We start from the raw sequence: 57,671 nt of genomic DNA on the forward strand, positions 1-57,671 counted from the left end.
TGAGATCCCTCTCACGAAAAGAAGAGTCAAAACCCCGCCATCCGTGGCGGACTCTTCAAAAATGCGGAGCCGGCGCGTCAGCGCTGCTCCCACCCCTTCCCTGGCGGCCATAGCGGCGTGGTCCCACCTGATCCCATCCCGAACTCAGAAGTGAAACGCGCATGCGCCGATGGTAGTGTGGCTTTGCCATGCAAGAGTAGGTCACCGCCAGGGGCTTTATCCTTAGAAGGCCTCCCCATCCGGGGAGGCCTTCGTCTTTATCAGCCTCACTCCCCCAACGGCAACGCTCGGGGGCTTTGGTGTCGAAATACCGATCCCATCGCCGCGGGCCATTCATCATCGCCTATGATGGCTGGCACACCACGGCCCGGTGCATGTCTGGGGGCGACTCTTGTTTGTCCATGTTGAAACACGTCGTCGTCCGCGTTGGCATTGGGCAACTTTGTTGGTAGTGACGGTCTGCGTGATGTGCTTCGTGGGTCTGGCCCTGACGCCTGCCACGCAAAGGGTGTCCCTGTTGCTGGAATGGGGCACGGTACCGGCGAATATCTTCGATCCGCATCAGGCGGTGCTGCCGCAGCTGACCGACCCTGCCTTGCTGCGGCTGTTTACGGCACTGTTCATCCACGTGACCTGGCTGCACTTGCTGAGCAACCTGCTGTTCCTGGCCATCTTCGGCCTGCCGGGCGAGCGCGCGCTGGGTTCGCTGCGGTTCCTGCTGTTGTTCGCGGTAGGTGGAATCGTGGCGAACCTGATCGGTGCGTTGTCCCTCACGGGAGTGCGCCTGCCGATCATCGGTTGCAGCGGTGCGGTATCGGCGGTGGTCGGCACCTACGTGGCGCTGTTTCCGCGTGCCAGACTCGGCCTGGTACTGCCGCTGGGACTATATTTGGAGTTCGTGCGGGTGCCGGCGTTCCTGCTGATCGGCTTGTGGGTGCTGCTGCAGTTGCTGTTCAGCTATGCGGGACCCAGCTACGGCGCCTACGTATGGTGGGCGCATATCGGCGGTTTCCTGTTCGGCGTGGTCTTCGCGCTGTTCTCGCGCGCTGCGATCGCGCGTCGCCTGCGCGGCTGAATGGTCAGCCCGCCGCCACGGCCCAGTGGTGGTGACGTGAGAAACGGCGTAGCAGCTGGCGGGCGATCGGCGTGGCGGCCACGGCACTGAAGATCTTCTCGGGATCCGCACCCTCGAGCCGCAGATCGGCCTGCTTGCGCCGGATGTAGGCACGCATCACCTCGGCGTTGAACTCCGGGTGGAACTGCGCGCTGAGCGCATGCGGTCCGTAACGCAGCAGCTGATGCGGATCCCGCGTCGATCGGGCGAGCACGGCGGCCCTGTCCGGCGGTTCGACCACGCTTTGCTCGTGCGTGGTGTGCGCGCGGAAACGCGCCGGCAGCGACGCGGCCAGCGGGTCCCGGGTGGCGAGCATCGACACTTCAATGGTCTGGGTACCGATCTCGCGCCCGCCTGGCAGATAATCGACGCGTCCGCCCAACGCGTGGGCCATCAGCTGGTGGCCGTAGCAGACGCCGAACAGCGGCAGTTCGATGTCCATTGCGTCGCGAATCCAGCCGGCCGTGCGTTCGCTCCACGTCGATCGCTCGGTGACCATAGCGGCCGAGCCGGTAATGATGGCGCCGGCGACCTCTCGTGGTGCCGGCAACGCTTCGCCGGCAGCGACATCGATGACCTGCAGTTGCCGCGGATGCAGCCCCGCGCCGAGCCGAAACCAGTGCGGGAAGTCACCGTGGCGGGCGCGAATGGGATTGGGCGCACGGCCGGTGCGGACGATCAGGACGGGTTTCATGCGCAGGACCGATGGTTCTTCATCGAATGTCTTTATGGTTGAGTATCGTCGAACGCGTCGATCGGCGGCAACACGGTGAGGACTTCCTGCACGGTGGTCAGTCCGGCCGCCACCTGATCCGCGGCCGAGATGCGCAGCGGGCGCATGCCTTCGGACAGGGCAGCTTGGCCGAACCCGCTCAGGTCGAGCTGGGCCGAAATCATGCCGCGCAACCGCGGCGACAGCTTCAGCATCTCGTAGATGCCGGTGCGGCCGAGGAAGCCGGTGTTGCGGCATTCCAGGCAACCGACGGGCTGGAACACCTGCGGCGGAAGCGGCATGTCCCAGCCGTGGGTAAGCACGGTCCAGGCCTGCGGGTCCTGCGCGCTCGCCCGCTTGCAATGCGGGCACAGCGTGCGCACCAGTCGCTGCGCCACCACGCCGGTCAGGGTGGACTGGATCAGGTAATGCGGCACGCCCAGGTCGAGCAGGCGGGTGACTGCGCTGGGCGCGTCGTTGGTGTGCAGGGTGGACAGCACCAGGTGGCCGGTGAGCGAGGCCTGCACCGCCATCTGCGCGGTTTCCAGGTCGCGGATCTCGCCAATCATGATGATGTCGGGATCCTGCCGCAGCAACGTGCGCACGCCGGCGGCGAAATCCAGGTCGATCGCCGCGTGCACCTGCATCTGGTTGAACTCCGGCGAGACCATCTCGATCGGGTCCTCCACCGTGCACACGTTGAGCTCCGGCGTGGCCAGGTGCTTCAGCGTGGAATACAGCGTGGTGGTCTTGCCCGAACCGGTGGGGCCGGTGACCAGCACGATGCCGTGCGGCCGTTCCACCATGCTGCGCCAGTTGGCGCCCTCGCCGGGTGAGAAGCCGAGTTGGGCGAAGTCCTTCACCACCAGATCCGGATCGAAGATGCGCATCACCACCTTCTCGCCGAACGCCGTGGGCATGTTCGAGATGCGCAGCTCCACCTCGCGGCCGGAGGACGAGCGGGTCTTGATGCGGCCGTCCTGCGGGCGGCGCTTTTCGGCCACGTCCATGCGCGCCAGGATCTTGATGCGCGCGGTCACCGCCGTCATCACTGGTGCCGGCAACTCGAACACCTTCTGCATCACGCCGTCGATGCGGAAGCGGATATGCCCGGTATCGCGGCGTGGCTCCAGGTGGATGTCCGAGGCGCGTTGCTCGAATGCGTACTGCAGCAGCCAGTCGACGATGTGCACCACATGGCGGTCGTCGGCGCCGACTTCGCCGCTCTTGCCCAGCTCGACCAGCTGCTCGAAGTTGAGGATGGCGGAGGACGCATCGCTGCTGCCCTTGGCGTCCTGCGCCAGCTGGATCGAGCGCTGGACGCCGTAGAACTCCTGCAGGTAGCGGTTGATGTCGATCGGGCTGGCCACCACGCGCTTGATGTCCCGCCGCAGCATCTGCGCGAGGTCGGGTGCCCAGCCGGCTTCGAACGGCTCGCAGGTGGCGAACGTCACCTCGCCTGGCGCGGCCGCGATCGGCAGGATCCGGTGGCGCTTGGCGTAGGCGTGGCTCACCACCTGCGTCACCGAGGCGACGTTGATCTTCATCGGATCGATCTTGAGGTAAGGCAGACCGGCGTGGCCGGCCAGCCACTCGGTCAGGGCCTCCAGGCTGAGCGGTCGGCCCTTTTCGTGCTGGTTCGCCAGCTTGGCGTTCGCGATCAGCACCAGCGGATGCAGCTCGACCGTGCTGCGGCCGGCCCGGACACCCATGCGCACCTGTTTGGCATCATCGGCCAGCAGATAACCGTCGACCACCAGCGTCGCCAGCAGCTCGTCCAGCTCCAGTCGGCCACGGCGGCCGAGCAGGGATGCGATTTGTGGTGAAGCGGCCATCCGGATGCGTCCCCTTCGATGCACTTGTCGACCGGAATCCGGCGAAAAACCGTGCTGCGGCTATACTAACGCGCTTTACCCAAGGTCACGGAAAACCATGTCCGCACGCACTTTCCAGGATGTGATCCAGACCCTCAACCGCTACTGGGCGGCGCAGGGCTGTGTGCTGCTGCAGCCGCTCGACACCGAGGTCGGCGCCGGTACATTCCACCCCGCCACCTTCCTGCGCGCGCTCGGTCCCGAGCCCTGGGCTGCCGCCTACGTGCAGCCTTCGCGCCGGCCCACCGACGGCCGCTACGGCGAGAACCCGAACCGGTTGCAGCATTACTACCAGTACCAGGTGGTGATGAAGCCCAATCCCGAGAACATTCTCGATCTGTATATCGGCTCGCTGAAGGAACTCGGTCTTGACCCATTGGTGCACGACCTGCGTTTCGTCGAGGACAACTGGGAATCGCCGACGCTGGGCGCCTGGGGGCTGGGCTGGGAAGTCTGGCTCAACGGCATGGAGGTCACCCAGTTCACCTACTTCCAGCAGGCCGGTGGGCTGGAATGCCGCCCGGTCACCGGCGAGATCACCTACGGCCTCGAGCGGCTGGCGATGTACCTGCAAAACGTGGACAACGTCTACGACCTGGTCTGGACCGATGGTCCACGCGGCACCGTGACCTACGGCGACGTGTTCCATCAGAACGAGGTGGAGCAGAGCACCTACAACTTCGAATACGCGAACGTGCCCGAACTGTTGCACTGGTTCGACGTGTGCGAGGCCACCGCGAATCAGCTGATCGGGGCGAACCTGCCGCTGCCGGCGTACGAACAGGTGATGAAGGCCAGCCATACCTTCAACCTGCTCGACGCGCGCCGCGCGATCAGCGTCACCGAGCGCCAGCGCTACATCCTGCGCGTGCGCACGCTGTCGCGCAGCGTGGCCGAGACCTATGTGGCGCAACGCGAGAAACTCGGCTTCCCGGGCCTGAGGCATGCGCCGTCAAAGACTGCAAAGGAGCAGGCCGCATGAGCGCCGCCAAGTCACTGCTGATCGAGTTGGGTACCGAGGAGCTGCCGCCGAAGGCGCTGGACGAACTGTCTGCCGCCTTCCTGCGCGGCATCTGCGACGGCCTGGCCAAACGCGGCATCGATGCCGGTCTCGACCTGGCCCAGGCTTACGCCTCGCCGCGCCGCCTGGCCGCGTATATCCCTGCGGTCGCCGCGACACAGCCTCCGCAGGCACTGGAGCGGCGCGGCCCGGCGCTGAATGCCGCCCTCGACGCCGAAGGGCGGCCATCGAAGGCGCTGCTCGGCTTTGCGCAGTCCTGCGGCGTTAGCGTCGAGCAGCTGGAGAAGCTGGAAACCGACAAGGGTGGCTGGTTCGTCTGGCGCACGGTCAAGCCGGGGCAGCCGGTGGCGGCATTGCTGCCGGAAATCATCGATGAGGCACTGAAGACGCTGCCGATCCCGCGACCGATGCGCTGGGCCGACCACGACTATAGCTTCGTGCGTCCGGCACACTGGCTGGTGATCCTGCACGGCGCCGACATCGTCGACGGCAGCGTGCTGGGCCTGCACAGCGGCCGCAAGTCGCGCGGCCACCGCTTCATGCACCCGCAGCCGGTGCACCTGGCCGACGCGGATGGCTGGCTGGACGCGATGCGCGCCTGCAACGTACTGGCCGACCCGCGCGAACGGCGCCAGCGCATCCGCGACCAGGTCGGCCTGGCCGCCGCAGTCACCGGCGGCGTGCCGCGGTTCGACGAGGCGCTGCTCGACGAGCTGGCCAATCTCACCGAGTGGCCGGTGGCGATCGCCTGCACGTTCGAGCGCGAGTTTCTCGGCGTGCCGCCAGAGGCGCTGGTGACCACCATGGTGGCGAACCAGAAGTTCGTGCCTGTGTTCGACATCGACGGTCGCCTGACCGAGCATTTCATCGGCATCGCGAACATCGAGAGCAAGGATCCGGCCGAGATCCGCAAGGGCTACGAGCGGGTGATCCGGCCGCGCTTCGCCGATGCCAAGTTCTTCTGGGACGAGGACCTGAAGACGCCGCTGGCCAGCTACCAGGAGCAGCTGAAGAGCGTCACCTACCAGCAGGCACTGGGCAGCCTGTGGGACAAGAGCGTGCGCGTCGCCGAATTGGCGCGGGTGGTCGCCAACCGGGTCGGCGTCGATGCCGCCATGGCCACCCGCGCCGCCTCCTTGAGCAAGTGCGACCTGTTGACCCGCATGGTCGGCGAGTTTCCCGAGTTGCAGGGCGTGATGGGGCGCTATTACGCCAGCCACGACGGTGAGACGGCGGCGGTGGCCGAGGCGCTGGACAGCTACTACCAGCCGCGTTTCGGCGGCGACGCGATCGCCGCCGACCGGCTTGGCCAGGTGCTGGCCGTGGCCGAACGGCTGGACACCCTGGCCGGCATCTTCGCCGTCGGCATGAAGCCCGGCGGCAACAAGGATCCGTTTGCCCTGCGCCGCGCCGCGCTGGGCCTGGCGCGCACCCTGATCGAAGGCGGCCTGGAACTGGACCTGCGTGCCAGCTTCATCGAGGCGCTGGAACTGCTGCCGGACGCGGCGCTGGCGGCGGGCCTGAAACCGGGCAAGGACGGCAAGCCGCCGGTCCTGAACGCCGGCCAGCGGCGGGCGATCCTGACCGACGAACTGTACGACTTCGTGCTCGACCGCCTGCGCGGCTATTACGCCGAGCAGGGTTTCGACAACGCGCAGTTTGAAGCGGTGCTGGCGGTGCAGCCGGTCAGCCTGGCCGATTTCGACGGCCGCCTGCGTGCGGTGGCCGAGTTCAGCCGCTGCCCGGAGGCGGTCAGCCTGGCGGCAGCCAACAAGCGGGTCGCCAACATTCTGCGCAAGCATGCGGACGAGCCCGGTGCGCCCCCGATCGGCCGAACCATCGACCCGACGCGTTTCGAGGCGGATGCGGAACGCGAACTGGCTGATGCGCTGGCCTCGGCACGGCACGACAGCGCCGCCGCCCTGGCCGCCGGCGATTACACCGCGGCGCTGGCACGCCTGTCACAACTGCAAACAGCGGTGGATGCATTCTTCGACAGTGTGCTGGTGAATGCCGACGATCCGATGGTGCGCGCCAATCGGCTGGCGCTGCTGGGCCAGCTGAAATCCCAGTTCGGCGCCATCGCCGATATCGCCCTGCTCTGAACGCCCGTACGAAAAAGTGTGGCAGCCTGCGGGCTGCCACACCTTCCCTGTCGCAACCAGGTGTTGGATGGATCAGGCCGTGTTGCGTTCCCGACGAATCCGCTCGGCGAGCCGCTGGTTGAAAGTCACCATGGCCAGCGGGTCCACATGCGAGCCGCCGGGACCGAGCATCTCATAGAGCTGACTGAGCAGGTCGGTGTTCTCGGACAGCGAAAGACGGCTGTCGGCCAAACTCAGCTCCGACTGCAGCATGCGTACGGCAGTGTCCAGCCGCTGCGCATCGACCGCCGTGGCGGCGGCCATGTGACCGACAGCGGGCAGCTGAGCCTGGGAGCGGTGCGGCGTGGCTTTTTCCGAGCTGTACTGCTCATCCATCCCGGTGGGTGCGGGATCGACCTGCAGTGTCCCCTCGCCGGCCACCAGCCAGACCAGCGAAATGCCCAGCGTCTTGGCCAGCGTCACGCACCGCGCACGTGACGGATCGGTGTTGCCATCACGCCAACTGCGCACCACGCCCTCGGAGAAGCCACACATTCGGGCGATTTCCGTGGCGCTGCCCACGCGCTGGATCAGCAACTTGATACGTTCGGCGAAGGTTTCTGCCGGTTGCGAGGCCATGGGGGTTTGCATATCCATCGAGAGTACCGCCGTGGGTGGGGTCTAGCGTAAGTTTATGCCGCAAGTCAAGCGAAAAGCGCCGAAAAAGAACGTTAGGGAAGTGTTGACCTACGTGTTTTCTTGAACTAACGTCGCAATAACTTACGTGATCTGTCCGCGTAGGAAACCTAGTCTAAATCATGTGGATCGGCGTGGGCTTGCATAGTTTCCGGGATGCCGCCCTTGGATGCCACGAACACAAAAAAGTTTCTTGTGCCCGGATGGCTCGGGCCGAACCATGGGGAGTCACCACTGATGAATTCGCGTAGAAATTTCAAGGCGGGGCAGCTGCAGCGCACTGCACTCGCTCTGGCGCTGGGCTTGGGCTTCAGCGGTCTGGCCTTGGGTCAGGCGACCACCGGCAGCATCTTCGGCCAGGCGCCAGCCGCATCCGGCGAGACCGTCACGGTGAGTGGCTCCACCGGTATTACCCGCGAGGTTGCTGTTGACAGCACCGGACGCTACCGCATTGCCAATCTTCCGCTCGGCACCTACACGGTCACCCTCAAGAAGGACGGCGTGGCGATTGACTCGCGTGACAATGTCAACATTGTCGTTGGCGCTGGTACGGCGGTGTCCTTTGCAAGTGTGGAAAACGCCCAGAACTTGGGCGCGGTGACGGTTCAGGCCAATGCACTTCCCGTGATCGACGTTTCCTCGGTTGATTCGCGCACGGTCATCACCGCCCCGGAACTGGCCAAGCTGCCGATCGGCCGCAACGCCGAGTCGATCGCCCTGCTGGCTCCGGGCGCGGTCGCCGGTAACGGCGCTTTTGGTCGCACGGTTTCGTTCGGCGGCGCCGGCGTCACCGAGAATGCGTACTACATCAATGGCTTCAACACGACCGATCCGCTGAAAGCCCTGGGTGGTGTTGGTCTGCCGTATGGCTCGATCGACCAGCAGGAAACCTACACCGGTGGCTACAGCGCCATGTATGGTCGTTCGGATGGCGGCGTGATCAGCCAGGTCGGCAAGCGCGGTACCAACGAATGGCACTTCGGTGCGCAGGTCAGCTGGGCTCCGAAGTCGCTGGCCAATGATCCGGAAAACATCTACTACCCGAACAATCAGCTGCCGTCGGGCTATGTTTACACCAACCCGAACCTGCCGGGCACGATCTACCGCAACCGCAAGAACAACACCAGCTGGGACACGGTCTACTCGGCCTATGTCGGTGGCCCGCTGATTCGTGACCGCCTGTACATGTTCGTGTCGGCCGAGGCCGAAAAGCAGCAGGGTACGAGCACCTCAACCTCCGCCGCTGGCGTGCAGACGGTCAACCAGTACAAGTACAGCCTGCCCAAGCTGTACACCAAGTTCGACTGGAACATCAACGACAGCAACATCCTGGAATACACCCACATCAAGAGCAACACGTCCTACAGCGGCGACCTGTATAACTACAACTACGCCACGGGCCTGCACAGCGCCGGGATCACGGGTCATCCGACCTCGACCAAGGATGCCAACAGGTACGATATCGCCAAGTACACCGGTTACATCACCGATGACCTGACGCTGTCGGTGACTTACGGCAAGAGCAAGACCGAGAACTACACCGTCATCCCGGGGCTCAGCGCGACACTGCCGTTCCTCTCGGGCGTGACCAACCAGAATCCGGCCATCACCGGCGGCACCCCGATTCGCAACGGTGTTACGGATTACGTGACCACCACGCCAGATGCGGGCAGCAAGACGCGCGGCCTGCGCGCCGACTTGGAATACCGGCTGGGTGATCACCACCTCGCCCTAGGTATCGACAACCAGTCCTACTTCGCCCACAACCAGGGCCAGGACATGGGTGGCCCGGGTTACCTCTGGATCTACAGCAAGTCCGGCAAGCCGACCGCGCCGATCAATTCCGCCCTCGGCGTCGGTGCCCCGGGCGGCAATGGCTACTACGTCCAGAAGTACATCTTCAAGACCACCACCAGCATGTCGGTCAAGCAGAAAGCGTTCTATCTGGAAGACACTTGGCAGGTCAGCGACAACGTAATGCTTAAACTGGGCGTGCGCAACGATCACTTCACCAACTACAACAGCGCAGCCAAGCCGTACGTCGATCAAAAGAACCAGTGGGCCCCGCGTCTGGGCGCCAGCTGGGACGTGTTCGGGGACTCCTCGTTCAAGGTTTACGGCAACCTCGGTCGCTACTTCCTCGCGCTACCCAACAGCGTGGCCATTCGTGGCGCCTCTGCCTCCACTTTCACGCGCGAGTACTCCACCTACACCGGTATTGACCCGGTAACCGGCGCCCCGACCGGTCTGACCGCGCTGGGCCCAGGCCCGGTATCGGCCAACGGCGAATACGGTATCGCGCCGGACAACAAGACCTTCGCCCCGACCGATCTGAAGTCGCAGTATCAGGATGAGGCCATTCTCGGTTTCGACAAAACGCTGGGCTCGGATTGGGCCTATGGTGCGAAGGCAACCTACCGCAAGCTGCAGACTGCAATCGATGACGTCTGCGACGGCGGCAAGATCGAAGACAAGCTGATCGCGCAGGGTGTCGACACCTCCACACTCGACATCCACAGCTGCTACATCTTCAACCCGGGCCGCACCAACACCTTCCTGCTCAACGACTCGAATGGCGGCTACAAGAGCGTCCAGATGTCGCAGGCTGACTGGGGCTTCAACCAGGGTGCCAAGCGCAAGTACTACGCGCTCGACATGTACCTGGAACATCCGTTCAACGGCAAGTGGCAGGCACGCGTGGACTACACGTTCTCGCGGAGCTGGGGCAACACCGAGGGTCAGGTGCGTTCCGACCTGGGCCAGGATGACGTGTCCAAGACGGAAGACTGGGATGCAGCCGAGTTGATGATCGCCAGCGGTGGCCTGCTGGCGAACAACCGCCGGCACCAGTTGAAGATCCGGGGCAGCTACCAGATCACGCCGGAATGGCTGGTCTCCGGAGCGGCGCGCATCCAGTCGGGTACACCGAAGACCTGCTTGGGTCGCTTTGGTGCCAACCAGACGGATCCGATCGGCTATGGTGGCGACTACCACTTCTGCTTCGGCGAGCCCAGCGGTCCGGGTGCGGTGGGCAATACGCCGTGGACGGAGAAGATCGATCTGGCGGTGGCCTACCGTCCAGCGTTCGCCGACCACAAGCTGGGCTTCTCGCTCAATGTCTTCAACGTACTCAACCAGCGTCGGGTTACCAACACGACCCCGCGCTCGCAGACCGACGTGGGCACGGTTTCGAACACCTATGGTCTCGGCACCTACTTCCAGTCGCCGCGATACGTGCGTCTCTCCATGACGTACGACTACTAAGCAACACGAACCAAGGGACGAGCATGCTGCTCTGATGCTCTGAACTTGCCTTGAAGAAACGCCACCCTTGATGGGTGGCGTTTTTTTGTGCCTGGTTGTGTCCGCAAGCCACACGCGGCAATACTTGCCGCACGCTCCGCGGTGGGCGTGACGGTACCAACCCAGGGCATCGCATGAGCCAATTCGCATTGCTGGGCAAGCGGCGCTTCGCGCCGTTCTTCTGGACCCAGGCGCTGGGGGCGTTCAACGACAATGCGTTCCGCAATGCGCTGGTGATGCTGGTGGCGTTCCAGATGGGGCTGGGCGATCGCACGGTGTCGCTGTATACCAACCTGGCGCCGGCACTGTTCATCATTCCGTTCTTCCTGTTCTCCGCCACCGCCGGGCAGCTGGCCGAGAAGTACGAGAAGAGCCGGATCATTCGTTACGTGAAGCTGTTCGAGATCGGCGCAATGGCGCTGGCCGCGTACGGTTTCTACACGCATCACACCACGCTGCTGCTGATCGTCCTGTTCATGATGGGCATGCACTCGACCATGTTCGGACCGATCAAGTACGCGATTTTGCCGCAGGCGCTGAAGCCGGCCGAACTGGTCGGTGGCAACGGATTGGTGGAGATGGGTACACAGATGGCGATGCTGGTCGGCATGATCGCCGGCAATTCGCTGATGCTGGTGGCCGGCGTGGGGCCGCTGCTGGCGTCCGGCGCCACCATCGCGGTGGCGGTGGCCGGTTACCTGGCCTCGCGCCGCATCCCGCCCGCGCCGGCGACTGCGCCAGAACTGAAGTTCAACTGGAACCCGTTCAGCGAGACCGCGCGGGTGTTGGCGATCACCCGCGCCGATCGCCCGGTGTTCAACGCGGTGCTGGGCATCTCGTGGTTCTGGTTTTTCGGCACGGTGCTGATCGCGCAGCTGCCGATCTACACGCGCGAGACGCTGGGCGGCGACGGTTCGGTCAATACCCTAGTATTGACCTTGTTCTCGATCGGCACCGGCCTCGGCGCGCTGCTGTGCGAGAAGCTGTCGGGCCGGCGGGTGGAGATCGGCCTGGTGCCGCTGGGCGCGTTCGGGTTGACCGCGTTCGGCGTCGAACTCTACTTCGCGCGGCACGGCATGGTGGCGGTGCGCGGGCTGGACTGGCTGGCCTTCCTGCAGGCGGCAGGCAGCTGGCGCGTCGTGCTCGACCTCACCCTGATCGGCGTGTTCGCCGGCCTCTACGTGGTGCCGCTGTTCGCCTACGTGCAAGCCCGCGCGCCGCGCGAAAAACTGTCGCGGATCATCGCCGGCACCAACATCCTGAATGCGCTGCTGATCGTGCTGGCAGCCGGCTTCGGCCTGGGGCTGGGTGCGCTGGGGCTGGATGCGTCGCAGATCTTCCTCGCCGCGGCGCTGCTCAACGTGCTGGTGGCCTGGTACATCTTCACCCTGGTGCCCGAGTTCGTGATGCGCTTCATCACCTGGGTGCTGGTGAACACGCTGTATCGGGTACGCGCCGACGGCACTGAACGGATTCCCTGGGAGGGGCCGGCGCTGCTGGTCTGCAACCACGTCAGCTTCATGGACCCGCTGCTGCTGATGGCGAAACTGCGCCGGCCGGTGCGCTTCGTGATGTACTACAGGATCTTCAGCATCCCGGTGCTGAGCTTCGTGTTCCGCACTGCCAGAGCGATCCCGATCGCCGGCCACAAGGAGGATCCTGCGGTACTGCAGCAGGCCTACGACGCGATCGACGCGGCGCTGGCGGCAGGCGAGGTGGTGTGCGTCTTCCCGGAAGGTGGCCTGACCGCCGATGGCGAGATCGCGCCGTTCCGCCCCGGCGTGGAAAAGATCCTGGCGCGGCGACCGGTGCCGGTGGTGCCGATGGCGCTGCGCGGCCTGTGGGGCAGCGTGTGGAGCCGACGCGACTCGATGCTGCGTCGCGCGCGCCTGCCGCGGCGGTTCCGGGCGCGGGTGGAACTGGTGGTCGATGCGCCGCAGGAACCCGCGCAGGTCTCGGCGGCGACGCTCGAGGCGCGGGTACGCGAGCTGCGCGGGGAACTGGCCTGAGCGGACGACTCAGCCGATCCAGCCGCCGATCACGACCAGGGCCACCACGCTCAGCCACGCCAGCAGCGCGCGCAGCAGTGCGCTGCGCAGGCGCCGCAATTCGGCCAGCGGATCGCCGTGTTCCTCGGCGTAGCCGTCGCCGGCCTCGATGTCGATCAGCACGTCGGCTTGCGCCGCGGCGCCCAGGAAACCTGGGCCGGCCGCATACCAGCTGGTCGCAGCAGCCTGTTTGTGCCAGCGCCGCCAGGCGCCGATCACCGCCTCCCAATGGCCGACCACGGCCAGGGTGAAGGTCAGCAGCTGCGCGGGCAGCCAGTCCAGTGCGTTGGCCACGTGATCGGCGGCGCGGCGGCTGTCCGGGTCGAGCCGCAGCGCGTCGCGGCCCAGCGTCTGCGCCAGCCGGTACCCCAGTGCGCCGACCGGGCCGAGCAGGAAGAACCACAGCAACACGGCGAAGCGGCGGCGCAATGCGGCATAGGCGATCGCCTCGCCCAGCGCCGGTGCGTTCCAGGCAATCGGCTGGCCGTCATCGGCCAGCGCCTGCGCCGCGGCTTCGCGACGGGCGCCGTCCGGGGCGTCCAGGATCGACTCCAGGTCGGACTCGAACTCGCGCGGGCCGAAGCAGTACAGCAGCACCGTCAGCGCAAACAGCAACGGCAGCAGCTCGCCCAGCGGCGAACGCCCGAGCAACCATTCCAGCAGCGCGCACAGGAACAGCGGCAACAGCAGGGCCAGTGCCACGCGACCGCCGCCGCCGGTATCCGCCAGCTGCGCCACCCAGCGGCGAAACAGGCTGTCGCCGCGCCAGCGCGCCAGTTGCGGCATCACGTGCAGCAGGCCGAGGGCAACGAGGGCGACGAGCAGACGGATGGCCATGACGGGGGAACTCGCGGACAGTGCCGGCATTGTAAGCGACGCGCCGGCAGCAGGCGGAGCGCTCAGTTGCCGAAAATCGCGCGGCGCGAGATCGCGTCGACGGCATTGCCGGCTGCCGCATGGTCGACCTGCGGGCCGCAGCCGTCGGCGCCGAGCGCACGTTCCACCAGCTGGTGCGTGACGAACTGGTTGGCGCTGCGCTCCATCTTCATGCGTTCGTACATGCAGCGGCTGGCGGTGGTCATTGCGTGCACGACCTGCCGCACGCTGGGCGCGGTGCGCAGCTGGATACCAGCGCGCGGCGGCATGTCCGAACCCGGCAGGCGCACGCGCGACGCCCATGGCGAATTGCCCGCACCAGCGATGGCGGCGTGGTAGTCGCCGGAGCGGTCCGGCACGTTTGCCGGCGAGGTGGCGACGACCGCCTGCGATGGCGCGGCAGCGCCCGGTGCTCGCAGCGCCGCCGCCGACCTTGCCAGGCGTATCGTCCGGGGTCGTGGCGGTCGTGGCGGCGGGTTGGCGGATCGTGGCCTGCCGGGCCGTGCGACGAAGCTGAACTGCAGTGCCTCGCCGTTGTCGTGGCCGGCGGTGCGTGCCGCCCTGTACGGCAGCGCGGGACGCAGCACCAGCGCCAAGGCGAGCAGGTGCAGCGCCGTGACGCTGCCGAGGATGGCGCCGCGGCGCCATGCGGCCCGCCAGGAGCGCGCACGCGAAGACTCGCGGCCGTAATGCGGGGTGCTTCCGTGCGCCATCGCCGATCCGTCGTGGTGGATGCGGCTGGGACCGGCGGGTCGGCGCGAAGTTCGCGCCGGGAATCAGCGTGGCGAGGTGTCGGCGACCAGCGCGTCCAGGTCCAGCCCCGCACGCTGCCGCAACCAGTGCGCCAGCAACTGATAGGACACCGACAGTCGCGTGGAGGGCAGGAAGCTGCCGTCGGCGATGCCGTCGGCAATCTGCTGCGGGGTGAACCAGCGCGCGTCTTCCAGTTCGTGGTCACGCATGCGGATCCGCCGCGACGCGGCGGTGGCGATGAAGCCGACCATCAGCGAGGCCGGCATCGGCCATGGCTGCGACGAGTGGTAGCGCACTTCGTCGACGATCACGCCCGCTTCCTCGGCCACTTCGCGCCGCACCGCATCCTCCAGCGCCTCGCCCGGTTCGACGAAGCCGGCCAGGGTGGAGTAGCGCCCCGGCGGCCAGCCGGCCTGGCGACCGAGCAGGCAGGCGCCGTCGTGCTCGACCAGCATGATCACGGCGGCGTCGGTACGCGGGAAGTGCAGCCGTGCACAGTCGGGGTTGGTGCATTGCGCGCGGTGGCCGGCGGCGACCAGCAGCAGCGGCGCGCCGCAGTGGGTGCAGAAGCGCGTCTCGCGTTGCCAGTGCGACAGGCCCTTGGCATAGGCGAACAGGCTGGCCTCGTCTGCCGCCAGCTGCAAGCCGGCGCCGCGCAGGCTCATGCGGCGGGCGTCGAGCGCGTGCTCCAGCTCGGCGAGGCGCGCGGGGTCGTCCGTCACCAGCAGGAAGTGCGGGCGCTCGTAGGCGACGCCGAGCAGGCTGGCGCGCTGCTCGCCGAACCACTGCTCGCGTTCGTTCGCGTCGAGCCAGCGCAGCGCATCGCCGTCGCGGCGCAGGAAGGCTTCACCGGCGCCGTCCAGCAGCAGGTATCGCGCGTGCGGCGAGCGGGCCTGTTCGACGATCCAGCCCGACTCGTCGCGCGACTCGGCGACGCGATCGAGCACCAGGCTGAGCCCGGCGAAGGTGTTCAGCGGGGGCTGCACGGCCCGATCCATCGGTGGCGCCCTCAGGCCGAAAACGAGGAGCCGCAGCCGCAGGTGGTCTTCGCGTTCGGGTTGCTGATCACGAACTGCGCGCCGCTGAGGTTCTCGGCGTAGTCGATCTGCGCGCCGCCGAGGTATTGCAGCGACAGCGGGTCGCACAGCAGGGTCACGCCGTCGCGCTCGATCGCCAGGTCGTCCTCGGCCTGGGCCTCGTCGAAGGTGAAGCCGTACTGGAAGCCCGAGCAGCCGCCGCCGGAGATGTACACGCGCAGCTTCAGCGCCGGATTGCCCTCCTCGGCAATCAGCTCATGTACCTTGTGCGCAGCGGCGGCGGTGAACACCAGCGGGGCGCCGCTGCTGCGGTAATCGGGAATCGCGACGAAAGTTTCCATGGTCATCTAGATGGGGGCGGGCGGACTGTAGCCAAGCATACCGCGTCAGGCCGGCATCGCCTCGTCCAGTTCGGCATCCGGCGCGGGCAGTTCGCGCGGAGCGTCCCCGGCCTGGCGCGAGATGCGTCCGTTGACCTGCGCGCCGGCTGCCATCTCCATCGTGTGATAACGCAGATCGCCGTCGATGCATGCCTGCGGCGCCAGTTCCAGCCGCACGCTGACGTTGACGTCGCCGGTCACGTGGCCGTTGATCACCGCCTGCGGCACGTGGATTTCGCCGTGCACGTGGCCGTGCTCGCTGAGCGTGAACACGGCGTCCTCGCCCTCGCCCAGCACGCTGCCTTCGATGCGACCGTCCAGGTGCAGTGCGCCGCTGAAGCGCAGGTCGCCGCGGATCACCGTGCCGCGGGCGATCAGGCTGGTCTCGTGGCTGCTGTGGTTGCGATCGCTGCGATCGCTGCGTCTACGGTTGAGCATCGCGGTCCCCTTCAGTGTTGGTGATGTTTCCGCTCAGCGCGGCGCCCCAGGCGACGGCACGGTTGACCGGCTCGCCGCCGGCGGGCTGAATGCTGATACGCAATCGCGTCGGACGGAAATCCGCCGGCAGCACGATGGTGCCGTGCAATTGCTGGAAATAGGTGAAACGGAACGGTAGGCCGTCCTTCTGCGCGGCATCGCCCAGCGCCGGCCAGTCCAGCCGCGTCACCTGGTCGCCGCGCAGGCCTTCCACGCTGACCAGGGCGTTGCCGGCAATCTCGTCGCCACGCCTGGCGTTCTGGGTCAGGCTGAGGCTGAGGTTCCAGCCGCGCGAGCCGACGATCGGCTGCAACTTCACTTCCTGCAGCTTCAGCCCCTGCCGTTGGGCGTCGCCGCCGACCAGGCGCGAATAGAATCCGAGGTCGGCGCGCAGGCCATTCAGCTCCTCCTCGCGTTGTGCCAGGGTGCCGCGCAGCGAACGGGTGGCGACCTCGTTGACCTGGGCTGCACGCTGCAGGTTGGCCACCTGCTGCTTCAAATCGTCGATCTGGCCGAGCAGGGCACGTTGCTGGCGATGGTCCACGGCCGCCGGGGCATTCGCCTGCCGCATCAATGTGCCAGCGGTCAGGCCGACTGCCAGCAGGCTGCCGAGCCAGGCCAGGCCCAGCCACAGCCAGCGCCGGCGCTGATCGGTGTCGTCGTGCCGGCGCACGACGAAGCGCGGAGGTGGTCGTGAGGCCATGCGGCGCGTTCCGGGGAAAACCAGAGGTATAGCCCCGGCGTGACAAAAGCGTCAAGGAACGGGGACACGCTTCGGCGTGCCGCCGATGGACAGGTGGTCGCGCGGCTCAGCCTTGCAGCTTGCTCTGCAGGTAGCGCTCTGCGCCAATGTCCTTGACCAGGCTGAACTGGGTTTCCAGCCAGTCGATATGGGCTTCCTCGTCGTGCAGGATGTCCTTGAACAGGTCACGGCTGACGTAGTCGGCGACGCCTTCGCTGCAGGCGATCGCCTCGCGCAGATCCTTTACCGCCGCCAGTTCCAGCTCCAAGTCGCCCTGCAGCGACTCCAGCGCATTCTCACCGATGCGCAGCTTGCCCAGGTGCTGCAGGTTCGGCAGGCCGTCGAGGAACAGGATGCGTTCGATCAGATGATCGGCGTGCTTCATCTCCTCGATCGATTCCTTGTACTCGTGCTCGGCCAGTTCGGCGTAACCCCAGTTCTTCAGCATCCGGCCATGCAGGAAATACTGGTTGATCGCGGTCAGTTCGTTGTAGAGCACCTTGTTGAGGAACCCGATGACCTTGGCATCACCCTTCATGACTTCCACTCCGCTCGAAGACAGTGCCGACTATACAAACTCGGTGTCGCGGCGGCTGGAATCGGGAAGCGACAAGGGTTGCGTACGGCAGGAGGCCCCCACCCGCACGACACCGCGGAAGGCGAGGCTCAGGCGGCGGCCAGTGGCAGCCGGCAGGTGACTTGCGACAAGGCCTGGTCGAATGTGGTGCGTGCTTCCCGCTCGCAGCCGCCGCAGCAGTCCGAGCAGCCGGTGCGGGCCTGCAGTTCGGCGAAGGTGCGCACGCCATCGGCCGCCTCGCGGCGGATGGTGTGGTCGGTGACGGCGTTGCACATGCAGATGTACATGGCGCGCATTGCAACGCGAATGCGAATGATTGTCAACAATCAACCGGTCGGCTGCGACAATCGGTTCAGGCGGCGGCACGCCCGTCGCGCGGCCCGGTGGGTGGGCTGCCGGCCTCGTCGCGCGGCGGCAGGCTGCCCAGCTGGACGCCGAACAGATCCTCGACCAGTGGCGCGAAGTGGCGCAGCGCCCGCTCGTAGACCTGCCGCTTGAAGTTGACCACGTGTGCGGCGGGGTACCAGAAGTCGACCCAGCGCCACAGGTCGAACTCCGGTTTCTCACTGGCATCCAGTTTCAGCGCATCCTCGTCGCCGACCAGCTTGAGCAGGAACCAGACCTGCTTCTGGCCAATGCAGGTGGGCCGCTGGTGATGGCGCACGTAACGGTTCGGCAGGCGATAGCGCAGCCAGCCGTGCGTGGCGCAGATCACCTCGACATGGTGCGCGGCCAGCCCGGTCTCCTCTTCCAGCTCGCGGTACATCGCCTCCAGCGGCGTCTCGTCCGAGCGCATGCCGCCCTGCGGGAACTGCCAGCCGTCGCGATTGATCCGGCGCGCCCAGAACAGCCGGCCGTCCGCGTTCAGCAGCACGATACCGACATTCGGACGATAGCCATCTACATCAATCATGTCGCCTCCTGGGGCCGAACGGCGCGGCATGGCCGACAAGACCGCAGCGGAGCTCCTGCCGCCGATTCAACCACAGCGCGCGAAGCAGCGGCAAGCGGCGGGCTTGAACCTGCCGGGCTACCCGACTAAACTGCCGCGCCCCGCCCGCATCGTTCCGATGCCGGCATGGCGGGTTCCCCCAAGGCTATGTAGCTCAGCCGGTTAGAGCACAGCACTCATAATGCTGGGGTCGGTGGTTCGAGTCCACCCATAGCCACCATACGTATTTTGCAGAAAAGCCCATGAATTCCATGGGCTTTTTTGTTTTCTCTAGTGGTGCGGCGTTGCCGATGGGCGAGCCGATTTTTGACTCTGTGCCCGGTTGTGCCCAGTTCTGTGCCCAAAACCTGCGGGTTGAGACGGCGAAAAAACATCGAAATGACCCCAGCACTTGTTGGCCACGAAGCACGCCGACGTGCACCGTGGACCACGAGGCGCGGTCACTGGCGATGAAGACGTTTCGTCATCTGCGACCACTGCGCGTTATCGATGGTGCCACCAGATTCAATGGTCATCGCGATGCAAGCCAACATGGCTGTGCACTACGCGTGGCAGTGCCCAGCCGAAGCTTCCAAAAAGGCAATGCGGGCGGGGATCTTGTGTTGCTTACAAGCAATCGCCGATCTTTCGGTCGGGTTTGCCGCGCACCAAAAACAGCGGCCATTCTCGACCTCCCGGCGCGGGTTGACGCTAAGGAGTCGCACGAGCCGCGATTCCGATGTGAAGAATCAGGCCGATCTTAGGTAACCTGCAGGACTGTGATGGCAGTTTTTACGCAGGTTCGCGAAGCTCAAGCTGCGGGCTGCGCTTATAGGTCATTGATTCTCATCATTAACATGGCAGGGGCCACGGATGCTCAAGATCGAAGCCATTGCCAAGGGCCAGCGACTCGTGGGTGTCGATCCGTCAGGCCCCATGGAAGTGGTGGCTTGCGATGCGGCTGGTCCCGATGCCGTGCCTTGATCTATCGGACGTTCGCCGGTGGGATTGGCGAACGCATGCTGTTGCGCGACGACGAGACCCGGCTGGCCGAAGCTACCCATACCCGTTGCGAAGTACCACAAGCGTCGCTATGCCGAAGACGAGTCACGTAACTCCAATTTGAACTTCCAAGGCTGCCGCTTGGGCAAGCCTGATGCGGCGGATTGCTGGACTTTTTCCGGCCAGTCCGAGTTCGATGAGTTCGTTGCTTGGTATCAAGTGCTTTGAAAACAGATGGTTAGACAATTTCGCGGTTCGGAGCCCGTAGATGCACGTGAGGAGGCGCGCCTGCTGGAATCCGTCTTGACGCTGGCGAAAAGTCAATTTGAGGAATAAAATTGCAGATCTAGCACAAAAAATGCCATGAAATTGGCAAGGAACGGCAATCATGCTGGTTGAATTCAGTGTCGCCAACTTCCGCTCCATTCGCGAACGCCAAACTTTGAGCATGGTGGCTGCCAGTGGCAAGGAGCATCGCGAGCACAACGTGTTTGACCCTGCCGCACCCGCCACGCCCGAGCTGGTGCGCTCGGCGGTGATCTATGGTCCCAATGCGGCTGGCAAGAGCAACCTGCTGCTTGCGATGGGCTTCATGTGGCAGCTAGTTCAGGAATCTGCGCAGATCGCGCCGGGAAGCCAGATCAATGCCGCTCCCTTCGCGTTCTCCGGGCAAGCCGCCGGCACGCCGAGTGAATTCGAGATGGTGTTTGTGCACAAAGGTGTGCGCTACCAATACGGATTCTCGCTGTCGCGCGATCGTATTCATGACGAGTGGCTGTACGCGTGGCCCGAGGGGCGACAGCAACGCTGGTTCGAACGTCGCTGGAACGCCGACAAACAGAAAACGGAGTGGTACTTCGGCCCAAACCTGGCCGGTCCAAAGAAAGTCTGGCAAGACGCAACCCGCGAGGTCTCGCTGTTGTTGTCCACGGCCGTGCAGTTGAATGCCGAGCCGTTGATGGCACCGTTCGAGTGGCTCTCGACGCGGCTGAAGCCGGTCATTCCGTACGCTCGTTTCGAGGTGAATTTCTCCATCCAGCGGTGCATGACCGACCCACTTTGGAAAAGCCGTACAGTCGAATTTCTCGCCGCTGCAGATCTTGGCATTACCGATGTGCAGATCGACAAAAAGAAGATCGACATGCCCAGTCTTCCGCCAACAACCGATGCCGCAGCGCAACCCCGCGTGCAGATCACCTTTGGCCCGACCGAAATTTACGATGTGCGTTTTACCCACAGGTCTGCCGAAGGCGACGAGGCCCAGATTGGCTACAACGATGAGTCTGGCGGTACGCAGAAGCTGTTTGCGATAGCCGGGCCGTGGATGGACGTGCTGCAAAACGGTTACGTGCTGCTGATTGACGAACTGGACACGAGCCTGCACCCAGTGCTGATGCGCCACCTGCTGGCAATGTTCCATGATCCCGCCATCAACACCAAAGGCGCTCAACTGGTGTTTTCCACGCACGACACCAGCGTTCTCGACGGTGAGATTTTCCGTCGCGACCAAGTGTGGTTTGTGGAAAAAGGGCGCGACCTGCAGAGCCACCTTTACCCCCTTACCGAGTTCAGCCCGCGCAAGGAGGAAAACTATGCGCATGGCTACCTTCAGGGTCGTTATGGCGCGTTGCCGTTCGTGGGCGAGTTGAAGGTCTGACGACGTGGTGCGCCCCAGAAGCAGGGAGGCACTGAAGCGTCGCGAGCCTCGACGCGAGCCTTACGATCGCGTCCTGATCGTTTGTGAAGGCTCGAAGACGGAGCCGAACTATTTGCGCGAGCTGATCGCCCATCACCAGCTCAGTAGCGCAAACGTACAGATCACCGGCGATGGCGGGTCTGCACCTCACTCCGTGGTTGAGTACGCATTGGAATTGTTTAAAAAAGACCCAGACTACAACCGTGTCTTCTGCGTATTCGATCGCGATGGACACACCACTTTCGATGCCGCTGTGCAACGCGTTCGCGACAGCGCTCTTGTTCGCCGCGAAGGTCGGCGCAAGTTGGGCGCGGCGCGCTTCGAGGCCATAACGTCCGTCCCCTGTTTCGAATACTGGATTCTGTTGCACTTTCAGTACAGCACGGCAGACATGCCGCGCTTTGCGGATGTCGAACCACGGTTGCGGGTTGTTCCTGCGTTGTCGAACTACAACAAGGGTGTACAAGGCCTCTATGCTCAAACTCACGCTCATCTGCAGGATGCGTTGGAGCGTGCCGATCGTGCCAACCGCGCAGCACACGATGCCGCCACCAACAACCCCACCACCAAGATGCCGGACTTGATCCGCTATCTCCTGCAGCTGGCCGAGAACAAGGTTCGATGATTCCGATCAAATCCCCCAAGAAACTCATCGAAGTCGCGCTACCGCTGGACGACATCAATGAAGAGTCAGCGCTTCGCAAGAGAAAAGCGCCAGCCGGGTATCCAACAACCCTGCACAAGTGGTGGGCGCAGCGTCCGCCAGCGGCGGCGCGTGCGGTGCTGTTTGCGCAGATGGTCAACGACCCCGGTTGGCCTGTTCATTCGCAAGGCCCAAAAGGTAGGGATTCCAGATGCTCGCGCATCTGTATACAGATCGCCTTCCGGCAGTTGCTGGCATTCTGAAGCGAACGCGTTGCGCAGCACCGGCCAGTGGGCTAAAGATTCGCTCGTCGACGATAGGCAGCAGCGCGAAATGGCCCACGGGTACGACAGCCTCATGGAAATGCCGCGGGACTTCTCCGCGGACGAAGAGCCGCGCGATCGCTTGCACGGTTTCGACGCGTTCCTGCGCGAGCAGCACACCCCGTTATTGAAGTTCCTGCGTCTGCGCACCGGCGAGGAAGATGCTCGCGACATCGCGCAGGAGAGCCTGACGCGGCTGCTCCGCTATCGCGATAGCGAGCCGGCCGAAGCATGGCGACCGTTGCTCTACCGCATCGCCCGCAACCTGCTCAACGAGCAATACCGGCGCAGCCAGTCGCATCGGGACAAGCAGAACGTGCAGGTGGAAGCTATCGAGCTGGCGGACCCTGCACCGCCGCTCGACGTGGCGATCCAGCATGCGCAGGAGCAGGCGTGGTTGCGCCAGGCCATGTTGTCGCTGCCGCCGCGTTGCCGACAGGTGTTCGTGCTGGTGCGGATCGACGGCTTGAGCCAGGGCGAGGTCGCGCGCAGGTGCGGCATTTCTGTGAAAACGGTCGAAAAGCACCTCGCGATCGCGCTGGCTACGTTGTGCGACAAGGCAGGGGTTTGGGATTCCGGTGCATCTACATGAACACCCGCATGGACCGAATCCGATGACCGGCGGCAACATCCAACCCGAGGTTCGCAGGGCCGCACAGCATTGGTTTTTGCGTCTGCAGTCGAGCGACTGCAGTGTTGATGAGCGCGAAGCCTTCGAGCACTGGCGTATCGCCGAGCCGATACACGACGTCGCTTATCGTATGGTGGAAGACGTTTGGCAGCGCGGCGCCTCGCTTGGCACCGATCCGAGCCTGGAACACCTCCTGTACCAGGCGCGTCGTTTGCCACCCGAACGCTCATGGCGACAGCGTGCAACTCCGGCGTTGGCGATGGCTGCCTGCCTCGTATTGGCGATCGGTGTTGGCTACTACGTGTGGCGGAAGCCGGGGAACGTGCCGACGGTCGCCTACGCCACCGCGACGGGCGAGCAACGTACGCTGGCCTTGGATGACGGCTCTCACGTCGTGCTCGACACGAACAGCGACCTGCAAGTGCAGTACGGCAAGCGCGAGCGCCGGCTGACACTGCTGCAAGGGCAGGCCGATTTTCAGGTGCGCCATGACACGGCACGGCCGTTCGTCGTGCACGTCGGCGGCGGCACCGTCACCGCTACCGGCACACAGTTCCAGGTGCGGGCGGCGGGCGGTGTCGACACTGTCACCTTGCTGAAAGGGCAGGTCGTGGTGTCAGGCGACGCGAAGCAGGTCGGTCCCGAGCAGGTGACGCTTCAGGCCGGTGAGCGCGTCGCCATCCAATCGGATGGCCGTCTCGGTACGCCCGAGCGCTTGGCGGATACCGAACTGGCCAGGGCCCGTGGCTGGACGGAAGGCATGCTGGTCGTGCGGGAGTGGCCACTGGCACGCCTGGTGGCGGAAATGAACCGCTACAGCAGCGTTCCATTGCGCCTGGGCGACCCCAGCTTGGGCACGTTGCCAATAAGTGGCAGTTTCAAAGCCAGCGACCAGCACTCGTTCCTGTTGTCGCTGGAATACGGCTGGCCGATTCGCATCGACCGCCACACACCGGGAGAGATAGTGCTTCGACACAGGTAGAACGTTTCCCCGTGTAGGTAGGGATTTCATCCCCGTGCGCATCAGCAGATCAGGAGTCCGGCATGCCCGCCGCATCAGAGCGGGTGCACACCATAACCTGATACGGGGGAGATTCGATGAAGGCACGGCAGGGGAATGTTTGCGGGCAGCGTTCGGCACCGATGCGCCGCACGCTGTGCGGCGCGCTGTTGCTGGCGCTGGTGACATGTACCGCGCCGGCCTGGGCGCAGCGCAACGATGCACCGCAGGTCTATGTCATTTCCGCGGGCGATCTGGCCAATGCGCTGGATCAACTCGCCAGCCAGAGCAAGGTGCAGATCATCTATCCGTCGGAACTGGTGCGCGGCAAGACGGCACCGGCGATCAGCGGCCAGCAAACATGGCGTGAAGCTTTGAAGAAGTTGCTGACGAGCAACGGATTGGAGTGGGGTTTCGTCAACGACACCACGGTTGTTATCAGGCGGTCTGGCAAGGCCACAAAACCTGCCGCGTCTCCGCATAAACAGACGGAGAAATCCGATCAGAAGCCTGAGTCGATCACGCTGCAAAGTGTCACCGTTACGGGTACGCGCATCCGCGGCGGCACCACGCCGTCGCCGGTGATCTCGATCGGCAGCGAGCAGATGCAGGAGGAGGGTTTCACGGATCTTGGCGAGGTCATCCGCAGCGTGCCGCAGAACTTTTCCGGGGGACAGAATCCGGGGGTGCAAGCAGGCGCAGTTACGGGGGGGATCAGTGATCAAAACATCACAGGCGGCACGGGCACGAATTTACGCGGGCTGGGGCCGGATGCGACCCTGACCCTGCTCAATGGCCATCGCATGTCCTACGGCGGCTTTGTACAGGCGGTCGATATCAGCGCCATTCCGGTTGAGGCGATGGAGCGTCTCGAGATCGTCCCCGACGGCGCATCAGCCATCTATGGCTCCGATGCGGTGGGTGGCGTAGCCAACGTGATCCTCAAGCGGGACTTCGACGGCGTGACCGTGGGCGCGCGCTATGGTGGTGCCACCGACGGCGGGCTGATCACGCGCGAGTACAACGCCACCGCTGGCACCACCTGGACCACGGGCGGCTTGATCGTGGCAGGGGAGAAAACCTCCAACGATCCGATCTACTCGGACCAGCGTGACTACACCCAATCGATGTACCGGCCTTCGACGCTTTGGCAGGGCAACGACCTGCGCAGCGGCTTGTTCAGTCTGCATCAGTCACTGGGAGATGCCGTCGAACTGCATCTGGACGCGCTCGAGAATGACCGGAACAGTTACACAGCGGAGGCGTACCCCGGCATTTACACCCCCGCCAACGTAGAGACGAAGACCACCCTGCTGGCGCCCAGTCTCGAAATATGGCTGCCGGGCGACTGGACGCTCACGCTCAGCGGGGCCGTGGGGAAAGACAAGACGTCTTTAGCTCAACCGACGGTGAACAGCGCAAGCGGAGCAATCACTCCCAGCCACCTCATTGCTTACAGGAACAAGAGCCTGATTTACGAGATCGATGCGGAAGGGCCGTTGTTCACGCTGCCGGGTGGTGAAGCAAGGCTGGCTACTGGTGCAGGCTATCGATACAACAACTTCCTCTTCCAGTACGGCAACACGATCAAGGCCAATGGCGACCAGAGTAGCCGCTTTGCCTATGCCGAGTTGAACCTGCCGTTGGTGGGTCCGGAGCAGGGCATCGGCGGGATCGAGCAACTCGAGCTGACGGGCGCTGTCCGCACCGAGGATGGCGATTACGGAAGGGTGACCACGCCCAAGCTCGGTGTGATCTATTCACCCAGTGCCGATCTCTCCTTGAAGGCCTCATGGGGCGAGTCATTCAAGGCCCCTACGCTTTATCAGCACTATTCCACCCAGACCGCCATCTACTACCCTGCGTCGACATTTGGCGCCGGTTATCCCACGGATGCCACGGCGTTATGGCTGTCGGGCGGCAATGCGGACTTGCGCCCGGAACGGGCCCGGACATGGAGTGCCTCGCTGGCATTCCACCCGGAGGCATTGCCCCAGCTCGAAACGGAGTTGACCTGGTTCGATATCGACTACACCGAGCGGGTTCTGCAACCGATCACCTCTTACAATGTGTTCGGCAATCCGATTTACGCGGATTTCGTCCATTACGATCCTGCCGAGGCAGTGCTGACTGAGGCGGTTGCAAACGCCAGCAACTTCTACAACCTCGTTGGCACACCTTACGACGCCAGCAAGGTCGTAGCGATCGTCGATAGCCGGTATGTCAATGCAGCCCGACAGCGGATCAAAGGGGTCGATCTGTCAGGGGCGTACCGGTTCGACTTGGGCGTAGGGCGGCTGACGGTACGCGGCTCAGCCAGTTGGTTGGACAGTGCTCAGGCTTTGACAGCAGCACAAAATCCTTATGACTTGGCCGGGACGCTGTTCTATCCGGCCAGACTCAGCAGTCGAATTGGGGCGGTCTGGCAGCAGGGCGGCTTCACCGCTTCGCTGTTCGGAAACTACAAGAGCGGAGTGACTGACACCGCGGATGGCAGGAAGGGCGCCTCATTTATCACCTTCGACGCCACGCTGCGCTACGACACCGGTGTGCGCGATGACGCATGGTCGAACCTGGCGTTGGAGTTGTCGGCACAGAATCTGCTCAATCGTGCGCCGCCGTTGTACGCCGTCACCTCGTTGACCTATACGCCTTACGACTCGACCAATTATTCGGCGGTGGGACGTTTCCTGAGTCTTTCGGTGTCGAAACACTGGTGATGCCATCGCCAGACATGGGGATGGGCGCTACTGAACTCGTCGGAGAGGCGTGCTGACACTGCATCAAGCAGGAGGCATCTCACCGGCCGAAAGGGGAGGGGATACATCGATGCCGAAGTATCGGATCCGCAGCGCCAGCGCGAGCACAGGATGAAATCCACCATCACTAAATGAAGGTGAAGGTGCTTTGCAAACAAATGAGGTGGTGGCTGTGTACAGAGTAATCGCTGTGAGGTTCGTGCGTGCTGTCGAATTGGTTGTCTTGTTGGGTCTGGTTGTCCATGCGCCGTGTGCGAAGTCTGCGCCGAGCACGGCGTCGGTTTCCATCCGGCAGGTTGTGGACGTGGTCGACTTTGGGGATCTATCCGTCTCCCCGGATGGGCGCCTAGTTGCATTCCGGACCGAGCAGGCGTCCATCGAGCGGAATACCTATGACACGGTCTGGTACGTCCAGCCGATCGATGGAACATCATCCCCGCGACGTCTTGGGGAGGGCGGTGCGCCGTTGCGGGGTAACGGTGGGCTGTCCGTGCATGAGTCTGCGGTGTGGTCGCCCGATGGGAAATGGATCTTCTATCGCGCGGTTTTTGACGGTCGAGTCGAGGTCTGGCGCGCAGCGGTGGATGGATCCCGCACCGAGCCGGTCACGCATGATCCGGCAAATGTCTGCGCATTTTCGCTGAGTGCCGACGGCTCGGTGCTGAAGTACAGTGTCGGTGCGACACGCGAAGCTGTCGTGAATGCGGAACTGGCCGAGTACGATCATGGTATACACATCGATCGAACGGTTCCGCTGGGAGACAGTCTGTTCCGCTCGGGATACCGCGAGGGGCGCTTGGCGACGCAGCGTCTCGTCGGCGGCAGTGGGCTGGAGTTCGTCCCGCTACTGTCCCAAGTGCCTGATCGCTGGAAAGCGATCGATATTTCTACGGGCGTCAGGAAGGATATTCCATCGGGTGACGTGCCTGCGAGTCCGCTGACACCTTCCGATCTTTCGCCGAAGTTTAGGAAGGCCTCGCAGCTCGTGGAAGATCGCGGTAACGGACGAATCGCCATTCTGACCTGCTCGGGTAAACAGAAGGGCCTGTCATGGTGCCAGACATTCGGTTTGGCGATGCTGCCAAAACGAAGCGCTAGCCAGTCCGTGAGGTGCGTAGTGAAGGCGTGCGTCAACAAGCGAATTACCGACATCGTATGGCGACCAGAGAGCGACGAGATCATTTTCACCGTGACGGCTCCGGACAACGGCCAGTCGATTTTCCGCTGGAACGTCGTTAGCGGCGTTGTGCGCCCCGTGGTGCAATCGCGTGGTCAGATCGGAGGGGGGGAACGCTGGGAGCCGGGACCGTGCGGGGTATCGTCCGATGCGCTGGTATGTGTCGCCGCGGAAGCGGATCATCCGCCTCGACTTGAGAGAATCGATCTCGAATTGGGGCAACGCAGCGTCCTGTTCGATCCGAACGTGGCCCTGGCACACGACATGGCAGCGTCCGTTCCCGTGCTTCCGATCAGTTGGACTGATGCCCAAGGGACGCGTTTCACTGGACAGTTCTATCCTGCGACGGCAAAAGGCCATAAGCCGCCCCCGCTCTTCATCGTCTACTACCGATGCTCGGGCTTTCTGCGTGGTGGCATGGGGGATGAATGGCCACTTGCCACGCTGGCCGAAAATGGCATTGCGGCATTGTGCATCAACGCTTCGCCCTTGCAGGAGGATGCCGTCAAACGTTTCGGGCAAGGCCGTGCCGCGATCGAGAGTGTGACCGAATACTTGGCTTCGCGTGGTGACATCGACCCGGCGCAAGTAGGGGTAGGCGGGCTGAGTTTCGGCGCAGAGGTGGCCATGTGGACCGCGATGAACTCGCGGATACCTCGTGCGATCTCGGTTAGCAACCCGGTTTGGTCTCCGTTAGGGTACCTTTTGTACAGTTTGTGGGGCGACGCACAGTTCTCGCGAATAAGGCGCTACTGGCAACTCGGCTCTCTCGAGGAGACGCCGAAGCGTTGGCGGCTGCTCTCGCCTTTCTACAACATTGGGCGGATAAGGGTGCCGGTGTTGATGCAGATGTCAGAACGAGAATACAACTTCTCGCTCGACTACGCGGTGCCATTGATCCGGGCGCACCTAGCCGATGTCTATGTATTTCCGAATGAGCCGCATCAGAAGTTCCAACCCCGGCACAAGTTGGCTGTTTACGAGCGCAACCTGGACTGGTTCCGCTTCTGGCTGCGAGGGTACGAAGACCCGAATCCCACCAAGAAGCAGCAATACGCGCATTGGCGGGAGATGAGAGACGCGATATCGACCAGGGCAGCATGGAGTGCCGCTCACTCGGGTGGTTGAATTTGGACAGAAGCACCTGAATCAAGTTTGGGCTTTGAAAGTCTTCGCGCCGAGAAGATCACTCTGACCATCGGTTCGTCCGTTGCGGACGAACCGATCAGGTACAGCGTGCTTCCGGCCAGTGGCCGCTTCGCCATGCTGGACGACGGTATGGGATTCAGCCTGATTCCGTGGAAGTCGATGATTGAACGGCGACTGGGTCAATCGGTCAGTGCCGTGCTGTGCCGCAAGTGTCCGGGTGGTAGCCGCCGTGGGCCAGCACACTGATGCTCATAACGGTGGGCTCCAGCCGACCCACTTCACTGCCAAGTTCCAAGGGATTCCTTCGGACGAGGTAGGGTATTCCAGCGCCAGCGCATTTCAGTCCTATTGTCCCTTGGTCAGTGCATCTTGCACGGTGCTGGCCGCAGGGATATAGATCGTTCACGCAAGGTATGGGGTGATGCTTGGCATGGCCCACGGCTTCGACAGTTTCCTGAAAATGCCACGAGACCTGCCGGTGACGGAGGAGGAGCCGCATGAGCGGATGCGCAGCTTCGAGACATTTTCGCGCGAGCATTACAGCGGCCTGCTGCACTTCCTGCGTCTGCGCGTCGCCAATGAGGAAGATGCCAAGGATGCCGCCCAGGAAAGCCTGATGCGCCTGATGCGCTATCGCGAGACCGAGCCCGACGCGTCGTGGAAGCCATTGCTCTATCGCATCGCCATCAACGTGGCCAACGAACAGTTTCGCCGCGGCAGCGTTCGCCGGGTTAGCCGGCAGATATCGCTGGACGATGTGGAGCTGGTCTCCGGTGAGCCGACACAGGAAGAACTGATCGAGCGCGAGCAGCAGCAGGCATGGTTGCGCGATGCGGTCATGTCGCTGCCTATACGCTGTCGACAGGTATACCTGCTCAGTCGTATGCAGGGCATGACCTATGCGCAGATCGCCAGCCACTGCGACATATCCGTGAAAACCGTCGAGAAGCACATGACGAAGGCGCTGGCGGCGCTATGTAGCAGGGTGGGGTCGGGGAACGCTGATGCATTGTAGATATCGTGCACAGTCATCCATGACGGGGGCCCGGCTTGTCGTACAGGCTGCAAGTCGGTGCAGGATCCGCCATGGCAGCAGATGACCGAAAACCCATGACGACGACATCCGCCGATACCGAAATTCGCACTGCCGCGCAGCAATGGTTCGCGCGATTGCTCGCGCCCGATTGCAATGAGCTGGAGCATGCCGCGTTCAACCGCTGGCGCGCGGCCAGTCCGCTGCACGATGCAGCCTATCGTCAGGTCGCGGACGTCTGGGAGCGCAGCGTTGGTCTGCGTGAGGATCCTGTCATCGTCGCCGCGCTGCAGGAGGCCATGCGCCCGGCCGTGCGGCTGGGCAGGCCCCACCATCAGCGCTGGTGGCCAGCTCTGGCGGCTGCGGCCTCGCTGGTGTTGGTGATTACCGCATTGCTGTGGGTGTTCATGCCAAGGGATGCTGCGGCGATTCGCTATGCGACCGTGCTGGGGGAACAGCGCACCGTCGCCCTCGCCGATGGATCCAAGGTGGTATTGGATACGGACAGCGAACTGCTCGTGCAGATCGACAAGCGCGCGCGCAACCTGACCCTGCAACGCGGGCGCGCCGACTTCGAGGTGCGGCACGACACGGCCAGACCCTTCGTCGTGCATGTCGGTGATGGCTCGGTAACCGCGACCGGCACCCATTTCCAGGTTCGCGTCGGGGAAAGCAACAGCGTCGTGACGCTCCTGCAGGGCCAGGTAGTGGTTGCAGCCAACGCGCAAGACTCCAATCGCTCGGCTACGCTGCGACCGGGCGAGCGCATCGCCATCGAACCGTCAGGCCGACTCGGTGCGCTGCAGGCCGTATCCGAAAGCGAACTGGCCAATGCGCGTGGCTGGACCGGAGGCAACCTGGTCGTGAAGGCGTGGCGACTGGATGCCGTGGTGGCGGAAATGAACCGCTACTCCAGCACCAAGCTGCGCCTGGGCGACCCTGCCTTGGCGAACGTCCCCATCAGCGGCGTCTTCAAGGCCGGGGACCAGAAGTCCTTCGCCCTGGCGCTGGAATACGGTTGGTCGATAGATGCAAGCCAACGCCCGGCCGCCGGCGAAATCGTGCTGACCCGCAAGTGATTCGGGAGCAGCACGCGCTCATTCTGTGCAAGGACCGACGTATCGTGTGTCGCCAGAGGTAGGGTCTTCCCAACCCTGCTGCATTACAGGTTCACGACGGCCCAATGCCCGCTGCACGACAGCGGTTATTGGCGGCCGATGTTCCTGCCCAATGGGGGATTACATGAAAGGTCATTCCAGCATCAAGCGTGCGGAGCGGGGAACTCCGGCGCGACATCGCCTGCATGTGGGGCTGTTCATGGCGCTGGCCGCGCTCGCCGCCGGCAATGCAGCCCATGCACAGCAGCGCAACGTGGTGTTGACACCGCAGGATTACAGCATCACCGCAGGTAGCCTGGGCGACGCGCTCAACCAGTTGGCGACGCAGAGCAAGCTGCAGATCGTCTACTCGCCGGAACTGGTGGGCGGCAAGACGGCGCCTGCCATAAGCGGTCAGCAGACATGGCGGGAAGCGTTGCAGAAACTGCTGGCGGGCAGCGGACTGGAGTGGGGTTTCGTCAACGACACCACGGTTGTGATCAGGCAGTCGGGCAAGACCAAGCCAGCTCCGCAGAAGGCTGTAGGGCCTGCGCACAAGCCGACGACGAAGTCCGCGCAGAAGCCCGAGCCGACCACGCTGCAAAGTGTCACTGTCACGGGTACCCGCATCCGCGGCGGCACCACGCCATCGCCGGTCATCGCGATCGGTAGCGAGCAGATGCGGGAGGAAGGTTTCTCGGACCTCGGCGAGGTAATTCGCGACATCCCTCAGAACTTCAATGGTGGGCAGAACCCCGGCGTCATGACGGCGACGGGCTCGGGAAACGTCTACAACCAGAACGCTACTGGCGGATCCAGCCTCAATCTGCGAGGAATCGGTGCGGATGCCACGCTGACGCTGTTGAATGGCCGGCGTCTGCCTGACAGCGGCTTCGGCCAGGCAGTGGACATCAGTGCTATCCCGGTCGAGGCAGTGGAGCGCATTGATATCGTCGCCGATGGTGCATCGGCGATCTACGGTTCCGATGCGGTTGCGGGCGTCGGCAACGTGGTGCTCAAGCGCGACTTCGACGGACTGACCGTCGGGACCCGTTACGGTGGATCAACGGATGGCGGCCTGACGACTAGGGACTACACCGCAGTTGCTGGCACAGCCTGGGCGAGTGGTGGGTTGATAGCGACATACAAGAACACCACGGTTGATCCGATTCGTGCGGACCAACGCGGCTACACGGCGTACATGGACGAGCCGTTCGTTCTTTATCCTGGAAGTGAACTCCACAGCGGCCTGCTCAGCATCCATCAGGCCTTGAGCGATCGCGTCGAGTTCCAGCTGGATGCGTTCAGGACGAAACGGAAGCAGACCTGGTTCCAGAACTACGGCGCGTTCTACTACGAGAACTTCTTTGACACCACCACGACATCGGTGGCGCCGAGTGTCGAGTTTGACCTTCCCGGCGACTGGGTAGGGTCTGTTGGGGCAGCGTGGGGCAGGGACAGGAACATCAACAGGACACAGATGGTGACCGCAGGGACGGATGCGCCGACCCTTGAGGTTCACTCCTGCTATTGCAATGACAGCGAATCGCTTGAGGCGGGAGCGGAAGGCCCATTGTTTACGTTGCCAGGTGGCGACGCGCGATTGGCTGTTGGTGCAGGAAGCCTAAAGAGCCGATACGAAGATGTCTCCTACCTGAGTGGCTCACGCGAGGGCGGACGGCAGGGCAGCCGCCACGTCTATGGCGAACTGAATCTGCCGCTCGTCGGCCCGGACATGGATGTCGCCGGTGCCCGTAGGCTGGTGATTTCCGCCGCATTGCGCAGAGAAAACTACGACAGCTTCGGCAGCGTTACCACCCCCAAGCTTGGGCTGATCTACGGTCCTGGCGCGGATTTCACCTTGAAGGCGTCCTGGGGTAAATCGTTCAAGGCGCCCATGCTGAGCCAGTTGTACGCAAACCGGATTGCGGGTCTTTGGACGGCCAGCGCGGTAGGTGGGGCAGGGTACCCCTCCGACGCCACAGTGCTGATGGCGTTCGGCGGGAACCCGGAGCTCAAGCCGGAGCGCGCAAATACCCTTACGACCTCCTTGGCCTTCCATCCGGCAGCGCTGCCCGCGCTCGACGCAGAGCTGACGTGGTTCCGCATCAACTATGACCAGCGCGTAGTTCGTCCGCTTCCGGTGTACAGCCAGAGCTTAAGCAATCCCGCGCTTGCTGACTTCATTCAGTACTCGCCAAGTGCTGAAGATCTGGCAGCGGTTCTGGCCACCTACTCTCAGGCGTTTTACAACTACGCCGGCGCTGATTACGACCCCAGAAAGGTGGTGGCCATTGCATACGGCCAGTATGCCAATGCAACGCGGCAGCGTATCGATGGTGTCGATCTGACCGGGACGTACCGGATGGATCTGGGTACGGGAAGGCTGACTCTTCGTGGTTCGGCAAGCTGGCTGGACAGTTCGCAAAGAAACACCGCAAACCAACCTCCCTTCGACTTGGCGGGCACCATCTTCTACCCCGCGAAGGTCAATGCCCGCCTGGGTGCCGTCTGGGCCAACGGCGGAGTTACGGCATCAGCATTTGCGAACTATGTCGATGGTGTGACCGATCGTACCTCGGGCAAGAGGACGTCTTCATTCACTACGTTCGACGCGACGATCCGCTACGCCTTCGGCGGACGCGATAGCCCATGGTCGGGGCTCGAACTCTCGCTCATCGGCCAGAATCTGCTCAACAGGGCGCCTCCACTGTATGCCCCCGTCGCGATGACCGATGTCCCATACGACTCGACGAACTACTCGGCGATCGGCCGGTTCCTGAGCATCGCGTTGTCCAAGCATTGGTGAGGCTGCCAGCATGATCAACAGTGCGAGCTCGATCGATGTCGATGCGCGGATGGAGCCATCCAAAAGCCGCATCAGCCGGGGTGTGGGGCAAGGCGTACTGCTGTGTGTGTCGTTGCTTTCCTTCGTTGTCGCGGCTCATCCAGCGCATATCTCACCAAAGCGATTGCTGGAAGTCGCAGACATCGCTGGACCTGTCGTCTCACCGGACGGACAGAGCGTTGCTTTTCGGTTGCAGCAGGCATCGACCGAGCGCAACCGCTATGACACGTTCTGGTACATCCAGCGCTTGGGTGGGAGCGCGCCACCGCGGCGTATCGCAGATGGGGGGACGCCGCTTCGCGACTATTCGACCGGGCTTTCGATTCCCATGATCCCGGTCTGGACGCCTGATGGCCGTGCCATCCTTTACCGTGCGCTCGTCGACGGAAAAGTCGAGGTATGGCGTGCCGCCGTAGATGGGGCAGGTGCTGTGCCCATAACGTCCGATCCGGCGGACGTTCGGGACTTCGAGCTGAGCAGGGATGGAACCGTCCTGAGATACAGCGTGGGTGCCACCCGGGAAGAGATCGTTGCTGCGGAGCAGGCGGAGTACGACCGTGGAGTGCACATCGACGACACCATTTTCATCGGGGCTGGATTGTTTCGTTCGAGTCAGGTGCAAGGGCGGCCGACCACCCAGCGCTTTGTGGGGAAGTGGTTTGAACCAGGTCCGTTGCTGAGCAAGGTGGCAAGCCGGTGGAAAGAAGTGGACCTCGACACACTTAAGAAACGGGACGCCGACCGATCCGAGACATCCGTACGGATGACGCCGATCAAGAAGATGCTGGAGCACGTGAAGCCTTGGAAATGGGCGAAGAATCCGGACGACGATCGCATCGCTCTCCTGACAAGGGTAGGGGATGCGGCAGAGCGGTTTGCCAAGCCGGATGTCGAACTCTCCGTGCTGCCAGACTCGAAGTCCGGCAAGGCAGTGAAGTGCCGGGACCCTTTGTGCACGGGCAAGAACATCACGGGGCTCCAATGGCGCCCGGAAAGCAACGAGGTGATGTTCACCATCACGGACCGGCACGAGGGGAGGGCGCAGTCGATCTACAGGTGGGACGTCAAGCAAGGCGTGGTTGAAATGGTTGTCCGGTCCCGGGGGTTGCTCGGAGGAGATAGCACTCAACAGGGATTCCAGGATGTCCCTTGCGGCGTCTCTGCTGATGCGCTGGTGTGCGTCACTGCAGAAGCTGACCGTCCCCCGCGTCTTGAGGCGATCGATATCGAGACCGGTCAACGAACACTGTTATTCGATCCGAACGTGGCGCTGGCATCGGACATTGCTGCGACGATGCCCGCTAAGTTGCTTCGATGGAGGGGTGAGAGTGGAGAGGAGTTTTCCGGCTGGCTGTTTGAGGCAACCGGTTCGACCCGTGCTCCATTGTTCGTGACTTACTACAGTTGTGATGGGTTCTTGCGTGGTGGCATTGGGGACGAGTGGCCGTTGACAACACTTGCAGGCTATGGAATTTCCGCACTGTGTATCAATGGGAATCCTGGCTATCTTGATGTCGTCAGGTACTACGATCAGGGCCTTTCGGCGGTCAAGGGCGCGGTGGATGCGCTTGCCAGAAGCGGTCGCATTGATCCCTCCAGGGTTGGCATGGGTGGCCTGAGCTTCGGAAGTGAGGTGACGATGTGGACGCTGATGCGATCCGACCTGCTGTCCGCAGCCTCGATTTCGTCGCCATCGCTTACCCCAAACTGGTACTTGTTCAACAGCCTTAGAGAGGGCTTTCGCGATGGAGTAAGGCGGAACTGGCAACTCGGATCGCTTGAAGAGAGCCCCAAACGATGGCGGATGATGTCGCCGGTGTTTCATCTGGATAAGGTCAGAGCACCAGTTCTTTTCCAGATGCCGGAGCAGGAGTACCTGATGGCGGTGGAATATACGCTTCCACTTATCCGGATGGGGCGAGCGGACATGTATGTGTTCCCTGACGAACCGCACATCAAGTTCAAACCGAAACACAAGCTTGCTGTGTACGAGCGCAACGTCGACTGGTTCCGCTTCTGGCTGCAAGGGTATGAAGACCCGAATCCCGTCAAGAAGCAGCAATACGCGCATTGGCGAGAGATGAGAGACGCGGTATCGGCGAAATCGGTGCCGGGTAGCGCTCGTTCTGGCGGCTGAATTTGAATAGCCCCGGGTTTCGTGGAGGCTGTTGGGTTTAAGTCAGGCCATCACGGTCGCTGGCTGACGGGCGAGTTGCCGGTAGTAGTTTGCCTCGGCCTCGGCCGGCGGGATATAGCCGATGGGTTCGAGCAGTCGATGGTGGTTGAACCAGGCCACCCATTCCAGCGTGGCCAGCTCTACTGTAGCCTTAGTCTTCCAGGGCGCACGGCGATGAATCAGCTCGGCCTTGTAGAGCCCGTTGATCGTCTCGGCCAAGGCATTGTCATAGCTGTCGCCCTTGCTGCCGACGGACGGTTCGACGCCGGCCTCCGCCAAGCGTTCGGTGTATCGAATGCTGACGTATTGCGAGCCTCGGTCCGAATGGTGCACCAAGCCGTTGTCGCGCTCCGGTTGTCGCGCGTACAGCGCTTGTTCCAGAGCATCAAGGACGAAATCGGTACGCATTGAACTGCTGACTTTCCAGCCCACGATGCGACGTGCGAACACGTCGATGACGAAGGCCACGTACAGCCAGCCCTGCCACGTCGACACATACGTAAAGTCCGAGACCCAGAGCTGGTTCGGTCGATCGGCCTTGAACTGCCGGTTGACCTTGTCCATCGGGCACGGCGCCTTGCCATCGCTGACCGTCGTGCGCACCACCTTGCCGCGCATGACGCCGCGCAGGCCTTGTCGCCGCATCAAGCGCTCCACCGTACACCGCGCTACCGGCATTCCTTCGCGTGCCAGCTGCCGCCAGACCTTGTCCGCACCGTAGACCTGCATGTTGCCTCTCCAGACACGTTCGATCTCTGGCACCAGCATTTCATCGCGCTGGGCTCGGGCACAACGTCGTTGCGGCTCGCGCTGGAGCGCCGCATGGCGCCGATAGGCCGACGGGGCGATCCGCAAAACCTTGCAGATCGGCTCGACCCCGAAGGTACCTCGATGTTCGTCGATGAAGTCCCTCAGGACTTGAGTCGGCGGTCGAGCTCCGCCTGGGCGAAAAAAGCACTCGCCAGCTTCAGGATCTCGTTGGCTCGACGCAGCTCCTTGACCTCACGCTCAAGCTCTTTGACGCGCTGCGTTTCGGCCGTGGTCACGCCATCGCGCACGCCAGTGTCGATCTCGTGCCGCTGCACCCAGCCCAGCAACGTCTGCGGCACGCAGCCGATCTTCGGCGCCATCGATTCCACGGCGGCCCACAGCGATGGATACTCTCCCCGATGCTCTTGCACCATGCGTACGGCTCGCTCGCGGACCTCAGGTGAGAACTTGTTCGACTTGTTCATGGCTCCATCTTCTCAAGAGTTGGAGCCTCCTCAAAACCCGGGGCGATTCAATTCGATCAGAGGCGCCTGGATCAAGTGCGGAATTTGAAAAGTATTCGTGCCAAGTGAGGTCACTCCGATCTCACCTTGGCCTTTGTCCGTGCGGGCTCCTGAACCGTTCGTCTCCGGCGAGTCGGGGGCTCACTCCGCCGGATGCGTCAACGCCAGATACTCCTCGCTCTGCATCTCGATCAAGGGCGATTCGGTGTGGGCGTTGATCAGACGAGGTATCGCTCACTCATGGGAAGCACGCTGCTTCACCGCTTTTCCGGAGAGCAGTGTCAGGCCCCCTGCGTTGCCCTGACTGATGGATATGCCATAGGAGCTGCGCAACGCGTCGATGAAGGCGTGGCTGCTGTCGTCGCGGAACACCCCGCTGACGCGCAGTTGCCCGACTGCAGCATCACCGATAACGATTTTGGAAGTGGTGTACCGGTTGAACTGGGCCACGGCCGCGGGCAGCGGCGTGTCGTTGAATACCAGCTTGCCGGAAAGCCATGCGACGGCTGTTCCGGTGTTGGCGGATTCGATCACGGGCGTAGCGTACCTCTTGCCCATCAGCAGGCGCTGCCCGGCCGTCATGGTCGTCGGGAGTTCGTGAGGATCTTGCTGGCCGCTTTCGGGAGTAACCTCGACACGACCTTCGACCAGAGTGACCTCGACCACGTCGTCGTGCTCGTAGACATCGAACCGGGTGCCGACCGCCCGCACCACGCCGCCTTGTGCCGTCACCAGGAACGGTCGCCCGGCATCCTTGGCTACATGGAAGAAGGCGCGCCCCTTTTCCAGTACCAGCCGTCTCGATTTTGCCGAGAACGACGCCGATAGCTGCGTATCGGTATCCATCGTGACGCGCGAGCCGTCTTCGAGCATCAGCGTGCGCCGTTCGCCGACGTCCGTGGCGTAGGTGCGCACGTCAGCCTGTTGCGCGCGCCACGCGAACCAGCTTCCGGCAAGCACCACGACCAGCAATGCCGCAGCGGCAAGCCACGCCGGCGCCTGTTGGCGGCGTGGCCTTTGTGTCCGGGTGGAGTGCCTCCGCAACAGCTGGCTGTCGCGCAACGCTCTGCCGATCTCGGGCCGGTCGGCATGTGCGCCAAGGCTGGACCACAGGGCTTCCAGTCGCTCATAGGCCACACGATGGCGACTGTTGTCCGCCAGCCAGCGCTGGAACTCATCACGTTCTCGCTCGCTGACGTCATCCGCGCGCAATCGCGCGAACCAGGCGGCGGCTTCGTGCCGCGCCGGGTCGCCCACGCTCGCGATGTGCAGTTCGTCCGTCTTCATGTCCTATCCAGTCGCGTGTCAAAATGCAGCAGCGCTTTCATCATGTGTTTTTCCACCGCGCTCACGCTGACACCCAGATGCTGCGCGACGGCGCTGTAGCTCATGCCCTCGTAGCGTTGCAGCAGGAACACCGCCCGGCACTTCGGCGGCAACTCCTCCAGTGCCTGCAGAAAAGCGCGCAGTTGCTCCTGCTCTTCGCAGACGCGCTCTTCGGAAGGTGCCTCACCCAGCTGCTCGCTGGTGCATTCGTCGATGGGGAAGTGCGATTGCACGTGATGCGTCTTGTTGCGGCGGAAACGATCCCGCAACAGGTTGGCGGCAATGCGGAACAGGAATGCCTCGAAATTGGCGATCGGCTGCGTGGATTTCTGCTGCGCGAAACGCACAAACACTTCCTGAGTCAGATCCTCCGCATCTTCCCTGCTGCCCAGGTGCAGCAGGAAATAGCGCACCAGCGAGCTTCGATAGCGCCATGCCAGCAGGTCGATGCCTTGTCCGGCATCGGTATCCTCCTCACCAGGCGCGATGTGATTCGTCGTAATGTCCGGCATGGCGGCGCTGGAATGCGGTAATAGGGGGCGACGCTACGCGTGGTCCGGCAGTGTCGCAAGTGGCGACGAAGCAACCCGATTGCAGGTGAGGTAAACGCGTTGTCCCACGTCTACAAAACCATGCCACGGCCTTGCAGAAGTGCTGCGCGTGTTGCCGTCGAATTGGCACATTGAAAGAAATCCCGCCAAGTACACGGAGTCCGCGGAGCGATGGAACATCCATGCATGGTCAGAGCATTCCAAGTTGAAGCAAGCAGGGTGAGGTAAGTGAGTACAACTGCGTCTACCCGATAACGAGGCATGCCAGGAACATCCTGGATGCCGCGAATGAACCGGTGTGTGGGAATGCACCGGTACTAACAAGCCAGCATCATTTCGGGGGACGACACATGTTCAACGAGTCGAAGTCATTTGGGAGGCAGGGTGCGCGCAAGCGAGGTTCCGCAGCGGCGAGAGGAGTGAAAGGTTTGCGGCGCCTGCCGGCGCTCGGTTTGCTGTCGTTGGCCATCGCCCTGGCGCAGGCCGCGCCGGTGCATGCGCAGAACGTTGGCGATTCGCGCGATTACGCGATTTCCAGTCAGCCACTGAGCACGGCACTCAATCAGTTGGCGCTGGCCACGGACCGCCAGATCATGGTGCCCCCGGAACTGGTGCGCGGACGCACGGCACCGGCGCTTGCCGGACACTACTCGCTCGATGCGGCGCTGCGGCATCTGCTCGCCGGCAGCGGACTCACTTATGAGGTAACGGGTACCGGTACCGTGGTCGTCAAGCAAACGCCGCCGAATCCTCCGCCTCGCTCGACGAAGCCCGCTCCTGCAACGAGCCAGAAAGCCGACCAGAAGCCTGAGCCGACCACGCTGCAAGGCGTCACCGTTACCGGTACCCGCATTCGTGGCGGCACCACGCCATCGCCGGTGATCACGATCGGTGCCGAAAACATTCGGGAGGAAGGATTCACCGACCTTGGCGAGGTGATCCGCAGCATCCCGCAGAACTTTTCGGGGGGGCAGAATCCCGGGGCCGGCAGCGGAAACATTGCCGGAGCGGGAGACGTCAACCAGAATCTCACCGGCGGTTCGGGACTCAACCTCCGCGGTCTGGGGCCGGATGCCACCTTGACGCTGCTCAATGGCCGGCGCATGACCTACGGCGGCTACGTGCAGGCGGTCGATATCAGTGCCATTCCGATCGAGGCGGTGGAGCGCGTCGAGATCGTCACTGATGGCGCGTCGGCCATCTACGGCTCCGACGCGGTAGGTGGCGTGGCGAACGTGATCCTCAAACGCGATTTCGAGGGAGTGTCCGTCGGGATGCTCAATGGAAGCGCGGCCCATGGCGGTCTGGCGACGCGCGAGTACACCGCGACGGCAGGCACCACATGGGCGAATGGCGGGCTGATTGCCACCTACAAGTACTCCGACGCCGACCCCATCTATGCATCCGAGCGCCGTTACACCGATCACATTCCCGAGCCGGCGACGCTCTATCCAGGCAGTGATCTGCATAGCGGATTGCTTAGTGCCCACCAAGCCCTGGGCGAGAACGTCGAGCTGCGGCTGGATGCACTCAGGACCGAGCGCGGGATGCTGCAGTATTACAACTGGAGCAGGCGCAACCACCATATCGCGAACAAAACCACGACATCGCTCATTTCGCCAGGCATCGAGTTTTCGCTGCCGCAAGACTGGACCTTGTCCATCGGCGGAACCTGGGGAAAGGACGAGGCGGAACTGAATCATACGCAGAGGGTCATCGCGACCGGCGTATCCACGCTCGTGGAAAGCATCTGTGCCTGCAACGAAAGCCGGAGTTATGAAGTGGGTGCCGAAGGCCCGCTTTTCGCCCTGCCGGGCGGTGATGCACGGCTTGCAGTCGGCACCGGTTACAGGAAGAACGATTTTCTTATGGAAGGCTCCATCCCCGGGGCCGATCCTTATGGTCTGAAGCGAAACGGTGAAAGCGCGAAGTTTGCCTACGCCGAGATCAATTTGCCGCTGATCGGGCCGGAGCAGGGCGTGACCGGCGTGCATCGCCTGCTGCTGACCGGGGCCATGCGTGGCGAGGACTACGATAGCTTCGGAAACACCACGACCCCCAAGCTCGGCCTGATCTACGGCCCCAGCGCCGACTTCACCTTGAAGGCGTCGTGGGGTAAGTCCTTCAAGGCGCCCACGCTCTTGCAGCGGTACTACAAGGTGAACGCGTATCTCTATTCCCCGCGGATCCTTGGGGGAAGCGGTTACCCGGCCGATGCCACCACGTTGCTCCTCTATGGAGGTAATCCCGATCTGAAGCCGGAACGTGCCAGGACGTGGACCACTTCGCTGGCATTCCATCCCGAGAGGCTTCCCGGATTGCAAGCCGAGCTGACCTGGTTCGACATCGACTACACGGATCGCGTGGTGCAGCCGATCACGAATTCTTCGCAGACGTTCAGCAACCCGGACTACGCAGCATTCATCGACTTCTCCCCGACGGCCGGGGAGCAGGCGAAAGCCATCGCGGCCGCCAGCAGCTTCGCCAACTATGCGGGCGTGGACTACGATCCAGACAAGGTGGTCGCGATCGTCAAGATGCAATTCACCAACGTGGCCCGGCAGCGGATCAAGGGCTTCGACCTGACGGGATCGTATGGGTTTGACGCTGGTGCGGGACGATTGACGCTGCGTGGCTCGGCGACCTGGCTAAACAGCACGCAACAGGTCATCCCGACACAGGATCCTGCAGATTTGTCGGGGACACTGTTCAATCCGCCGAAAGTCAGTAGCCGTATCGGCGCGGTCTGGAACCGGGGGGGCTTCACCGCTTCGACCTTCGTCAACTACAAGGGCGGCGTGACCAACAGGACCGACGGGGTGAAGTCCACTTCTTTCACGACCTTGGATGCCACTCTGCGTTACAACACTGGCGAGCGTGGCGATGCCTGGTCGAACCTGGACCTGGCGCTGTCGCTCGACAACCTGCTCGACCGGGAGCCGCCGTTGTACACGCCGGCCTCTGCCGCCGCTGCTGCCAACGTACCCCCCTACGATCAAACGAATTACTCGGCGATCGGCCGCTATCTGAACCTTTCGATATCGAAGCGCTGGTAAGCCGGTTCCACGATTGGAACTTGTCTGCCCCTGGCGCGAAGCAACCGGCGCCACGGGTCCGTCGACCATGCCGCGAGTCGGCATGATCCGAGGAGAAACCAATGCATTCGTTCGTCAAGACTTTACTGGCGGCAGGAGCGGTATTGCTTGCCTTTTCCGTTCCCGCGCACGCGGAAACGATCTCACCCAAGCGTCTGTTGGAAGTTGTCGATATCGGCAATCCAGTCATATCGCCGGATGGGAGCAAGGTTGCGTACCGTACCGAGCAAGCCTCGGTGGAGAGGAATGCCTACGATACGATTTGGTACGTGCAGGAACTGGGCGGCGATTCGCCGCCACGCCGGGTGGCGGACGGAGGCTTGACGTTGAGGGATTCCGCAGGACAAGCCATGCCCGCTCCCGCCACTTGGTCGCCGGACGGGCGATGGATCTACTACAGGGCGCTGGTCGACGGGAAAATCGACGTCTGGCGTGCAGCCGCCGACGGCTCCGGTTCGGAGCCCATGACGCTCGATGCTGCCAATGTCCGCGATTTCGCATTGGATGCCGATGGCCGGGTGTTGAAGTACGGCGTCGGTGCCACCCGCGAGGAAGTGATCGAGGCCGAGCAGGCTGAATACGATCGCGGGATCCGTATCGATAGCACTGTCCCGCTCGGGCAGAACCTGTTCCGTTCCGGCAACCTCGAAGGCCGCCTGGCAACGCAACGCTACGGGAAGGTGTGGTTTGACCATGCGCCGTTGCTTGCCGACAGGCCGGATCGATGGAAGGCGATCGACCTTGCAACGCTGAAGCGGCGGGATCTTGCGGATTCCGAGATACCGTCTCCCCGACTGGAGCCTTCGAAACTGAATCCGGATGCCTTCGAGCTCGCGTCCGATCCGCAGAGCGGCCGCATCGCGCTGCTGGTGCGTACCGGCCATGGCGACGGACTGTTGTACAAGCCCGACGTCGAACTGGTCGTGCTTTCCGGTCCGAAGGACAAGCGCCCAGTGCGATGCGTGTCGGAACTGTGCGCGAAGAAGGCGATCACCAGCATCCTGTGGCGTCCCGGTGGCGACGAGGTGCTGTTCACCGTGACCGATCCCCACGAGGGGACGGGGCAATCGATCTTCCGCTGGAACGTGGGCAGCGGTCAGGTCCGGCCGGTCGTGCAGGCGCGTGGCCTGGTCAGTGGAGGACGGGATCGATCGAGTGATTGCGGCGTGTCTGCCGAAGCACTCGCCTGCGTGGTCGCCGAGGCGGATCGCCCGCCTCGCCTGGAGCGGATCGAGCTGGAAAGCGGACGCCGACAGGTGCTGTTCGATCCGAATCCGGCCTTGACGCGTGACATGGCGGTATCGGCACCATCGCGATTGCTGCGCTGGACGGACGCGAGCGGCCAGGAATTCACCGGCTGGTTCTTCCCGGCCAGGAAAAAAGGCGATTCGCCCTCCCCCCTGTTCGTGACCTACTACAGCTGCACCGGATTCCTGCGCGGCGGCGTGGGCGATGAGTGGCCGCTGGCCTCGCTGGCCGAGAGCGGGATTTCCGCGCTTTGCATCAACTCGGCGCCATATCGCATCGATGCGGCCGTGCGTTATGGCCAGGGCCTGTCGGCGGTCGAGAGCGTGGTCGCGAAGCTGGCTTCGAACGGCGAGATTGATCGCACCCGCGTCGGCATGGGCGGCCTCAGTTTCGGTAGCGAGGTGACCCTGTGGACGCTGATGAAATCAGACCTGCTGGCCGCAGCATCGGTGACATCCCCCGTGACGTCGCTCAACTACTACCTCCTGGGCAGCATGAAGGGGGAGCAATTCTTCAGCGGGCTCAAGAAGCTTTGGCAACTCGGTGCGCCGGACGAGACGCCCGCGCGCTGGAAAATGCTTTCGCCGACGCTCAACCTGGACAAGATCAAGGCGCCGATCCTGATGCAGATGCCGGAGCAAGAGTACATCCATGCCTTGGATTACTCGATCCCGCTTATACGCGAACATCGCGCTGACCTATACGCTTTCCCCGACGAGCCGCACCAGAAGTTCCAGCCCAAGCACAAGCTGGCCGCCTATGAGCGAAATCTCGACTGGTTCCGCTTCTGGTTGCAAGGGCATGAAGACCCGAATCCCGCAAAGGCGGAACAATACAAGCACTGGGAAGCCATGTGCGACGCGCAGAAAACGAAGCGTCCCGATGCCCCGGCTTCCTGCGTCGGCACGAAGTCGAAGCGTCAGCCGCTTTGAGGTGATTATCTTCGTACCGTGGAACTGCCCCAGGACCCGGTGACGAGCCGGAGGGCGAAGCCACGGGTACCCGATATTCCGCCATACCCCTCTTATAGTGTAGGCAGCCGCTGTACGGCCGCCGACCCGAGAGGGGACGTGAAGCCTGACAAACGTACATTCTGGGCGCGGATGTTCACCACACATCAAGCCACGCTCAATGGCTTCTTTCGGCGCCGGGTGGCGCATCCCTGGGATGCGCAGGATCTGGCCCAAGAGGTCTACGTGCGCCTTTTGCGTATCGATGGCGGCGAGGACAACCCCATCGCCAACCCCGAAGCCTACCTGTTCACCGTCGCGTCCAACCTCGTCAAGGAGCACGCCGTGCTGCAAAAGCGCCGCGGCCTCGGCGTGGATATCGCGCAGGTGCTGCCGGAGCTGGAAGCTCCGCAAGGCTCGGCCGAGGACGAGGTCGAGCGCGATTTCCGCCGGCAGCGGGTGGCCGCCATGCTCGACCGGCTGCCGCCCCGCTGCAAGGCGGTGCTGCTGATGCAGCACCGCGATGGCATGAGCTACGAGGAGATCGCCATGCAACTGGGAGTGTCCACGCACATGGTCAAGAAATACGTCGTCAAGGCGCTGGCGCTGTGTCGTCGCGGCCTGGCCCGCTACGAGTAGCCGTCATGCGCACACCAGACGAACAATTGAACGATCTCATCGCGGAACAGGCGGCCGAATGGTACGTGGCGCACCGCGATGGCGAGCTTGCTCCGTCGCAGCAACAGGCCTTCATGCACTGGCTGCGGGTCTCGCCCGTGCACGTGGCCGAATATCTGTCCATTGCCGGCATGGCACGGGATATCGGCGATGCCGCACGGCAAAACACCATGCCGCTGCAGCCCTTGCTGCGCGAGGCCGGCGTGTCGGACCGCGTGGTTTCGTTCAACGGCACTGCGCACACGCCTGCATCCGATACGCAGGTGCCGGAGAAATATTGGAGGAGGGCTGGCCGCGAGCATCGCGCATCCCGCGCGTCGCGCCGCCCCTTCGCTCGTTGGGGAGTCGGCATCGCGATGTCGGTGCTGGCGGCAGTTGCCCTGTTCGCTGGTTTTCAATGGTTCGCGTCAAGGCCGCAACTGCAGACTTATGCCACCCGCCATGGCGAGCAACGCAGTCTGCAACTGCCCGACAACACGGTCGTGCGGCTCAACTCCGACTCCGCCATCGCCGTCAGTTTCAACCGGCGCCAACGGCGCGTCGAAGTTGTCCGCGGCCAGGCCTACTTCGAGGTGGCGAAAGATCCGGTGCGACCCTTTGGCGTGCAGGTCGATGGCCTGCTCATCAAGGACATCGGCACGACGTTCGACATCTATCGGCAGGGAGCCGATACCACCGTCACCGTGGCGGAAGGCCAGGTGCAGGTGTGGCGCGCAGCGCCTGCGCCATCCACCGGCCGGTTCGGCCTGGATCGCTACCCGTCAGCGCCGCAGGGTCGTCCCATTGTCGATCTCACGGCCGGTCACCAGGCACGTATCGCTGCCTCGGGCCAAGTGGAATCGCAAGGCCCGGTCGACGTGCAGCGGACCACCGCCTGGACCCAGGGCAACATCGCCTTCGAGAATCAGTCCATCGCCGCCGTGGCGGCGGAGTTCAACCGCTACAACAACCTGCAGATCAGCGTGAGCGACCCGCGCATCGCCATGCTGCCCATCAGCGGTACGTTCGATGCGCACGACGTGTCCACCTTCGCTGCCTTCCTCGACAGCCTGCCGAACGTGCATGTGGAAACCCATGGTCAACAGTTGATTGTCGTCGCCAGCCAGGTTTCGCAGCGGCACCATAGATGATGCACGATCTATACGAATAGACGGCCAATCGAAAAAGCGGTACCCGGTTTTCTGCTCCAACCCTCGTAACTGGAGAACGCACCACATCAGGCCGGTCGGAGGACTGGCGGTGATGTGCCACATCAGCAACTCCAACGGGGGAATCGATTCATGCGTATGCGCGTCCTGACCATGTGTTGCCTGGCGTCACTGTTCGGTACTGGCGTTGCCGTCCCGTTAATGGCGGCACCATTCCAGCAGTCGGTATCCGATTCGGCCATCCCGGCCATGCCCTTGAACCAGGCACTCAACGCCTTCGCGCAACGCGAGCACCTGCAGTTGGTCTATGTCTCGAAGATCGCCGACGGCGTGGGCACCAAGGGCGCACCGGCAGGTTTGTCGCCAGAGGCGACATTGCAGAAGCTGCTGGAGGGCAGCGGCCTGAAGTACCGGTTTCTCAATGCGAAGACGGTGACGATCTATGCATCGACCGCGCCGCGAGCCACCGGGGGCAAGTCGACGGGAAAGCCGACAGCGGATGCCGAGGGAGCCAAGGCCGAACCAGCGAACCTGGATACGGTAACGGTGACCGGCACACGCATCCGCGGCGGCACCACGCCATCGCCGGTCATCACGATCGGTAGCGAGCAGATCCAGCAGGAAGGCTTCACCAATCTTGGCGAGGTGATCCGCAGCGTGCCGCAGAACTTCAACGGGGGGCAAAACCCTGGCGTGATCGGCGTTGCCAGCGGCGTCGGCAATCAGGATCTTACCGGCGGCTCTGCATTGAACCTGCGCGGGCTGGGCGCCGACGCATCGTTGACACTGCTCAACGGGCGGCGCCTGGTCTATGACGGGTTTTCCCAAGCTGTGGACATCAGCGCCATCCCAGTGGAGGCAGTCGAGCGCCTGGAAATCATTCCGGATGGTGCGTCGGCCATCTACGGCTCGGATGCGGTGGGCGGCGTGGCCAACGTGATCCTGAGGTCCGACTTCGATGGGGTGGCCCTGGGGGTGCGCTACGGTGGCGCGACCGATGGCGGGCTGGCGACGCGGGAGTACACCGCGACCGCCGGCACCACCTGGGTCGGCGGTGGACTGATCGCGGCCTTCAAGGATGTTGATGTCGATCCCATCCATGCTCGCCAGCGTAGCTACACCCGGCATCTGGTCGAGCCATATACGATCTACGGCGCCAGCGGCTCGCGCAACGGCCTTGTCAGCGTGCGCCAGTCCATGGGCGATGTGGCCGAACTGCGACTCGACGCGCTCAGGACCAAGCGCGACATGACCAGATACATCAGTCAGACGGGTTCCTACTACCGCTACAGCCCGGAGACGTCGATCACGCTGGTGTCGCCCAGTATCGCGTTCTACCTTCGCCATGACTGGACCCTCACCTTGGGCGGGGCGTACGGCAAAGACGAGAACGTCGATGCGCGCCAACTCGTGTCAGCAGCGGGGAGCCGCCTGGTCACCCGGACCTGCTACTGCAACAAAGGCCGTTCCTGGGAGATTGGCGCCGAAGGCCCACTGTTCCAGGTGGGGGGAGGGGACGCGCGACTGGCCGTAGGCACCGGGTCGCGGAAGGAAGAATTCCAGTATGTGCCGAACGTTTCCGGCAGCCCCTACGGTGGCGACGAACGTGCCCGGTTTGCCTACGCCGAGCTGGGTGTTCCGTTCGTCTCGCCTTCCTCGGGTATCCCAGGTGTTCATCGCCTGGAATTCAGTGCCGCGATGCGTGGCGAGGACTACGACAGCTTTGGTCGGGTGACCACACCGAAGCTCGGTCTGATCTACGACCCGACTGCCGACTTCACGCTTAAGGCCTCATGGGGAAAGTCGTTCAAGGCACCGACGCTGCTGCAGCGCTACCAGAACAAGCTCGCCTTTCTTTGGAGCGCCTCTGCGGTGGGCACCAGCGGCAGTCCCGCCGATACCACAGCACTGATGTCCTATGGCGGTAACGCCGATCTGCACGCTGAGCGGGCCCGGACCTGGACGGCCTCGTTGGCCTTGCATCCAGAAGCGCTGCCGGGGCTAGAGGCAGAGTTAACCCGATTCGACATTGATTACACCGATCGGGTGATCGAACCAGTCAACTACCTGCAGGCGCTGAGCAATCCGGCCTATGCGGACTTTGTGGACCGGTCGCCGACGCCGGCGCAGATACAGAGTCTTCTCGCGGTCTACGGCAGCGCGTTCTACAACCTCTCCGGTGTTGCCTATGACCCGGGCAAGGTGGTGGCGATCATCCGCGACCAATATGTGAACGCGGCACGGCAACGGATCAAGGGCATCGACTTGTCGGGCTCGTACCGCTTCGATCTCGGCGACGGCCAGCTGACGGTGCGCGGATCGGCCAGTTGGCTCGACAGTACGCAGACGACCAGTGCTGGTCAGCCCGAGCACGCACTCGCCGGTACCGTCTTCAATCCGGCCAGGCTCAAGGGCCGCGTCGGTGCGGTCTGGGCATCGGGGGCCTTCAGCGCGTCGGGTTTCGTCAACTACACCGGCGGCGTGACCAACCGCCTCGCGGCGGTGACGGAGAAGACCGCGTCGTTCACCACGATAGACACCGCGATGAACTACAACGTCAGTAAAGGTGCGGGCGCTTTCTCGGGGCTGACGCTCGGCTTGTCGGTGCAGAACCTGCTGAATCGCGCGCCTCCGCTTTATACCGCAGCGGTCGCGACATACGTGCCGTACGACGCTACCAACTACTCGGCGATCGGACGCTTCGTCAGCGTCTCGGTCTCCAAGCGTTGGTAGGGGAGGGGGCGTGAAACTTCTTTTTCAACCACTCCTGTGGGCGGCCGTGACGGCACGCTTGCGTCCGGACCCCTCGACCAGGAAGCGCCATACGCGTTGGGTTCCGGCGTTTGCGCTGGTGTTGGGCGTGGCTGTCGCCGGCCCGTCGCCCGCGGAGACGATCTCGCCGCGGCGCCTGCTGGAGGTGACCGACCTGGGCAATCCGGTGATCTCGCCCGATGGGCGGTACGTGGCGTTCCGGGCCGAGCAGGCGTCGATCGAGCGCAACACGTACGACACCACGTGGTACGTGCAGGGCTTGGATGGGCAATCTCCGCCGCGCCGTGTATCGGATGGAGGCGTGCCGTTGCGCGAGTACGTCAGCGGACTCGTGCTGCCATCACCGGCCGTCTGGTCGCCGGATGGGAGGTGGATCTACTATCGCGCCCGACTCGACGGCCGCGTCTCCGTTTGGCGCGCGGCAGCGGATGGCTCCGGGGCTCGCGCGATGACGTCGGATCCGGCGGACGTGCGGGACTTCGCGCTGAGCGGCGATGGTCAAACACTGAGGTACAGCGTCGGCGCGACACGGGAAGAGGTCATTGCCGCGGAGGAGTCCGAGTACGACCACGGTATCCACGTCGACGACACGGTGGTTATTGCTGCCGGGCTGTTCCGGTCAAGCAAGCTCGATGGGCGACCGACCACGCAGCGGTTCCTGGGGGATTGGTTCTCGACCGGGCCATTGCTGGCGAAGGTGCCGGACCGTTGGAAGGCTGTCGACCTGACAGCGATGACAACCCATGACCTGTCTGCATCGGAGCCGCCAGCGCACACGCTGATTGCAGCAGATCTTTCGCCTGATCTGCCGGCGGCACCGACCAAGATAGCCCTGAATTCGGGCGATGGACGCATTGCGGTGCTGATGCCTGGAAGGACGGAGAAGGGGCTGCTGTTGAGCCGCGACGTCGAGCTGGCCATGCTGCCGGACAGGCATGCTTCGCGTCCGATCCGTTGTATGGCGGAGCTGTGCCGTCACAGACACATCAGCGATATCCAGTGGCGGTCCGGGAGCGATGAAATCCTGTTTACGGCCACCGACTATGACCAGGGGCGTGCGCAGTCGATCTATGGATGGAACGTCTCGACGGGTACGGTGCGGCCCATCGTGATTTCCAATGGACTTGTCAGCGGAAGCCAGCGCTACTGGGACATTCCCTGTGCGCTGTCCGTCGACACGCTGGTGTGCGTCGCGGCCGAGGCCGATCGTCCGCCACGTCTCGAGGCGATCGATGTGGCAAGCGGCCATAAACGGATCCTGTTTCAACCGAACATGGGACTGGAAGCGGACATCGCGGCCACGGTACCGGCGAGATTGATCCGCTGGAAGGATAAGCAGGGACGGGAGTTCACAGGGCAGCTGTTCGAGGCCCACGGGGCACGCGCCGGCCATCCGCCGCCGTTGTTCGTGACGTTCTATAACTGCTACGGCTTTCTGCGCGGCGGGCTGGGCGACGAGTGGCCGCTTGCCACCCTGGCCGAGCAAGGCATTTCGGCACTGTGCATCAACGCGATTCCGGAGTTTCGAATCGACTTTGTTGCGCGGCACGACCAGGGGCGCGCGGCCGTCGAGAGCGTCGTGAAGCCTCTGTCCGCGGAAGGGCGCGTCGATCGGGCCCGCGTGGGCATGGGTGGACTCAGCTATGGCAGCGAGGTGACGTTGTGGACGCTGGCACATTCGGATGTGGTGAGCGCCGCGTCTGTCAGCAGCATGTCGGTGACACCGACCTACTATCTGTTCAACAGCCTGCGAGGCGCTTTCCGTTCCAACCTTCTGAAACTGTGGCAGCTCGGCGCGCCAGACGAAACGCCCGAACGGTGGAGGGAAATCTCGCCCGTGTATCAGCTCGGCAGGATCAAGGCACCGATCCTGTTCCAGATGATCGAGCAGGAATACCGGATGGCCCTGGACTATGCACTGCCGTTGGTACGCAGGCACCAAGCGGATGTTTACGTGTTCCCGGACGAGCCTCACATCAAGTTCCAGCCCCGGCACAAACTGGCTGTGTACGAGCGCAACGTCGACTGGTTCCGCTTCTGGCTGCAGGGGTATGAAGATCCGAGTCTCGTCAAGAAGCAGCAATACGCGCATTGGCGAGAGATGAGAGATGCTGTGTCGGCGAGACCGGCGCGGAGTGGTGCTCATTCGGGCGGCTGAATTTGACCAGAAACACTTGGACCAGGGTGGGTTTTGAAGGTCTACGTGCCGAGAACGTGCCTTACGAATAGGCTTCGGCATAGGGGGAAATAGAGACTTGACCGTTGCATCCCCGGACCTGCTACATAGCAACCATGCTGACCCTACGTCATGGCTCCGCGCAGGCTGATCGGAGGACTTCGGATGCCACATCGGCAGCCGATGACGAGCCGTTCGCTGGATTGCTGGAGGATCTGATCCCGGGCTTGCGGCGCCACCTGCAGCACCAGCTGGGCAGCGCCGACGCTGCGGACGATGCCGTGCAGGAAACCTGCCTGCGCATGTTGCGTTATCGCGGCATTGGCGACGCGGGCGAAGTGCGGGCGCTGCTTTTTCACGTGGCTGCCAGCGTGGTCGCGGATCGCTGGCGGCGTGCCAAGGTGCAGCACAGCGAGGATCACTGTCAGCTGGATGGCCAGGAGCTGGTCTCAAGTGAGCCTCAGCCGGATCGCCTGCTGGCAGGACGGCAGGATCTCGGGTTGATCAAGCAGGCCATTCGCACGTTGCCGCCGCGTTGTCGTGAGGTGTTCGTGCTGCACCGTTTTGAGGGCTTGAGCTACCGCGACATCGCGCGCCGCTTTGGTACCTCCGAGCGCACCGTCGAGAACCAGATCGCCCATGCGCTTGCTGTTTGCCGCTGCGCGATAGGGGAACATCGCGGGAGAACGTTCAAATGACCATGGACCGCGAACACGATATGCAGGCAATTCACCGCCAGGCCGAGCGCTGGTTCGCGCGACTGCGTGCCAGCGATTGCTCGGCCGCGGAGCGCAGCGACTTCGACGCATGGCGTACGGCGCAGACCACGCATGCCGAGGCCTACGCCCAGGCGGAACAATTATGGAGCGGGCTGGACGAGCTCACCGAGGATCCAGAAATCCTGCAGTGGCGGCGGGAGGCGAGGCAATCCGCACCCGCCGCTGCCAACCGCAGCGGGCGTCTGCGCTGGCTGGCTGTCGCCTCGCTTGCAACGGTTGTGTTGTGTGCCGGTTTTGTCACCTGGTGGTTTGTTGGCGGCACCTCCGCCAGCAGCTATGCCACGGCACATGGCGAACAGCGCAGCGTGGTGCTGGTGGACGGCTCCCGGCTCGTGCTCAACACCGACACCGTGCTTGATGTCGATCTCGGTCGACGTACTCGACGCGTACGGCTGCGCCGGGGCGAGGCGATGTTCGAGGTGACCCACGATGCCCATCGTCCGTTCGTGGTGCAGGCCGGTGGCAATACCATCTCGGATATCGGTACGCGCTTCGATGTCCGCGACAGCGGTGCTCAAACCGTGGTCGCGGTGCTTGAAGGAGCGATTGCGGTTGCACGCGATGGCAACGCGGCCGAGCTGACGGCTGGCGAACAGATCGTGGCAGGCGACGGAGTCTGGATCAGGGGAAGCGCCGATCCAACCATGACCACAGGCTGGACGCAGGGCAAGCTCGTATTCCGATCCACGCCGCTCGGCGACGCCGTGGCCGAGGCCAACCGCTACGGACCCGATCGTCTGGTCATCGCGGATCCTTCGCTGACGCAACTCAAGATCAGTGGCGAGTTCCGCATTGGCAACACGAGTGCATTGGTGCGCGCGCTGCAGAGCGTTTACCCGATTCGCACCGAACATGACCGCGGCAATGGCATGGTTCGCCTGTATCGCCGTTGATGTCCGTTTGCAAGCTGGTGATGAGCGTCGCTTCAAAGTCTCTTGTGCACTGACCCGCGATCAGACTGAAGGCCTTGCACCCACCATCGCGGCTGGCCTGGGTTGATATGGGCCATACCGTGTTCTGTTTCGACTAGGGGTTTCCTTTCGCCACGTCGTTCTTGTCATGGGAGCGCGGCTCGGTCCGCGGCACGACAAACTCGAACGGGAGGGGATATGCACATATCGAACGACAGGCATCGTTGCCGCAAGCGCCTGTGCGTCACGCTGCTGGCCGCAGCATTGTCGACCGCCATGGCAAGCCAGGGCGCATTCGCCCAGGCCGTTGCCGTCACGCAAAGCTTTCATATAGCCGGCGGTTCGCTGGGTTCGGCGCTGAACCAGTTCACCGGACAGAGCGGCCTGCAGGTGCTGTACGACCCATCCTTGGTACAAGGGCGCACTGCGTCCGGCTACGACGGTGCTGCATCGCCACGCGCCGTGCTGGATGTGCTGCTCAGGGGCACGGGGCTCACCTATCAATTCACCGATGCGGGAACGGTGGTGATCAAGCAGGGACCACCGAATCCACCACGTCGCTCGGCGAAGCCAGCTTCTGCGGCGAGCCAGCTAGCTGGCCAGAAGCCGGAGCCGACCACGCTGCAAAGCATCACTGTTACGGGCACGCGTATCCGTGGCGGCAACTCGCCATCACTGCTCATCACGATCGGCAGCGAGCAAATCCAGCAGGAAGGCTTCGCAGACCTCGGCGAGGTGATCCGCAGCGTGCCGCAGAATTTCTCGGGTGGGCAGAACCCGGGCGTGACCGGTGCTACAGGTGGCTTCGGTAATCAGAATTTCACTGGGGGCTCTGCCTTGAACTTGCGCGGGCTTGGCGCCGACGCATCGTTGACGCTGCTCAATGGACGACGCCTGGCCTACGACGGATTTTCCCAGGCCGTGGATATCAGCGCCATCCCGGTGGAGGCTGTCGAGCGCCTGGAAATCGTCCCCGACGGTGCGTCGGCCATTTATGGTTCGGATGCGGTGGGTGGTGTGGCTAATGTGATCCTCAAGCGCGACTACGACGGAGTGGCCCTTGGCGCGCGCTATGGCGGCGCAACCGATGGCGGTCTCGCGACGCGGGAATACACCGCAACCGCCGGCACCACCTGGACCGGTGGCGGACTGATCGCCACGTTCAAGAATGCCGACGCCGATCCCATCTATACGCGCCAGCGCAGTTACACCAAGTATCTGGGCGACCCGTATACGATCTACAACGGCAGCGATTCGCGTAGCGGGCTTGTCAGCGTCCATCAGTCAATGGGCGATGTGGCCGAACTGAGGCTTGACGCGCTCGGGACGAAGCGCGACATGATGGGCTATACCCCCATTCGAGCGGGTTCCTACTATCGCCACACACCGGATACGTCGATTGGATTGGTCTCGCCAAGTATCGAGTTCTTTCTTCGCAATGACTGGTCCATCACTCTCGGTGGAACGTACGGCAAGGACGATACCGTCGACGAGTACCACATGGTGTCGGCAACGGGGAGCAGCCTTGCCACTCAGACCCGGTACCGCAACAAAAGCCGTTCCTGGGAGATTGGCGCCGAAGGATCGCTGTTTTCGGTCGGAGAAGGGGAGGCGCGCCTGGCTGTCGGTGTCGGGTCGCGGACAAACGAATTCAGGGTTGTGCCAAAAGTTTCCGGCAGCCCTTACGGCGGCGACGAGCAGGCCCGGTTTGCCTATGCCGAGCTGGGTGTTCCGTTCGTCTCGCCTTCCTCGGATATCCCGGGCGTCCATCGCCTGGAGTTCAGTGCGGCGATGCGTGGCGAGGATTACGCCAGCTTTGGCCGGGTGGCCACGCCGAAATTCGGGGTGATCTACGACCCTACCGCCGACCTCACGCTAAAGGCCTCCTGGGGAAAGTCGTTCAAAGCCCCGCTGCTGTATCAGCGCTATGCCGACAAAGCCACCTATCTATGGAGCGCCTCCATGGTGGGCGCGGGCGGCAGCCCCGCCGATGCCACCGCCCTCATGTCCATTGGCGGCAACCCCGACCTGCATGCCGAGCGGGCACGGACCTGGAGTGCCTCGTTGCTCCTGCATCCGGAAGCCCTGCCGGGGCTGGACGCCGAGCTGACCTGGTTCGACATCGACTACATCGACCGCGTGACCAATCCGGTCATCTACCAGCAGGCGCTGAGCGATCCGGCCTATGCGGACTCGGACTTTGTGGTTCGGTTGCCGACGCCTGAGCAGATTCAGGAGTTTTTCGCGGTTTACGGGGGCGCCTTCTACAACTATTCCGGCAGGGCCTACGACCCGAGCAAGGTGGTGGCGATTATCCACGACGAGTACGTGAACGCGGCGCGGCAGCGGATCAAGGGCCTCGATCTGTCGGGGTCGTACCGCTTCGGCCTTGGCAGTGGTCAGCTGACAGTGCGCGGGGCGGCCAGTTGGCTCGATAGTGCGCAGACAACCAGCGCCGGTCAGCCCGAGCAAACGCTCTCCGGTACCGTGTTCAACCCGGCCAGGCTCAAGGGCCGCGTCGGTGCGGTTTGGGTCTCGGGCGGTTTCAGCGCGTCGGGCTTCGTCAGCTACACCGGCGGGGTAACCAACCGCCTTCCGACGGTGACGCAGAAGACCTCGTCGTTCACCACGGTGGACACCACGCTCAATTACGACATCGGTAAGCGCCCCGGCGCCTTGTCGGGGCTAACGCTCGGGTTGTCAGTGCAGAACCTGCTGAATCGCATGCCTCCGCTTTATACCGCGCTGTATGCGACATACGTGCCGTACGACGCTACCAACTACTCCGCTATCGGACGCTTCGTCAGCGTTTCGGTTTCCAAGCATTGGTAGGGAAGGGGACATGGAACTTTTCCATCAATCGGCCGCGTGGGCGGCCGTGACGGCACGCATGCACCTGGATTTTTTAGCCAGGACGCACCGCACACATTGGATTCTTGCGCTGACCCTTGTCGTACTTGTCATGGCTGTCGTGGGGCCGCTGCATGCGGAGACGATTTCGCCGCGACGCCTACTGGAGGTGACTGACCTGGGCAACCCGGTGATCTCGCCCGATGGGCGGTATGTGGCATTCCGGGCCGAGCATGCCTCGATCGAACGCAATACCTACGACACCACGTGGTACGTACAGGCCATGGACGGGAAATCCCCACCTCTCCACGTAGCGGATGGAGGTCTGCCGTTGCGCCAGTATGACACCGGAGGCGTGCTGCCATCACCCGCCGCCTGGTCGCCGGATGGAAAGTGGATTTACTATCGCGCCCTTCTCGATGGCCGTGTCTCTATCTGGCGCGCGGCAGCGGACGGCTCAGGGGCCCATGCGGTGACGTCCGATCTGGCAGACGTTCGGGACTTCACGTTGAGCATTGACGGTAGAGCGCTGATGTACAGCGTTGGCGCGACGCGGAAGGAACTCATCGATGCGGAAGAGTCCGAGTACGACCGCGGCATCCGCATCGACGACACGGTAAATATTGCCGCCGGGTTGTTCCGGTCGAGCAGGCTCGATGGTCGGCCGGCTACACAGCGGTTCCTGGGAAGCTGGTTCTCGATGGGGCCGTTGCTGGCGAAGGCGCCGGATCGTTGGAAAGCCGTCGACCTGGCGACGATGACAATCCGGGACCTATCCGTATCAGAGTTGCCAGCGCGCCCACTGACGCCGGCCGATCTTTCGCCCAATTTGCCGGTCGCGCCGATCAAGAACATGGACGGCTTGCGCTACGAGATAGCCCAAAATCCAGGCGATGGACGCATCGCGATGCTGATGCCTGGAAAGAAGGAGAAAGGATTGCCGATGAGCCAGTATGTAAAGCTGGCCATGCTGCCGGATAAACATGCCTCGCGTCCGATACAGTGCACGGCGGAGTTGTGTCGCCACAAATCCATCACGGATATCCAGTGGCGACCCGGCAGCGACGAGATCCTGTTCACGGCCGCCGACTACCGCAAGGGAAGTGCGCAGGCGATCTACGGATGGAACGTCGTAACGGGTGCAGTGCGGCCGATCGTGCTTTCCAATGGGCTTGTAAGCGGAAGCCAGCGCTACTGGGATATTCCTTGCGCACTGTCGTCCGACACGTTGGTGTGCGTTGCGGCCGAGGCCGATCATCCGCCACGCCTCGAGGCGATTGATGTTGAGAGTGGCCATCGACGTATCTTGTTCGCACCGAACAAGGGATTGGGAGCGGATATCGCGGCTACGGCGCCGGCGAAGTTGATCCGCTGGAAGGACGCGCAGGGACGGGAGTTCACCGGCCAGTTTTTCGAGGCGCGCGGAACGGACGCCGGCCATCCGCCACCGTTGTTCGTGACGTTCTACAGCTGTGACGGATTTTTGCGCGGCGGGCTGGGCAATGAGTGGCCACTTGCCACACTGGCCGAGGATGGGATCTCGGCGCTATGCATCAACGCGATCTCGGGCCTTGGTCTTGGCATCGTGGCTCATTACGACCAGGGACGCGCGGCCGTCGAGAGCGTCGTGAAGCTCCTGTCCACCGAAGGGCGCATAGACGGCACACGTGTCGGCATGGGTGGGCTCAGCTATGGCAGTGAGGTGACACTGTGGACGCTGGAACATTCGGATGTGGTGAGCGCGGCATCTGTCA

At 63.2% G+C, this 57,671-nt stretch carries 42 protein-coding genes, 1 tRNA gene, 1 rRNA gene, 1 pseudogene and 1 other annotated feature (1 of these 46 running past the window's edge); of the genes and pseudogenes, 29 read left to right on the forward strand and 16 right to left on the reverse strand.

From position 1 onward, the window contains the following. The first annotated feature begins 99 nt into the window (after positions 1-99). Together rrf and RHOOR92_RS0111770 are read left to right on the forward strand one after the other, a co-directional pair. Positions 100-213: ribosomal RNA gene (gene rrf / locus RHOOR92_RS0111765) — 5S ribosomal RNA — on the forward strand. 178 nt (positions 214-391) lie between these two features. Next, positions 392-1,075: a rhomboid family intramembrane serine protease gene (locus RHOOR92_RS0111770; RefSeq protein ID WP_027490294.1), complete on the forward strand. Its 684-nt coding sequence runs from the start codon at positions 392-394 to the stop codon at positions 1,073-1,075. 4 nt (positions 1,076-1,079) lie between these two features. Here RHOOR92_RS0111770 and RHOOR92_RS0111775 read toward each other — a convergent pair whose 3' ends face one another. Then, complete coding sequence (locus RHOOR92_RS0111775) at positions 1,080-1,808, reverse strand: glutamine amidotransferase (protein WP_027490295.1); 729 nt, start codon at positions 1,806-1,808, stop codon at positions 1,080-1,082. 32 nt (positions 1,809-1,840) lie between these two features. Next, on the reverse strand, positions 1,841-3,661 hold the full coding sequence (locus RHOOR92_RS0111780) for a GspE/PulE family protein (protein ID WP_027490296.1): 1,821 nt from the start codon (positions 3,659-3,661) through the stop codon (positions 1,841-1,843). Between the two features lie 97 nt (positions 3,662-3,758). Here RHOOR92_RS0111780 and glyQ point away from each other — a divergent pair, with 97 nt between their 5' ends. Continuing rightward, entirely contained in the window at positions 3,759-4,682 is a 924-nt protein-coding gene (gene glyQ / locus RHOOR92_RS0111785; protein WP_027490297.1) for a glycine--tRNA ligase subunit alpha, read from the forward strand. Next, positions 4,679-6,826 carry a glycine--tRNA ligase subunit beta gene (glyS, locus tag RHOOR92_RS0111790; RefSeq protein ID WP_027490298.1) on the forward strand — a complete coding sequence of 716 codons (2,148 nt, stop codon included), beginning with the start codon at positions 4,679-4,681 and terminating at the stop codon, positions 6,824-6,826. The genes glyQ and glyS overlap by 4 nt, the downstream gene beginning before the upstream one ends. Before the next feature lie 72 nt (positions 6,827-6,898). Here the strand turns inward: glyS and RHOOR92_RS0111795 are convergent, their stop codons facing one another. Next, complete coding sequence (locus RHOOR92_RS0111795; protein WP_027490299.1) at positions 6,899-7,462, reverse strand: helix-turn-helix transcriptional regulator; 564 nt, start codon at positions 7,460-7,462, stop codon at positions 6,899-6,901. A 276-nt stretch (positions 7,463-7,738) separates the two neighbouring features. Between RHOOR92_RS0111795 and RHOOR92_RS0111800 the strand changes: the two genes are divergently transcribed. Together RHOOR92_RS0111800 and RHOOR92_RS0111805 are read left to right on the forward strand one after the other, a co-directional pair. Further along, positions 7,739-10,765 carry a TonB-dependent receptor gene (locus RHOOR92_RS0111800; protein ID WP_027490300.1) on the forward strand — a complete coding sequence of 1,009 codons (3,027 nt, stop codon included), beginning with the start codon at positions 7,739-7,741 and terminating at the stop codon, positions 10,763-10,765. A gap of 173 nt (positions 10,766-10,938) precedes the next feature. Further along, positions 10,939-12,813, forward strand: a complete 1,875-nt coding sequence (locus RHOOR92_RS0111805) for an MFS transporter (RefSeq protein WP_027490301.1) — start codon at positions 10,939-10,941, stop codon at positions 12,811-12,813. 9 nt (positions 12,814-12,822) lie between these two features. Here RHOOR92_RS0111805 and ampE read toward each other — a convergent pair whose 3' ends face one another. From ampE to RHOOR92_RS0111850, 9 genes are all read right to left on the reverse strand, one after another. Continuing rightward, positions 12,823-13,689, reverse strand: coding sequence for a regulatory signaling modulator protein AmpE (gene ampE, locus RHOOR92_RS0111810; protein ID WP_027490302.1), 867 nt, complete (start codon positions 13,687-13,689; stop codon positions 12,823-12,825). Positions 13,690-13,751: 62 nt separating this feature from the next. Continuing rightward, positions 13,752-14,441 (reverse strand): hypothetical protein, encoded by a 690-nt coding sequence (locus RHOOR92_RS0111815; RefSeq protein WP_027490303.1) that lies wholly within the window; start codon positions 14,439-14,441, stop codon positions 13,752-13,754. 63 nt (positions 14,442-14,504) lie between these two features. Continuing rightward, on the reverse strand, positions 14,505-15,479 hold the full coding sequence (gene nudC / locus RHOOR92_RS0111820; protein ID WP_027490304.1) for an NAD(+) diphosphatase: 975 nt from the start codon (positions 15,477-15,479) through the stop codon (positions 14,505-14,507). Positions 15,480-15,490: 11 nt separating this feature from the next. Beyond that, the gene (gene erpA / locus RHOOR92_RS0111825) at positions 15,491-15,859 is read right to left on the reverse strand and encodes an iron-sulfur cluster insertion protein ErpA (protein ID WP_027485805.1); all 369 of its coding nucleotides are present in this window, start codon (positions 15,857-15,859) and stop codon (positions 15,491-15,493) included. 45 nt (positions 15,860-15,904) lie between these two features. Next, positions 15,905-16,336, reverse strand: a complete 432-nt coding sequence (locus tag RHOOR92_RS0111830; protein ID WP_015449117.1) for a polymer-forming cytoskeletal protein — start codon at positions 16,334-16,336, stop codon at positions 15,905-15,907. After that, the gene (locus RHOOR92_RS0111835) at positions 16,323-17,078 is read right to left on the reverse strand and encodes a DUF6776 family protein (RefSeq protein WP_007513844.1); all 756 of its coding nucleotides are present in this window, start codon (positions 17,076-17,078) and stop codon (positions 16,323-16,325) included. The genes RHOOR92_RS0111830 and RHOOR92_RS0111835 overlap by 14 nt, the downstream gene beginning before the upstream one ends. Before the next feature lie 106 nt (positions 17,079-17,184). After that, a complete protein-coding gene (gene bfr, locus RHOOR92_RS0111840) occupies positions 17,185-17,655 on the reverse strand; it encodes a bacterioferritin (RefSeq protein ID WP_007513847.1) in 471 nt (156 codons plus the stop codon). Between the two features lie 128 nt (positions 17,656-17,783). Then, a complete protein-coding gene (locus RHOOR92_RS18765) occupies positions 17,784-17,981 on the reverse strand; it encodes a (2Fe-2S)-binding protein (RefSeq protein WP_037115451.1) in 198 nt (65 codons plus the stop codon). Positions 17,982-18,046: 65 nt separating this feature from the next. Next, entirely contained in the window at positions 18,047-18,607 is a 561-nt protein-coding gene (locus tag RHOOR92_RS0111850; RefSeq protein WP_007513850.1) for an RNA pyrophosphohydrolase, read from the reverse strand. A gap of 182 nt (positions 18,608-18,789) precedes the next feature. Here RHOOR92_RS0111850 and RHOOR92_RS0111855 point away from each other — a divergent pair. Beyond that, positions 18,790-18,866, forward strand: a tRNA-Met gene (locus RHOOR92_RS0111855). A gap of 866 nt (positions 18,867-19,732) precedes the next feature. On the opposite strand, the gene RHOOR92_RS19680 is transcribed toward RHOOR92_RS0111855, so the two are convergent. Beyond that, positions 19,733-20,017 carry a hypothetical protein gene (locus RHOOR92_RS19680; protein WP_155950239.1) on the reverse strand — a complete coding sequence of 95 codons (285 nt, stop codon included), beginning with the start codon at positions 20,015-20,017 and terminating at the stop codon, positions 19,733-19,735. Here RHOOR92_RS19680 and RHOOR92_RS0111860 point away from each other — a divergent pair. The 12 genes and pseudogenes from RHOOR92_RS0111860 to RHOOR92_RS18780 all read left to right on the forward strand — a co-directional run bounded on the left by RHOOR92_RS0111860 (position 20,016) and on the right by RHOOR92_RS18780 (position 36,120). Next, positions 20,016-21,284, forward strand: a complete 1,269-nt coding sequence (locus tag RHOOR92_RS0111860) for an ATP-binding protein (RefSeq protein ID WP_027490305.1) — start codon at positions 20,016-20,018, stop codon at positions 21,282-21,284. The two genes, RHOOR92_RS19680 and RHOOR92_RS0111860, sit on opposite strands and share 2 nt — an antisense overlap. 7 nt (positions 21,285-21,291) lie before the next feature. Further along, positions 21,292-21,948: an RloB family protein gene (locus tag RHOOR92_RS19330; protein WP_255326683.1), complete on the forward strand. Its 657-nt coding sequence runs from the start codon at positions 21,292-21,294 to the stop codon at positions 21,946-21,948. Then, on the forward strand, positions 21,945-22,229 hold the full coding sequence (locus tag RHOOR92_RS19335) for a DUF1156 domain-containing protein (protein ID WP_081660234.1): 285 nt from the start codon (positions 21,945-21,947) through the stop codon (positions 22,227-22,229). Before RHOOR92_RS19330 ends, RHOOR92_RS19335 begins: the two co-directional genes overlap by 4 nt. Positions 22,230-22,239: 10 nt before the next feature. Next, positions 22,240-22,881, forward strand: coding sequence for an RNA polymerase sigma factor (locus tag RHOOR92_RS18770; RefSeq protein WP_155950240.1), 642 nt, complete (start codon positions 22,240-22,242; stop codon positions 22,879-22,881). Positions 22,882-22,903: 22 nt separating this feature from the next. Beyond that, entirely contained in the window at positions 22,904-23,902 is a 999-nt protein-coding gene (locus RHOOR92_RS0111875; RefSeq protein ID WP_027490306.1) for a FecR family protein, read from the forward strand. Between the two features lie 116 nt (positions 23,903-24,018). Next, a complete protein-coding gene (locus RHOOR92_RS0111880) occupies positions 24,019-26,640 on the forward strand; it encodes a TonB-dependent receptor (protein WP_231378379.1) in 2,622 nt (873 codons plus the stop codon). 238 nt (positions 26,641-26,878) lie between these two features. After that, complete coding sequence (locus RHOOR92_RS18775) at positions 26,879-28,984, forward strand: Atxe2 family lasso peptide isopeptidase (RefSeq protein WP_231378380.1); 2,106 nt, start codon at positions 26,879-26,881, stop codon at positions 28,982-28,984. A 99-nt stretch (positions 28,985-29,083) separates the two neighbouring features. Further along, positions 29,084-29,251: pseudogene (locus RHOOR92_RS19340) on the forward strand (DUF3363 domain-containing protein); the annotation flags it as partial. 184 nt (positions 29,252-29,435) lie between these two features. Further along, positions 29,436-30,020 carry a sigma-70 family RNA polymerase sigma factor gene (locus RHOOR92_RS0111890; protein ID WP_196802021.1) on the forward strand — a complete coding sequence of 195 codons (585 nt, stop codon included), beginning with the start codon at positions 29,436-29,438 and terminating at the stop codon, positions 30,018-30,020. Between the two features lie 95 nt (positions 30,021-30,115). Next, complete coding sequence (locus RHOOR92_RS0111895) at positions 30,116-31,117, forward strand: FecR domain-containing protein (protein WP_027490309.1); 1,002 nt, start codon at positions 30,116-30,118, stop codon at positions 31,115-31,117. 163 nt (positions 31,118-31,280) lie between these two features. After that, positions 31,281-33,944: a TonB-dependent receptor gene (locus RHOOR92_RS0111900; RefSeq protein ID WP_231378381.1), complete on the forward strand. Its 2,664-nt coding sequence runs from the start codon at positions 31,281-31,283 to the stop codon at positions 33,942-33,944. Positions 33,945-33,954: 10 nt separating this feature from the next. Further along, on the forward strand, positions 33,955-36,120 hold the full coding sequence (locus RHOOR92_RS18780; RefSeq protein WP_155950242.1) for an Atxe2 family lasso peptide isopeptidase: 2,166 nt from the start codon (positions 33,955-33,957) through the stop codon (positions 36,118-36,120). A gap of 42 nt (positions 36,121-36,162) precedes the next feature. On the opposite strand, the gene RHOOR92_RS0111910 is transcribed toward RHOOR92_RS18780, so the two are convergent. The 3 genes from RHOOR92_RS0111910 to RHOOR92_RS18790 all read right to left on the reverse strand — a co-directional run bounded on the left by RHOOR92_RS0111910 (position 36,163) and on the right by RHOOR92_RS18790 (position 39,271). Then, a protein-coding gene (locus tag RHOOR92_RS0111910; protein ID WP_155950243.1) for an IS3 family transposase occupies positions 36,163-37,394 on the reverse strand; the annotation gives its coding sequence in 2 pieces (ribosomal slippage) (positions 36,163-37,115 and positions 37,115-37,394; 1,233 coding nt in all). Then, positions 37,000-37,116, reverse strand: a sequence feature (AL1L pseudoknot). It overlaps the preceding gene by 117 nt. Positions 37,395-37,667: 273 nt before the next feature. Next, on the reverse strand, positions 37,668-38,720 hold the full coding sequence (locus tag RHOOR92_RS19035; protein WP_051281198.1) for a FecR family protein: 1,053 nt from the start codon (positions 38,718-38,720) through the stop codon (positions 37,668-37,670). Then, positions 38,717-39,271, reverse strand: coding sequence for an RNA polymerase sigma factor (locus RHOOR92_RS18790; RefSeq protein ID WP_051281200.1), 555 nt, complete (start codon positions 39,269-39,271; stop codon positions 38,717-38,719). The genes RHOOR92_RS19035 and RHOOR92_RS18790 overlap by 4 nt, the downstream gene beginning before the upstream one ends. 389 nt (positions 39,272-39,660) lie before the next feature. On the opposite strand from RHOOR92_RS18790, the gene RHOOR92_RS0111930 reads away from it, so the two are divergent. From RHOOR92_RS0111930 to RHOOR92_RS0111975, 10 genes are all read left to right on the forward strand, one after another. Further along, entirely contained in the window at positions 39,661-42,366 is a 2,706-nt protein-coding gene (locus RHOOR92_RS0111930; RefSeq protein ID WP_081660237.1) for a TonB-dependent receptor, read from the forward strand. 101 nt (positions 42,367-42,467) lie between these two features. Next, a complete protein-coding gene (locus RHOOR92_RS18795; protein ID WP_081660238.1) occupies positions 42,468-44,585 on the forward strand; it encodes an Atxe2 family lasso peptide isopeptidase in 2,118 nt (705 codons plus the stop codon). Positions 44,586-44,723: 138 nt separating this feature from the next. Next, positions 44,724-45,242 (forward strand): RNA polymerase sigma factor, encoded by a 519-nt coding sequence (locus tag RHOOR92_RS0111940; RefSeq protein WP_051281202.1) that lies wholly within the window; start codon positions 44,724-44,726, stop codon positions 45,240-45,242. A 5-nt stretch (positions 45,243-45,247) separates the two neighbouring features. Then, positions 45,248-46,411: a FecR domain-containing protein gene (locus RHOOR92_RS0111945; RefSeq protein ID WP_081660239.1), complete on the forward strand. Its 1,164-nt coding sequence runs from the start codon at positions 45,248-45,250 to the stop codon at positions 46,409-46,411. A 150-nt stretch (positions 46,412-46,561) separates the two neighbouring features. Continuing rightward, positions 46,562-49,162: a TonB-dependent receptor gene (locus tag RHOOR92_RS0111950; RefSeq protein WP_196802022.1), complete on the forward strand. Its 2,601-nt coding sequence runs from the start codon at positions 46,562-46,564 to the stop codon at positions 49,160-49,162. A 10-nt stretch (positions 49,163-49,172) separates the two neighbouring features. Continuing rightward, a complete protein-coding gene (locus RHOOR92_RS0111955; RefSeq protein WP_027490317.1) occupies positions 49,173-51,359 on the forward strand; it encodes an Atxe2 family lasso peptide isopeptidase in 2,187 nt (728 codons plus the stop codon). Positions 51,360-51,493: 134 nt separating this feature from the next. Further along, on the forward strand, positions 51,494-52,075 hold the full coding sequence (locus RHOOR92_RS18800) for an RNA polymerase sigma factor (protein ID WP_081660240.1): 582 nt from the start codon (positions 51,494-51,496) through the stop codon (positions 52,073-52,075). Continuing rightward, positions 52,072-53,049 (forward strand): FecR family protein, encoded by a 978-nt coding sequence (locus RHOOR92_RS19040; RefSeq protein WP_051281206.1) that lies wholly within the window; start codon positions 52,072-52,074, stop codon positions 53,047-53,049. Before RHOOR92_RS18800 ends, RHOOR92_RS19040 begins: the two co-directional genes overlap by 4 nt. A 216-nt stretch (positions 53,050-53,265) precedes the next feature. Further along, a complete protein-coding gene (locus tag RHOOR92_RS0111970; protein WP_155950244.1) occupies positions 53,266-55,899 on the forward strand; it encodes a TonB-dependent receptor in 2,634 nt (877 codons plus the stop codon). 10 nt (positions 55,900-55,909) lie between these two features. Next, a protein-coding gene (locus RHOOR92_RS0111975; protein WP_027490319.1) for an Atxe2 family lasso peptide isopeptidase crosses the window boundary here: on the forward strand, positions 55,910-57,671 show its 5' portion. The gene runs 425 nt beyond the window's last position; 1,762 of the gene's 2,187 nt are visible here — the first part of the coding sequence; the start codon lies at positions 55,910-55,912; its stop codon lies beyond the right edge, outside the window.

It is taken from the genome of Rhodanobacter sp. OR92, from assembly GCF_000427545.1.
In the GTDB taxonomy this organism is placed as follows: domain Bacteria; phylum Pseudomonadota; class Gammaproteobacteria; order Xanthomonadales; family Rhodanobacteraceae; genus Rhodanobacter; species Rhodanobacter denitrificans.

Excerpts from the sequence above, each read along its gene's own strand:
- RHOOR92_RS0111775 (WP_027490295.1), bottom strand. The coding sequence starts at position 1,808 with ATGAAACCCGTCCTGATCGTCCGCACCGGCCGTGCGCCCAATCCCATT.
- RHOOR92_RS19035 (WP_051281198.1), bottom strand. The coding sequence starts at position 38,720 with ATGAAGACGGACGAACTGCACATCGCGAGCGTGGGCGACCCGGCGCGG.
- RHOOR92_RS0111800 (WP_027490300.1), top strand. The coding sequence starts at position 7,739 with ATGAATTCGCGTAGAAATTTCAAGGCGGGGCAGCTGCAGCGCACTGCA.
- RHOOR92_RS18780 (WP_155950242.1), top strand. The coding sequence starts at position 33,955 with ATGATCAACAGTGCGAGCTCGATCGATGTCGATGCGCGGATGGAGCCA.
- erpA (WP_027485805.1), bottom strand. The coding sequence starts at position 15,859 with ATGGAAACTTTCGTCGCGATTCCCGATTACCGCAGCAGCGGCGCCCCG.
- RHOOR92_RS0111900 (WP_231378381.1), top strand. The coding sequence starts at position 31,281 with ATGAAAGGTCATTCCAGCATCAAGCGTGCGGAGCGGGGAACTCCGGCG.
- RHOOR92_RS0111945 (WP_081660239.1), top strand. The coding sequence starts at position 45,248 with ATGCGCACACCAGACGAACAATTGAACGATCTCATCGCGGAACAGGCG.
- nudC (WP_027490304.1), bottom strand. The coding sequence starts at position 15,479 with ATGGATCGGGCCGTGCAGCCCCCGCTGAACACCTTCGCCGGGCTCAGC.
- glyQ (WP_027490297.1), top strand. The coding sequence starts at position 3,759 with ATGTCCGCACGCACTTTCCAGGATGTGATCCAGACCCTCAACCGCTAC.
- RHOOR92_RS0111880 (WP_231378379.1), top strand. The coding sequence starts at position 24,019 with ATGAAGGCACGGCAGGGGAATGTTTGCGGGCAGCGTTCGGCACCGATG.
- RHOOR92_RS18790 (WP_051281200.1), bottom strand. The coding sequence starts at position 39,271 with ATGCCGGACATTACGACGAATCACATCGCGCCTGGTGAGGAGGATACC.
- RHOOR92_RS0111930 (WP_081660237.1), top strand. The coding sequence starts at position 39,661 with ATGTTCAACGAGTCGAAGTCATTTGGGAGGCAGGGTGCGCGCAAGCGA.
- RHOOR92_RS0111860 (WP_027490305.1), top strand. The coding sequence starts at position 20,016 with ATGCTGGTTGAATTCAGTGTCGCCAACTTCCGCTCCATTCGCGAACGC.
- RHOOR92_RS19680 (WP_155950239.1), bottom strand. The coding sequence starts at position 20,017 with ATGATTGCCGTTCCTTGCCAATTTCATGGCATTTTTTGTGCTAGATCT.
- ampE (WP_027490302.1), bottom strand. The coding sequence starts at position 13,689 with ATGGCCATCCGTCTGCTCGTCGCCCTCGTTGCCCTCGGCCTGCTGCAC.
- RHOOR92_RS19040 (WP_051281206.1), top strand. The coding sequence starts at position 52,072 with ATGACCATGGACCGCGAACACGATATGCAGGCAATTCACCGCCAGGCC.
- RHOOR92_RS0111970 (WP_155950244.1), top strand. The coding sequence starts at position 53,266 with ATGCACATATCGAACGACAGGCATCGTTGCCGCAAGCGCCTGTGCGTC.
- RHOOR92_RS18765 (WP_037115451.1), bottom strand. The coding sequence starts at position 17,981 with ATGTACATCTGCATGTGCAACGCCGTCACCGACCACACCATCCGCCGC.
- RHOOR92_RS0111830 (WP_015449117.1), bottom strand. The coding sequence starts at position 16,336 with ATGCTCAACCGTAGACGCAGCGATCGCAGCGATCGCAACCACAGCAGC.
- RHOOR92_RS0111780 (WP_027490296.1), bottom strand. The coding sequence starts at position 3,661 with ATGGCCGCTTCACCACAAATCGCATCCCTGCTCGGCCGCCGTGGCCGA.
- RHOOR92_RS0111805 (WP_027490301.1), top strand. The coding sequence starts at position 10,939 with ATGAGCCAATTCGCATTGCTGGGCAAGCGGCGCTTCGCGCCGTTCTTC.
- RHOOR92_RS0111815 (WP_027490303.1), bottom strand. The coding sequence starts at position 14,441 with ATGGCGCACGGAAGCACCCCGCATTACGGCCGCGAGTCTTCGCGTGCG.
- RHOOR92_RS0111875 (WP_027490306.1), top strand. The coding sequence starts at position 22,904 with ATGACCGGCGGCAACATCCAACCCGAGGTTCGCAGGGCCGCACAGCAT.
- RHOOR92_RS0111835 (WP_007513844.1), bottom strand. The coding sequence starts at position 17,078 with ATGGCCTCACGACCACCTCCGCGCTTCGTCGTGCGCCGGCACGACGAC.
- glyS (WP_027490298.1), top strand. The coding sequence starts at position 4,679 with ATGAGCGCCGCCAAGTCACTGCTGATCGAGTTGGGTACCGAGGAGCTG.
- RHOOR92_RS0111890 (WP_196802021.1), top strand. The coding sequence starts at position 29,436 with ATGGCCCACGGCTTCGACAGTTTCCTGAAAATGCCACGAGACCTGCCG.
- bfr (WP_007513847.1), bottom strand. The coding sequence starts at position 17,655 with ATGAAGGGTGATGCCAAGGTCATCGGGTTCCTCAACAAGGTGCTCTAC.
- RHOOR92_RS0111895 (WP_027490309.1), top strand. The coding sequence starts at position 30,116 with ATGACGACGACATCCGCCGATACCGAAATTCGCACTGCCGCGCAGCAA.
- RHOOR92_RS19335 (WP_081660234.1), top strand. The coding sequence starts at position 21,945 with ATGATTCCGATCAAATCCCCCAAGAAACTCATCGAAGTCGCGCTACCG.
- RHOOR92_RS18795 (WP_081660238.1), top strand. The coding sequence starts at position 42,468 with ATGCATTCGTTCGTCAAGACTTTACTGGCGGCAGGAGCGGTATTGCTT.
- RHOOR92_RS0111850 (WP_007513850.1), bottom strand. The coding sequence starts at position 18,607 with ATGATTGATGTAGATGGCTATCGTCCGAATGTCGGTATCGTGCTGCTG.
- RHOOR92_RS0111795 (WP_027490299.1), bottom strand. The coding sequence starts at position 7,462 with ATGGATATGCAAACCCCCATGGCCTCGCAACCGGCAGAAACCTTCGCC.
- RHOOR92_RS18800 (WP_081660240.1), top strand. The coding sequence starts at position 51,494 with ATGCTGACCCTACGTCATGGCTCCGCGCAGGCTGATCGGAGGACTTCG.
- RHOOR92_RS0111950 (WP_196802022.1), top strand. The coding sequence starts at position 46,562 with ATGCGTATGCGCGTCCTGACCATGTGTTGCCTGGCGTCACTGTTCGGT.